Source organism: Nonomuraea sp. PA05, from assembly GCF_008086045.1.
Lineage (GTDB): Bacteria > Actinomycetota > Actinomycetes > Streptosporangiales > Streptosporangiaceae > Nonomuraea > Nonomuraea monospora.
The window spans coordinates 230,687-284,829 of sequence record NZ_VSEY01000012.1 but is presented as its reverse complement, the minus strand read 5'-3'; the positions used below and the strand labels follow the sequence as shown (position 1 = coordinate 284,829).

Annotated in this window: 32 protein-coding genes (1 of these 32 cut by a window edge); 18 read left to right on the top strand and 14 right to left on the bottom strand. The window is 71.4% G+C overall.

What is annotated here, in order from left to right; genetic code table 11:
• The first annotated feature begins 251 nt into the window (after nt 1-251).
• Nucleotides 252-1,139: an ABC transporter permease gene (locus FXF51_RS20985; RefSeq protein WP_148436208.1), complete on the top strand. Its 888-nt coding sequence runs from the start codon at nt 252-254 to the stop codon at nt 1,137-1,139.
• Nucleotides 1,140-1,148: 9 nt separating this feature from the next.
• On the opposite strand, the gene FXF51_RS20980 is transcribed toward FXF51_RS20985, so the two are convergent.
• Nucleotides 1,149-1,601: an Lrp/AsnC family transcriptional regulator gene (locus FXF51_RS20980; RefSeq protein ID WP_148436207.1), complete on the bottom strand. Its 453-nt coding sequence runs from the start codon at nt 1,599-1,601 to the stop codon at nt 1,149-1,151.
• A 94-nt stretch (nt 1,602-1,695) separates the two neighbouring features.
• Here FXF51_RS20980 and FXF51_RS20975 point away from each other — a divergent pair, with 94 nt between their 5' ends.
• Together FXF51_RS20975 and FXF51_RS20970 are read left to right on the top strand one after the other, a co-directional pair.
• Complete coding sequence (locus tag FXF51_RS20975; protein ID WP_148436206.1) at nt 1,696-2,547, top strand: LLM class flavin-dependent oxidoreductase; 852 nt, start codon at nt 1,696-1,698, stop codon at nt 2,545-2,547.
• 46 nt (nt 2,548-2,593) lie between these two features.
• Nucleotides 2,594-3,016 carry a nucleoside deaminase gene (locus FXF51_RS20970; protein ID WP_148436205.1) on the top strand — a complete coding sequence of 141 codons (423 nt, stop codon included), beginning with the start codon at nt 2,594-2,596 and terminating at the stop codon, nt 3,014-3,016.
• A 50-nt stretch (nt 3,017-3,066) separates the two neighbouring features.
• On the opposite strand, the gene FXF51_RS20965 is transcribed toward FXF51_RS20970, so the two are convergent.
• The gene (locus FXF51_RS20965; RefSeq protein WP_148436204.1) at nt 3,067-9,240 is read right to left on the bottom strand and encodes a VWD domain-containing protein; all 6,174 of its coding nucleotides are present in this window, start codon (nt 9,238-9,240) and stop codon (nt 3,067-3,069) included.
• A gap of 114 nt (nt 9,241-9,354) precedes the next feature.
• On the opposite strand from FXF51_RS20965, the gene FXF51_RS20960 reads away from it, so the two are divergent.
• Nucleotides 9,355-10,236, top strand: coding sequence for a hypothetical protein (locus tag FXF51_RS20960; RefSeq protein ID WP_148436203.1), 882 nt, complete (start codon nt 9,355-9,357; stop codon nt 10,234-10,236).
• A gap of 5 nt (nt 10,237-10,241) precedes the next feature.
• On the opposite strand, the gene FXF51_RS20955 is transcribed toward FXF51_RS20960, so the two are convergent.
• Nucleotides 10,242-13,172 carry an AfsR/SARP family transcriptional regulator gene (locus FXF51_RS20955; RefSeq protein WP_262379702.1) on the bottom strand — a complete coding sequence of 977 codons (2,931 nt, stop codon included), beginning with the start codon at nt 13,170-13,172 and terminating at the stop codon, nt 10,242-10,244.
• Nucleotides 13,173-13,355: 183 nt separating this feature from the next.
• On the opposite strand from FXF51_RS20955, the gene FXF51_RS20950 reads away from it, so the two are divergent.
• Both FXF51_RS20950 and FXF51_RS20945 read left to right on the top strand, forming a co-directional pair.
• The gene (locus FXF51_RS20950; RefSeq protein ID WP_148436201.1) at nt 13,356-14,336 is read left to right on the top strand and encodes a M23 family metallopeptidase; all 981 of its coding nucleotides are present in this window, start codon (nt 13,356-13,358) and stop codon (nt 14,334-14,336) included.
• A 42-nt stretch (nt 14,337-14,378) separates the two neighbouring features.
• The gene (locus FXF51_RS20945; protein ID WP_222871388.1) at nt 14,379-15,827 is read left to right on the top strand and encodes an N-acetylmuramoyl-L-alanine amidase; all 1,449 of its coding nucleotides are present in this window, start codon (nt 14,379-14,381) and stop codon (nt 15,825-15,827) included.
• Nucleotides 15,828-15,934: 107 nt separating this feature from the next.
• Here the strand turns inward: FXF51_RS20945 and FXF51_RS20940 are convergent, their stop codons facing one another.
• The 4 genes from FXF51_RS20940 to FXF51_RS20925 are packed head-to-tail and all read right to left on the bottom strand — an operon-like array spanning nt 15,935 to nt 20,997.
• Nucleotides 15,935-17,854: a hypothetical protein gene (locus FXF51_RS20940; RefSeq protein WP_148436200.1), complete on the bottom strand. Its 1,920-nt coding sequence runs from the start codon at nt 17,852-17,854 to the stop codon at nt 15,935-15,937.
• A 20-nt stretch (nt 17,855-17,874) separates the two neighbouring features.
• Complete coding sequence (locus FXF51_RS20935) at nt 17,875-18,756, bottom strand: carbohydrate ABC transporter permease (RefSeq protein WP_148436199.1); 882 nt, start codon at nt 18,754-18,756, stop codon at nt 17,875-17,877.
• A complete protein-coding gene (locus FXF51_RS20930; protein ID WP_148436198.1) occupies nt 18,746-19,642 on the bottom strand; it encodes a carbohydrate ABC transporter permease in 897 nt (298 codons plus the stop codon). Before FXF51_RS20930 ends, FXF51_RS20935 begins: the two co-directional genes overlap by 11 nt.
• Entirely contained in the window at nt 19,639-20,997 is a 1,359-nt protein-coding gene (locus tag FXF51_RS20925) for an ABC transporter substrate-binding protein (RefSeq protein ID WP_148436197.1), read from the bottom strand. Before FXF51_RS20925 ends, FXF51_RS20930 begins: the two co-directional genes overlap by 4 nt.
• 146 nt (nt 20,998-21,143) lie before the next feature.
• On the opposite strand from FXF51_RS20925, the gene FXF51_RS20920 reads away from it, so the two are divergent.
• A complete protein-coding gene (locus FXF51_RS20920) occupies nt 21,144-21,968 on the top strand; it encodes a FadR/GntR family transcriptional regulator (RefSeq protein WP_148436196.1) in 825 nt (274 codons plus the stop codon).
• A 260-nt stretch (nt 21,969-22,228) separates the two neighbouring features.
• Nucleotides 22,229-24,004 (top strand): 3-oxosteroid 1-dehydrogenase, encoded by a 1,776-nt coding sequence (gene kstD / locus FXF51_RS20915; RefSeq protein ID WP_187414475.1) that lies wholly within the window; start codon nt 22,229-22,231, stop codon nt 24,002-24,004.
• Between the two features lies 1 nt (nt 24,005).
• On the opposite strand, the gene FXF51_RS20910 is transcribed toward kstD, so the two are convergent.
• The 7 genes from FXF51_RS20910 to FXF51_RS20880 form a co-directional block, all read right to left on the bottom strand.
• Nucleotides 24,006-24,932: a hypothetical protein gene (locus FXF51_RS20910; RefSeq protein ID WP_148436195.1), complete on the bottom strand. Its 927-nt coding sequence runs from the start codon at nt 24,930-24,932 to the stop codon at nt 24,006-24,008.
• A 1-nt stretch (nt 24,933) separates the two neighbouring features.
• On the bottom strand, nt 24,934-25,977 hold the full coding sequence (locus tag FXF51_RS20905; RefSeq protein WP_148436194.1) for a TRAFAC clade GTPase domain-containing protein: 1,044 nt from the start codon (nt 25,975-25,977) through the stop codon (nt 24,934-24,936).
• Nucleotides 25,974-28,109, bottom strand: coding sequence for a hypothetical protein (locus FXF51_RS20900; RefSeq protein ID WP_187414474.1), 2,136 nt, complete (start codon nt 28,107-28,109; stop codon nt 25,974-25,976). The genes FXF51_RS20905 and FXF51_RS20900 overlap by 4 nt, the downstream gene beginning before the upstream one ends.
• A gap of 65 nt (nt 28,110-28,174) precedes the next feature.
• The gene (locus tag FXF51_RS20895; RefSeq protein ID WP_148436192.1) at nt 28,175-30,748 is read right to left on the bottom strand and encodes a CHAT domain-containing protein; all 2,574 of its coding nucleotides are present in this window, start codon (nt 30,746-30,748) and stop codon (nt 28,175-28,177) included.
• A complete protein-coding gene (locus FXF51_RS20890) occupies nt 30,745-35,421 on the bottom strand; it encodes a CHAT domain-containing tetratricopeptide repeat protein (protein ID WP_148436191.1) in 4,677 nt (1,558 codons plus the stop codon). The genes FXF51_RS20895 and FXF51_RS20890 overlap by 4 nt, the downstream gene beginning before the upstream one ends.
• A gap of 102 nt (nt 35,422-35,523) precedes the next feature.
• The gene (locus FXF51_RS20885; RefSeq protein WP_148436190.1) at nt 35,524-38,061 is read right to left on the bottom strand and encodes a caspase family protein; all 2,538 of its coding nucleotides are present in this window, start codon (nt 38,059-38,061) and stop codon (nt 35,524-35,526) included.
• Nucleotides 38,062-38,094: 33 nt separating this feature from the next.
• On the bottom strand, nt 38,095-40,839 hold the full coding sequence (locus FXF51_RS20880; RefSeq protein WP_148436189.1) for a helix-turn-helix transcriptional regulator: 2,745 nt from the start codon (nt 40,837-40,839) through the stop codon (nt 38,095-38,097).
• A gap of 128 nt (nt 40,840-40,967) precedes the next feature.
• Here FXF51_RS20880 and FXF51_RS20875 point away from each other — a divergent pair, with 128 nt between their 5' ends.
• The 10 genes from FXF51_RS20875 to FXF51_RS20830 form a co-directional block, all read left to right on the top strand.
• Complete coding sequence (locus tag FXF51_RS20875; RefSeq protein WP_187414473.1) at nt 40,968-42,482, top strand: dynamin family protein; 1,515 nt, start codon at nt 40,968-40,970, stop codon at nt 42,480-42,482.
• A complete protein-coding gene (locus FXF51_RS60870; protein ID WP_187414472.1) occupies nt 42,470-42,904 on the top strand; it encodes a nucleotide exchange factor GrpE in 435 nt (144 codons plus the stop codon). Before FXF51_RS20875 ends, FXF51_RS60870 begins: the two co-directional genes overlap by 13 nt.
• Complete coding sequence (locus tag FXF51_RS20865; protein ID WP_148436187.1) at nt 42,901-44,670, top strand: dynamin family protein; 1,770 nt, start codon at nt 42,901-42,903, stop codon at nt 44,668-44,670. The genes FXF51_RS60870 and FXF51_RS20865 overlap by 4 nt, the downstream gene beginning before the upstream one ends.
• Before the next feature lie 27 nt (nt 44,671-44,697).
• Nucleotides 44,698-46,083, top strand: coding sequence for an Hsp70 family protein (locus tag FXF51_RS20860; RefSeq protein WP_148436186.1), 1,386 nt, complete (start codon nt 44,698-44,700; stop codon nt 46,081-46,083).
• Nucleotides 46,084-46,095: 12 nt separating this feature from the next.
• Nucleotides 46,096-46,335 carry a hypothetical protein gene (locus tag FXF51_RS20855; protein WP_148436185.1) on the top strand — a complete coding sequence of 80 codons (240 nt, stop codon included), beginning with the start codon at nt 46,096-46,098 and terminating at the stop codon, nt 46,333-46,335.
• 26 nt (nt 46,336-46,361) lie between these two features.
• Complete coding sequence (locus tag FXF51_RS20850) at nt 46,362-48,833, top strand: caspase family protein (RefSeq protein ID WP_148436184.1); 2,472 nt, start codon at nt 46,362-46,364, stop codon at nt 48,831-48,833.
• Between the two features lie 63 nt (nt 48,834-48,896).
• Nucleotides 48,897-51,872 (top strand): helix-turn-helix transcriptional regulator, encoded by a 2,976-nt coding sequence (locus FXF51_RS63495; RefSeq protein WP_148436183.1) that lies wholly within the window; start codon nt 48,897-48,899, stop codon nt 51,870-51,872.
• Between the two features lie 42 nt (nt 51,873-51,914).
• Complete coding sequence (locus tag FXF51_RS62705; RefSeq protein WP_262379701.1) at nt 51,915-52,139, top strand: hypothetical protein; 225 nt, start codon at nt 51,915-51,917, stop codon at nt 52,137-52,139.
• A 107-nt stretch (nt 52,140-52,246) separates the two neighbouring features.
• A complete protein-coding gene (locus FXF51_RS62700) occupies nt 52,247-52,489 on the top strand; it encodes a response regulator transcription factor (RefSeq protein ID WP_262379700.1) in 243 nt (80 codons plus the stop codon).
• Nucleotides 52,490-52,504: 15 nt separating this feature from the next.
• Nucleotides 52,505-54,143: the start of a CHAT domain-containing protein gene (locus FXF51_RS20830; RefSeq protein WP_187414471.1), read on the top strand. It continues 1,811 nt past the right edge of the window; 1,639 of the gene's 3,450 nt are visible here — the first part of the coding sequence; it begins with the start codon at nt 52,505-52,507; its stop codon lies beyond the right edge, outside the window.

Genomic DNA, 54,143 nt, shown 5'->3' with positions numbered 1-54,143 from the left:
CTAGCCGGAGCTGCGAGGGCGGATGGGCGTGGTGTGGCGGGCGGGCGGGCAGTCGAGCCCGGCGGCCCGGGCGTTCATCGAGCACGCCCGCCGCCACCTCCCGGACCTCGCCGGATAAACGGCGCTCAGCTCCGTCAACGGTGCTCGACTCCGCGACGCTCCGGCTCAAGACTGGACCGATGCCCCCTGCCACGGGGCATGATCGTCGCAAGAGCCGTCCGGCACGGTGACCGCAACGCTACGAGGTGCTCATGAGCCAGGTGGAAGACCCCGCACCGCAGTCACTGGAGGAGCTGGCCCGCAGGCACGGGCTCAGGCCCGCCATCGCGCGCCCCCAGCTCCCCGTCTACGTGCGCCAGCTCTGGCAGCGGCGGCACTTCGTGCTGACCTACGCGACCTCGCGCAACGTCTCGAAGTACTCCGGCTCCGCGCTCGGCCAGCTCTGGCAGGTGATCACGCCGCTGCTGAACGCCGCCATCTACTACGTGATGTTCGGCCTCATCCTCGGCGGCAGCAAGGGCATCCCGAACTATCCGGCGTTCCTGCTGACCGGGATGTTCGTGTTCACCTACACGCAGCGCACGGTCACGGCGGGCGCGAAGTCGATCTCCGGCAACCTGTCGCTGATCCGCGCCCTGCACTTCCCGCGCGCGTCGCTGCCGCTGGCGTACACGATCCAGGAGCTGCAGCAGCTCCTCATCTCCATGGGCGTGCTGCTGGTCATCGTGGTGCTCACGGGCGAGCCGCCGACCCTGTTCTGGCTGATGATCCCGATCGTGCTGGTGCTGCAGACGATGTTCAACATCGGCGCGGGCCTGATCCTGGCCAGGCTCGGCTCCACGATGCGGGACCTCAACCAGTTGCTGCCCTTCATCATGCGGACGTGGCTCTACGCGTCCGGCGTGTTCTTCGCCATCCACGACAAGGTGGTCAACAGCGCGCAACTGCCCGAATGGGTGGCCACCGCCATGTACCTGAACCCGGCCGCCTCCTTCATCGAGTGGATGCGCGACATCCTCATCGCCGGCCACACCCCGCCGCAGCTCATCTGGGTGTCGTGCCTGGTGTGGGCCGTCGTCACGCTCGTCGCCGGGTTCTGGTACTTCTGGCGTGCCGAGGACCGGTACGGGCGGGGCTGACGGCCGCGGTCACAGCGGCGGGGCGCACGGGCCCCGGTAGGGGAGGGGACGGCTGTAGACGAGGTTCGTGGTGGTGCTGCCGAACTGGGCGAGCTCGTCCACGATCCGTTCGAGATGCGCCATGGAGCCGGCCGCCACCTTCAGCGTGTAGCAGTCCTCGCCGGTGGTGCGCAGGCACTCCAGGATCTCCGCGCGCTCGCCGAGCAGGCGGCGCAGCGGCTCGTGCCGGTTGCCGGGGTACTTCAGCCGGACGACGGCCAGGATGGCGTACCCGACCTTGGCGAGATCGATCTCGGCCCGGTAGCCGGTGATGACGCCCAGCGTCTCCAGCCGCCTGACCCGCTCGGTGGTGGCCGAGGCGCTGAGGCTGACCCGGCGGCCCAGCTCCGTGAGGGGGAGGCGGCCGTCACGCTGGAGCTCCGCCAGGATCGACCAGTCCGTCTCGTCGAGCTCCTCGGTCATCCGGCCACGATACCGGCAGGTTCCCGGCGAGAAGTCCGCGACGCCGTGAACAATCCCTTCAGTTCGGGGCCGCCGCCTCGATAGCCTCGCTGCCATGCGAATCGGGGTGAACGTGCCCAACTTCGGGCCAGGGACGGATCCGGCCGTGCTGCGCCGCTGGGCGCGGACCGTGGAGGCTCTCGGCTACGACCTGCTGATGATCTCCGACCATGTGGTGGTGACGCCTGACGTCGCCGAGCAGTATCCGGCTCCGTTCTACGAGCCGTTCACCACGCTCGCGTGGCTGGCCGGCGTCACCGAGCGGATCAGGCTCGGCACCTCGGTGCTGATCGTGCCCTACCGCCATCCCCTGCTGATGGCCAGGATGGCGGCCAACCTCAACCGCTTCAGCGGCGGCAGGCTGGTCCTCGGCGTGGGCACCGGCTGGGCGCGGCAGGAGTTCGCCGCGCTGGGCGTGCCGTTCGAGCGGCGCGGCCGGCTGACGGACGAGCACCTCCAGGCGATGCGCGCCGCGTGGGCGGACGAGGACGACTACCGCGCCGGGCCGGTGCCGATCTGGGTCGGCGGCAACGGCGAGGCCGGGCTGCGCAGGGCGGTGCGGCTGGGCGACGCCTACCACCCCCTGCGCACGACGCTGCCGTGGCTGCGGGAGGCGGCGCACCGGCTGAAGGGCGTCGCGGACGAGCTGGGCCGGCCGGTGCCCGCCTTCGCCCCGCGCATCGTGCTGCGGGTGACCGGCACGCCGGTCACCGATCCTGAGCGGCGGGCGGGCGAGGGCACCATCGGCCAGATCGCCGAAGACCTGGAAGAGCTGCGCACGCTCGGCGCCGACACCGTGGTGCTCGACCCGTTCGACGGGGACCCCGCCGAGACGCTGCACCCGCAGGCGGCCTGGCACGCGCTGGCCGCCGTGGCCGACCGCTGGAGCCCCGACATCGGGGAGTGACGACATCCGGGAGCGACGACCTCCGGGAGCGACGAATGGAGCGACAGTGACACCGCAAGAGGAGACCTTCCTGCGCCGGGCCATCGAGCTGGCCGCCAAGTCCCGCGCGGGCGGCGAGGCGCCGTTCGGGTCCCTGCTGGTGGGGCCGGACGGCGACGTGCTGGCGGAGGCGCACAACACGGTCGCAGGCGACCGCGACATCGCCGCCCACCCCGAGCTGAAACTGGCCCGGTGGGCGGCCCGGGAGCTGGACCCGGCCACCGCCGCGGGCACCACCATGTACACGAGCTGCCAGCCGTGCGACATGTGCAGGGGCGGGATCGAGCGGTCGGGGCTCGGGCGGGTGGTGTACGCGCTGTCGAACGAGCAGCTCGCCGGGCTCAAGCCCGGTGGCGGCTGGCCTCAGGTGCCGCAGGAGGGGCCGGCGCTGTTCGAGGAGGCGCGCGTCCCGGTCGAGGGCTACTACTAGAAAAAGCAGGGCACGGCCGGAATTCGTTCCGGCCGTGCCCTATGTGCGTGTCAGGGCATCGCCACCTTCGCCGTCAGTGAGCCGACCTTGTCGGCCTGCGGGTTGAAGACGATCGTGTACGTGCCCGTGACCGGCAGTGTCGTCGCCGCGATGGTGCAGTTGCGCCCGCAGTAGGGCGAGCTGCCCAGCGCCGTGCCGTCGGGCTTCAGCAGCCCGACCCGCGCGTCGGTGGAGGCGGCGAAGCTGGAGCCGGTGAAGGTGACGGCCACCTGCTGACCGGCCGTGCCGCTGAACGTCCAGCTCCCGTTCTGGCCCGGGGTCGTGGTGGTCAGGGTGGCGGTCGAGCCGCCCACGGTGACCGCGACCGGGGCCAGGTCGCTGACCTGGTGGACCTTGAGGCTCAGCTTGCCGACCTTCTCGTCCTGCGGGTCGAACTCCACCGTGTAGGTGCCGGTGGCGGGCAGCGCCACGGGCTCCAGGAAGCAGTTCTTGCCGCAGTACGTGGCCGCCACCAGGACGGTCCCGTCGGGCTTCTTCACCGACACGCGCGCACCGGTGGTGCTGGTGAAGCCGGCGTCGGTGAGGTTGAACGCGACCACCTGACCCGCCGTCCCGGGCACTGACCAGGTGCCGTTCTGTCCCGGGGTGGTGGTGGTCAGCGTCGAGGCCGCGCCGCCGACGGTGGCCGTGCCGAGCAGGTGGGTGACCGCGTACGCGCTCAGGGTCAGCTTGCCCGCCTTGTCGGCCTGCGGGTCGAACTCCACCGTGTAGGTGCCGTTGACGGGCAGCGCCACCGGTTCCAGGAAGCAGTTCTTGCCGCAGTACGTGGCCGCCACCAGCACGGTCCCGTCAGGCTTGCGCACCGACACCCGAGCGTCCAGGGAGCTGGCGAAGCTCGCCTCGGTGAGGTTGAACGACGCGAGCTGCCCGGCCGTCCCGGCGAACGACCAGGTGCCGTTCTGCCCCGGCGTGGTGGTGGTCAGCGTCGAGGCGGCGCCGCCGAGCGTGACGTTCGCGCTCAGGTGGGTGACCTCGTGCAGTTGCAGGGTGATCGAGCCCGTCTTGGCGTTCTGCGGCCTGAACTCCACGGTGTAGACACCGCCCACGGGCAGGACCGCCGGGTCCAGCACGCAGTTCTTGCCGCACGCCGTGTCGTCGATCAGGACGGTGCCGTCCGGCTTGCGCACCGCGACGTACGCGTCATAGGTGCCGGTCAGCGTCGAGCCGGTGAAGTTGTACGACACCCGCTTGCCGGCGGTGCCCGTGAACGACCAGACGGCCTTCTGCCCCGCGCCGACGGTCGTCAGCGTGGAGGCGGGGCCGCCGACCGTGGCCGTCCCGGTGACGTCGCCCTCGGTGAGCTGCGCGGTCAGCGAGCCGGTGAGGGCCTTGCGCGGGTCGAACCCGATCGTGTACGTCCCGGACGCCGGCAGGGTGAGCGGGTCGAGCACACACAGCTTGCCGCAGGAGGTGTCCTCCCGCAGGACGGTCCCGTCCGGGCCGCGCACGGAGACGGCGGCGTCGGTGGAGCCGGTGAACGTGCCGTTCATGAACGCGAGGTTGACGTAGCCGCCCTCGGCCCCGGTGAAGGTCCACGTGCCGTTCTGGCCGGGGACCGTCGTGGTCAGCGCCGAGGTGACGCCGTCGGTCGCGATCGCGGCCGTGACGTCGCTCACCAGGTACGTGCGCAGCGTCAGCGCGCCCGTCTTGGCGCCCTTGGGCCGCAGGTCCACCAGGTACGCGCCGGTCGCCGGCAGGGTGACCGGCTCCAGCAGGCACCCGGTGCCGCAGTTGGTGTCGGCGATCAGGTCGGTGCCGTCCGGCTTGCGCACCCGGACGGTGGCGTCCGAGGCGTAGGTGAAGGTCGGCCCGGTGAAGTCGAACGACACCCGCTGCCCCGCCGTCCCGGCCAGCGTCCACAGGCCGCGCTGCCCGGGGATGGTGGTGGTCAGCGTGGACGCCGGCCCGCCCACGGTGAGCTGCGCGGTCACGTCCGGCGGCACGATGTTGAGCTGGGCCGCGATCGACCCGGTCTGGACGCCGGCCGGGTCGGCCACCACCTGGTAGACGCCGCTCTCCGGCAGCACCGTCGTGTCGAAGTAGCACGTACTGGCACAGAACGTGGCGGGCACGAGTACCGTGCCGTCCGGCTTGCGCAGGGAGGCGTACGCGCTGGTGAACGTGCCGCCCGTGAAGGTGACCGAGATGCGCTGCCCGGCCGTCCCTGCGTACGTCCAGGCGGGGTTCTGGCCCGGGCCCTTCGTGGTCAGCGCGACCGGGTCGCCGCCGGCCGTGAGCGTGCCGGTGACGTCGCCCACGGTGACCTGCGCGGAGATGGAGCCCACCGCCGTGCCGGAAGGGTCGAGCACGACCGTGTAGATGCCGTCCGCCGGCAGGGTGGCCGTGTCGAACGCGCACGACGTCTTGCAGAAGACGGACTCGGACAGCTCGGTGCCGTCCGGCTTGCGGACCAGCGCGTACGCGCTGCTGAACGTGCCGCCCGTCAGGGCGAACGCCACGCGCTGCCCCGCCGTGCCGGCGAACGACCAGGTGGCGGCCTGCCCGGCGCCGGTCGTGGTCAGCTCGACCGGGTCGCCGCCGGCGGTCAGGGTGCCGGTGACGTCGCCCTCGGCGACCTGCGCGGACATGGAGCCCACCGCCGTCCTGGACGGGTCCAGGACGAGCGTGTAGGTGCCGTCCGCCGGCAGCGCGACCGTGTCGAACGCGCACGACGTCTTGCACCAGGTGGACCTGTACAGGTCCGTGCCGTCCGGCTTGCGCAGCGACGCGTACGCGCCGTCGAACGTGCCGTCCGCCAGGGAGAACGCGACGCGCTGCCCCGCCGTGCCGGCGAACGTCCAGTACGCCCGCTGGCCCGGCCCCGTCGTGGTCAGCTTCACCGGCCCACCGCCGACGGTCAGGACGCCGGTGACGTCACCCTCGATCACGCTCGCGGTGATCGGCCCCGTGTGCAGGTCGCTGGGGTCGACGAGCAGCGTGTACGTGCCGGTCGCCGGCAGCGTGGTGGTGTCGAAGGCGCAGGACGCCGGGCAGTAGGTGGAGCCGAACAGCCGCGCCCCGTCCGGGCCGGTGATCGAGGCGCTGGCCGCGCCGGCGCCGCTGACCGAGAACGCGACCCGCTGGCCCTGCGTCCCGTTGAACGACCAGGAGGCCGTCTGACCGGGGACGGTGGTGGTCAGCGTGGACGGCGACCCGATCGCGACCGTCCCGGTGACGGCCGCGGGCACCGCGTACAGGCGCAGCGCGATCGAGCCGGTCTTGGCGTCCTTCGGGTCCCACACCATCGCGTACGTGCCGGTGACCGGCAGCGTCTCGGTGTCCATGAAACAGCCCTCGCCGCACGACCCCTGATCGAGGATCTTCCCGTCGGGGCCGCGCAGTTGCAGGGTGGCGTCGCCGAGCGCGGTCAGGGTGGAGTCGTCGAGCACGGCGGAGACCTGCTGGCCCGCGGTGCCCTGGAACGTCCAGGTGCCGCGCTGGCCGGGGTCGGTGATCTGCAGCGGCACCTTCGGCCCGCCGATCGCCGCGGTCGTGCTGACGTCGGCCCCCAGCGTGTTCACGCTGAGCTTGTACGGGCCTGACACGTCGTTCCACGGCCAGACGCGCAGCCGGTAGTCGCCCGCGGGCAGCGCGTCCACGCGCTTGGCGCCGCACAGGTAGGAGGTGGCCAGGCTCGCGCCCGCCGCGTTCGTCAGCTCCCACCTGAGCCCGAACCCGGACCCCGGGCACTCCTGCGCGTGGACGAACACCGAGGCCGGCTGCGCCAGCGTGAACCGGTACTCGTCGACCGCGACCTCGCCCTCCAGGTTGCCCGCGCCCTCGCCGGGCACGCCGTCCGAGGCGGTGAACGGCAGCGACACGGGGAACGACTGCGGCGGGGAGACCTCCAGGTCGAGCGCCACGTTGTCGAGCCCGAACGCCTGGTTGGACAGGCCCGCCGTCCCGGTGGCGGAGACCTTCACCTCGATCTGGCTCTTCTTGTGCGTGATCGGCATCGTGACCTGGTACTTCTTCCACGGCAGGCCGCCCGCCAGCGTCCCGGTCGCGACCGGCGTCAGGTCGGCGGGCGTGATCGTGTACGGGTCACCGCGGTCGGGCTCGACCTTGATCGTCTCGGTGTCGGAGTCGGACGTCCAGTCGCCGACGGCCAGCAGGTCGAAGCGGAGCGTGCCGCTCTTGTGCAGCGGCAGCGCCTGCACGAAGAACCGGTAGGAGTCGCTGCCGCTGAACGGCCCGGCGAACGAGGTCACCGAGGGGTCGGCCGACACCCGCGACGGCAGCGTGTTCTTGCCGAGCGTGCCCTCGAAGTCGATCGTCAGGTCGCCGCCTGCGTCCACGACCTGCGCCGCAGGATCGAGGGCCACCGTCTTCTGCTCGGCGGCGGCCTCGGCGAACGAGGTGTCCGCGGTCAGCGCGATGTCCAGGACGCAGTCGTTGAACGGCACGCCCGGCTCGACGCCGCTGGCCTCGCACTGGGCCGTGGCGAGCTGCATCTGCTCGGGCGTCAGGTCGTGGATGGTGACGATGCTGGAGGGGAACTGCATGTTCGTGAACGTCGCGGTGCTCTCGCCCGGTCCGTAGGTGAACAGCGACTCCGTGTCGTCCAGCCGCCAGGAGTTGGCGTAGTCGGTGTGCAGCTGGGCGGGGGTGGCGTTGGCGGGGAGCTGGGTGCCGTCACGCAGCTTCAGATCGTTCTTCGGGTCGCCGTCGTTGTTGCCGAGCAGGCCCTCCAGGTCGCTGTCGGCCGACGGCGGCAGGTAGAGCCCGGCGGCGCCGCGCCGCCACGACAGGACGGGGCCTTCGAGGCCGTCGAACATGACGAGCCACTTGCCGTCCCCGCGCAGGACGAACGCCTCCCCGCCCAGGTAGAGGATCTTGCCGGTGTCGAGCGTGAGCTTCTGGCCGTCGATGTACAGGTCGTCCTCGTGGAACTCGACCTTGTGGTCACCGGCCTCCATCGCCGCGTCGAACATCACCGACACGTCCCGGCCGCCGCTGGCGGGGCTGAGCCGGCCGTGGATCTCCAGGCCGTTCCTCTCGGAGTTGGCGAGCACGAACTCGCCGACGGACTGCAGGTCGTAGCCCAGGCCGTCCAGGGTGGTGAAGTGCGGCTCGCCCTTGACCAGGCCGCCGTACTCGGAGAAGTACCACAACAGGATGAGCACGACCAGCGCGCCCACCCCGAGCGCCAGCGCCATCTCGACGGTGGCGAAGCCGGCCGTGCGCAGGAACAGCGCGCCCTGCGGGGTGCGCAGGAACATCATGACGGACGCGGTCAGCGCGGCGGCGGCGGCCGCGGCGCTGCCGTACCTGGCCACGTCGTTGTTCGAGGAGTCGCTGGAGCCGCCGCCGGGCGGCCTGGTGAGACGGTCGATGAGCTGGCGCAGGCCCTGCGGGATGGGCCAGTCGCGGTCGTCGTCGTTCTCGTCCAGCTCGGGGATGTCGGCGGGCGGGCTGCCCGGCGGGGGCTGCCGCTTGGTCTCCTCGCACTTGCGCTCCTTCTTCACCTCCTCGATGTGCAGCAGGCCGGGAAGGGGCGACAGCGCCCGGTACGTGGAGAGCTGGTAGCCGTCCTTGCCGTCCACCTTGCAGGAGGGGTTCTTGGTGTAGACCTGGAACCAGTCGTCGTAGGTGCCCCAGCGGTTGAGCACGGTGCCGGGGACGACGTTCTTGACGCCGTCGCCGGTCAGCACGCCGATGTACCGGACGACCTGCCCGCCCCAGCCGGAGTAGTCGGGGTTGCCGTCGACCTTGGCCTCGATCACCTGGCCCCAGTTGTTGCCGGCGCGGTCGTAGTAGACGATGTCGGGCCGGTCGCCGCCGCCGCTGAGGGTCGGCTCCCACTGGATCTCGGGGTTGATCAGCCCGCCGCCCCCGCCGATCTGGTCGCTGAGGTACTTGATGGCTCGGGCCTGGCCGATGGCCTCGATGCCGCCCGACGGGCTGCACTCGTTCGGCTGCTGGTAGATGTGGGTCCCAAGGACGGGACGGTCACGCAGGCACGCGTCGTTGATGCGGCGGCGCGTGGAGTACATGTGGTTGAAGACACAGCGTTTCTGGCCGCTGCGGCCGTTGGACCAGTCGGTGCTGTTGGGGGAGCAGGCCGTCGCCGCCTCCGCCCACCTGGCTAACAAGAAGTCGGGCACGGGCACGAGGAACCCGGCCACGAGCACGGCCACCATGAAGACACTGAGACGCCGCAAGCGTTCACCCCGGATAAAGAGGACATAAGTCTGGCAGCGGGACCGTACACCCAAAAGATCGTTTCGCGATAGGGATCGGCTAGGCTGCGCACCGGATCCGTAAGAGGAGGTGCCGTGGTCGTCGACCGCTCGTGGCAGATCGCCTTCGACGCGCTGGCTTCGCGGCCGGTGCGCCAGGCCAGGATGGTGCTCGCCGCCCAGGGGCCCGGCGTGGTCGTGCTGGAGGCCGGCGGCGACGCGTTCGTGTCCGTCCCCGGGCTGCCCGCGCACCTCGCGCCCGAGACGGTGTCGCTGTCGTCCGACGGCGGCAGGCTGGTGTTCACCGCGCAGCAGGACGACGGCGCGGGGCCCCGGCGGGTCGTGCTGCACACGCTCGCCACCGGAGCCCGCCAGGAGTTCACCTCCGACGACTACCTGCGCGCCGCCCTGTCACCGGACGGCGGCCGCCTCGCCGTGCTCGCCGACCTGTCGAACGGGCCCGGCATCCCCGGCGTCGGCGACGAGATCGCCGGGATCGAGCTGATCGACGTCCGCACCGGGTCGCGCGAGCGGCTCTGGCACGCCGAGGGCTACTGGGAGGAGGCGGCCGTCGGCTGGTCGCCCGACGGGCTGCTGCTCGCGGCGACGTACCTCACGCTGGACGACGTCCTGACCACCGTCGTCCTCGACCTCACCGGCAAGGAGATCGCCGCCTACCCCGGGCGCGTCGCGCTGCCCGGCCCGCACTCCGTCTGGGTCTCCGGGCACGAGCTGATCGTCTATCCGGAGCCCGACGACGAGAGCCCGCTGATCGTCATCGACGTGCGGACGGGGCAGGAGCGCCGCTTCGCCAGGCGTAACTTCGAGGGCTACCTCGCCGTCAGCGGCGGGCGCGTCGTCCGCCCTGGCTCCGCTCCGGGACGGCTGGTCACCACCGACTTCGGCGATGGCGACGAGCGGCCCTTCCTGACGATCAGCCCGGCCGTCACGATCGACGCCCTCGACATCGCTCCCTGACGGCTTCACACCCGGCGCGGGCTCGGGTCCGCGTCGTGCAGCTCCCGCCGCAGCTCGACCGCGCGGTGCAGGTAGTGGGAGGCCAGCGCGGTCCGCCCCGCCGACCGGTACAGCTCGCCCAGCGTCTGGAACGCCGCCGCCTCCCCGCTGCGGTCACCGAGCTGCTGGAAGATCGCCAGGGACGCCTGGAGGCGGTCGGAGCCCTCCGAGCGCTCCCCGTTGGCCGCCTGCAGCCCGCCCAGGCTCTGCATCGCGTACGCGCCGCAGTGCCGGTCGCCCAGCCGCTCGAAGATGTCCAGCGCCCGGCCCTGGAACCGCATCGCCTCCCCGGCCTCCGCCCTCATGTCGTGCAGGCGTCCCAGGTGCATCGACACGCACCCCTCGCGGTGCGTGTCGCCGAGATCCCTGGCCAGCCGCAGCGCCTCCGCCAGCCACCTGGACGCCTGCCGGACGTCGCGCAGCGACAGGTGGACGCGGCCGATCGCCTGCCGCGCGTACGCCTCGCCGCCGCGGTCGCCGATCGTCAGGAACATGGCCAGAGCCCGGCGGAACGAGCCGAGCGCCCGCAGGTGGTCGCCGGAGAACTGGCTGACCGCGCCCAGCCCGCAGATCGAGATCGCCTCGCCGCGCGTGTCGCCGAGCTCGCGGAAGAGCGCGCACGCCCGCCGCAGCATGTCGCCCGCCTCGGTGTAACGGTCCTGGTACAGGCACACCTGGCCGAGGCCGCGCAACATCGCGGCCTCCCCGCGCCGGTCGCCCGCCGCCCTGGCGCTGTCGAGGGCCAGACTGTGCGTGAGCTGCCACTCGTCCAGGAGGCAGTGCAGGTCGAAGTAGGGCACCAGCGCGCCGGCCAGCCCCCACGCGGACGCCGACAGGCCCGTGCCCGCGGCCAGCCGCACCGCCTCCACCAGCGACTCGCGCTCCGCCTCGAACCACGACAGCGGATCGGCCGTGAGCTGGGCGAGCGTCTCGCCCGGCAGGCTCCAGGAGACGGGCTCCTCGGGCGTCAGGCTGAACAGGGTGGTGGGCAGGCGGGTCATGGCGTGCCCGGCCGCGCTCGTCCAGCCGCCGACCACGCGGGCCAGCGCCCGCCGCCCCTCCTCGCCCTCCACGTGCTGCCTGGCCTGCGCGCGCATCAGGCCGTGCAACTGGTAGCGGGGCTGGCCCAGTGCGTCGGTGCCCGCCAGGCGCAGGAGGCTGGCGTCCACGAGCGAGTCCACCACCGCCTCCGTACGGGGACGGCCCAGCACCGCGTCGGCCACCCAGCCGGGCACGGAGGCCGGGCCGAGCAGGCCCAGCGCGTGGAAGGCGGTGGCCGCCTCGCCGGTCAGCCGCCCGGTGCTGCGTTCGAGCGAGCCGCGCACCTCCAGGTCGCCGGCGCGCAGCTCGTCGAGCCTGCTGGACTCGTCGGCCAGACGGCGCTGGAACACCGCCAGCGGCCAGCCGGGCCTTCCCGCCAGGCGGGCGCCGGCGATCCGGATGGCCAGCGGCAGGTGGCCGCAGGAGGCCAGGATGTCCAGGGCCGCCTGCCGGTCGGCGGCCAGCCGCTCAGGGCCGATGATGCGGCCGAGCAGCCGCTCCGCCTCGCCGGGCGGCAGCACGTCCAGCTCCAGCAGCAGCGCGCCGGGCAGCTCCGTGATGCGGCGGCGGCTGGTGATCAGGACCGCGCAGCCGTTGCCCGGCAGCAGGGCGCGCACCTGGGCCGTGTCGGCGGCGTCGTCCAGGAAGACCAGCATGGGGCGCTCGGCCAGCAGGGAACGGTAGAGGGCGGAGCGCTCGCGCAGGGTGGGCGGCAGCGCCGCGGCGGCGACGCCCAGCGCGCGCAGCGCCTCGGCCAGCAGCTCCGCCGGGTCCGCGGGGGACGGGTCGGTGCCGCCCAGGCACAGGTGGAGCTGCCCGGCCGGGTAGCCGGGGCGTACGGCGTGGGCGCAGTGCACGGCCAGGGCCGTCTTGCCGACGCCCGGCGGCCCGACGACCACGGCGATCGACGGCGGGCCGTCCGGGTGGTGTGTTCCGAGGGCTTCGGTCAGTTCGGTGACCGCCGTCGCGCGGCCGGTGAAGTCGGGGATGTCGGCCGGGAGCTGGTACGGCGGCGGCGCACCCGTCCGCACACCCGCGTTCGTGTCTTCACCCGCGTCTGTGTCAGCACCCGGGGCCGCCTGGGCGCTCGCCCCCACGCCCACGCCCACGCCCGTGCCCGCGTCCTCGGCCAGCACCCGCGCATGGGCCTCCCGAAGCTCCTGGCCAGGCTCGATCCCCAGCTCGTCCACGAGCTGCCGCCGGATCTCGGTGTAGGCGTGCAGCGCCTCGGCCCGCCGCCCGCCCCGGTGCAGCGCCAGGATGAGCTGCTGCCAGAGATCCTCCCGGTAGGGATGCTCCCCGATCAGCCCGCGCAGGTCGTCGATGGCGGAGGCGTGCTCCCCGGTGGCGAGCTTCGTCGCGACGAGCTCCTCCGCCGCCGCCAGCCGCGCCTGGGTCAGGGCCCGCAGCCGGTGGTCCCACGCGGGGCTGGCGGGCAGGTCGCCGAGCGGTTCGCCGCGCCACAGCGCGAGCGCCTCGCGCAGGTGCGCCGCCCCGGCCTCGGTACGCCCGTCCGCGCGCGCCCTGGCCACCAGGTCCTCGAACAGCAGCAGGTCCAGCCGCTCCACCGGCACCTCGATCGCGTAGCCGGAGGGGTGGGCGGCGATGCGGGCCCCGGCCGTGCCGAGGACGCCGCGTAAGGAGCTGACGTACGTGCGCAGGTTGGCCGTGGCGGACGAGGGCGGGCCGGCGGGCCACAGGACCTCGATGAGCGTGTCCGAGCCGACCACCTGGTTGGCCTCCAGCAGCAGGGTGGCCAGGAGCAGCCGCGGCTTGGTGCCGCCGATGCGCAGGCTCCGGTCCGGGGTCAGGACCTGCAACGGCCCGAGGACACCGAAGGCTGGTAGTTCACCCACTATGACCGCACCTACTCCTTACCTGGAGGTATTGCAACCATTGCCCGGTTGAGCCTTTATATCGATCCTGGATGTTCTTTGTACGCCGTACTCGCAATCTTGAGCCCCAGTAAGCGCAGATCCACTTGATCATGATCGGCGCCGGGGCGGATCCCGTTCCGGCGCCGTACGGAAAGGATCCTTATGCGACCCAGCAGGGTGCTCACGATCGGCTTCGTCCTGATCTGCGGCCTGACGGCCGGTCAGGCCGCCTTAGCCGCCCCCACCCCGGCCCCCACGCCCGCGGCCACCAGCCCCGCCCCGGACCAGAACGACCCGCCGGACCAGGTGGACGTGCCCGAGGTCTCGACCCTCGCCGCGCCGAGCTTCCAGCTCCCCTTCCCCTGCGGCCAGAGCTGGACGGGCAACTCCAGCAACAGCAGCGCGCACCGCTCGTACGAGATCGACTTCAACCGCGGCAGCACCGCCAACGCCGACCTCGGCGACACCGTCGTGGCCGCCGCGGCCGGCACCGTGGTCATCTCCGCCCACCAGGGCTCCGCGAACGGCTACGGCAACCTGGTCAAGATCGACCACGGCGGCGGCTGGACGTCGTACTACGCGCACCTGAACTCCCGCTCGGTCTCCGCCGGCACCCAGGTCGCCCAGGGCACGAAGATCGGCACGCTCGGCAACACCAGCAAGCCGGGCAACAACATCAGCCCGCACCTGCACTACGAGGTCCGCCAGGGCACCAGCTACCCGAGCAACATCCGCAAGGCCGTCTTCAACGGCACCACGTTCGGCTACCCGAACCAGACGCTGACCTCGAAGAACAAGTGCGGCAGCGGCGGCACCACCAACCCGCACACCGCCGCCTCGGTCTGCGGCAGCGGCTACAAGGTGATCGACTCGGCCGCCCTGGGCACGGCCGGCACCGCCTACCTGCTCTACAACTCCGCCAACGGCAACAACTGCGTCGCCACCATCAAGAAGTCGTCGCTGGGCAAGGCCACCGCGACCAGCGCGTACCTGGAAGTACAGGGCAAGACCCGGGCCACCGACAGCGGCAACTTCGCCTACTACGCGGGCCCCGTGCGGGCCGCCGCGGCGGGCAAGTGCGTCAAGTGGGGCGGCAAGGCGGGCACGGCCGTCTACAACAGCCCGTTCGAGCACTGCGGCTAGAGCACGTCCCCCCACGAACGAGACTCCCTGAGGAGAAACACTGTGCGTGCCCAACTGCGCCGCTCCGCCGCGCTGCTGGCCGGCGTGCTGATGCCCGCCACACTGCTGACGAGCGGCCCGGCAGCGGCCGTGTCAGCGGCCGTGTCCGCTGACGGCCCGGTGGCTGGGGCGTTCGCCAAGGCGGCCACCACCTACGAGGTGCCGCGGGACCTGCTGGTCTCGCTCGCCTACGCCGAGACCCACCTGGACGGGCACGACGGCGAGCCCAGCGCCAGCGGCGGCTACGGCGTGATGCACCTGGTCACCTCCCGCACCCTGGAGCGCGCGGCCACCCTCACCGGCCGCCCCGTCGCGGAGCTGAAGAGCGACGACGCCGCCAACATCGCCGGCGGCGCCGCCGTGCTGCGCGCCCTCGCCGACGAGGCGGGCCTGGACGCCGCCGCCCGCAAGGACCCGGCCCGCTGGTACACGCCCATCGCCCGCTACGGCGGCGCGGCCTCCGCCGACGTGGCCCGCCTGTACGCCGACACCGTCTACGACCTGCTGGCCGAGGGCGTGCGCGGCACCGCCGAGGGCGGCGAGAGCGTCACGGTCAAGCCGCGCGCCGTCGAGCCGGACCGCGGCACGTACGGCAAGGCCAAGGACCTGGACGGCCCCACGACGTTCGCCGCCACGGTGGACTACCCGCAGGCCGCCTGGGTGCCGGCCAACAGCGCCAACTACGCCGTCTCCAGCCGCCCCACCAGCGACGCGATCGACCGGATCGTCATCCACGTGGCGCAGGGCTCCTACGCCGGGACGATCTCCTGGTTCCAGAACCCGGCCGCGAAGGTCAGCTCCCACTACGTCGTGCGCTCCTCCGACGGCGCCGTCACCCAGATGGTCAGGGAGAAGGACCGCGCCTTCCACGCCGGCGACTACAACCGCCGCTCGGTCGGCATCGAGCACGAGGGCTTCGTCAACGACGCCACCTGGTTCACCGACGCCATGTACCGCTCGTCGGCCGCGCTCACCCGCAACATCGCCGACCGGTACGGCATCCCCAAGGACCGCACGCACATCGTCGGCCACAGCCAGGTCCCCGGCACCGACCACACCGACCCGGGCGGCTACTGGAACTGGACCACGTTCATGAACTACGTCACCGGCGGCAGCGGCGGCACCACCAACCCGCACACCGCCGAGTCGGTGTGCGGCAGCGGCTACAAGGTGATCGACAGCGCCGCGCTCGGCACGGCCGGCACGGTCCACCTGCTCTACAACTCGGCGAACGGCAACAACTGCGTCGCCACGATCAAGAAGACCTCGATCGGCACGGCCAGCGCCACCAGCGCGTACCTGGAGGTGCAGGGCAAGACCCGGGTCACCGACAGCGGCAACTTCGCCTACTACGCGGGGCCGATCCGGGCGGCCGCGGCGGGCAAGTGCGTGAAGTGGGGCGGCAAGGCGGGATCGTCCGTCTACGACAGCCCGTTCGAGCACTGCGGCTAGGTCCTTCCGGCCGGTCCTTCCGGCTGGTTCTTCCGGCTAGGTCCTTCCGGATAGGCGACGGCGGGCGGGTGCGGGCTCTGGAGCCCGGGCCCGCCCGCCACGCGTGTCTAGCGGGCCTCCCAGGGCGTGCGGTAGGACGGCTGGTGAGCGCGCAGCCGCAGCCGCAGCGTCAGCGTGATCGTCGTGCCCGCGGGCAGCTCCACCGTCAGGTACGGCCCGCCCACCGCGTGCTCGGTGACCGAGACGACCGGCTCGTGATGCACGTACTCCGTGTCGTGCCCGGTCCAGCCCGGCTCGGCCGAGGTCGCGGAAGCGGTGACGATCTCGTGCTCGCCGAACGCCCCGCCCTGCACCACGATCGTCCGGTCGTCCACCGCCGACAGGTTGACCAGGGTGACCACCGTGGCCTCCGACTCGATCGCGCTGACCAGCGCCGCCACCTGATCGGGCAGGCCGGGACGGCGGCGGCGGGCGTCGAAGTAGCGGACCCGCGCCTGCTGCAGGCCGCCGTTGTAGACGACCTGCGGGCCGCCCCACATGAGCTGCGTCAGCGCCTCGGTCACCACCGGGTTGACGTTCTGCCACAGGTGGATGGCCTCCTCCGGCAGGTCGCGGTCCGCGTTGGCGAGCAGCAGCGCGATGCGGCGGCGGGCCTGGGCGTGCGCGGCGGCCAGGATGCGCTCCGGGTAGTCCGGGTTGTCACCGCACAGGTACGCGTACCAGGGCTCCTCGTGCCCGGCCTCCTCCTTGTCGCGGAAGGGCCGCACGGTCGCCCAGTCGTACCCGGCTGCGGCGCGCAGCGCGTCGAGGCGGGCGCGGTCCCCGGGCGCGCCGGTGTGGTGCCAGAGCGCGAACGGGACGGAGGTCTGGATCGGGTTGTGGTCGAACCAGCCCTTGTCGCTGTGCCGGTAGGGCACCAGCAGCGTCGGGACGTACGCGTCGGGCCCGAGGTGGGCGCGCCAGCGGCCCTGGTTGGCCGAGTCGCTCTCGTCGAAGGACTGCTTGACGCCGCGCTCGATGACCGCGTCCAGCAGGGTGCGGACGAAGCCGAGGTAGCCGTCGTCGCCGGTGGCCAGCGCGGCGCTGAGCGCGCCGACGGCCACCGCCTGGCCGATGCTGTAGAGGCCGTGCGGCCACGTCCAGCCGTAGTGGCCGCCGTACCAGCGGCCGTCGAGCCGGCTGCCGACGACGCCGTCGAGGCCGACGTTGTCCGGGACGACGCCGCCGTTGGCCTCGGCCCTGCGCTGCCAGGCGCCGACGTAGTCGCGCAGCCAGTCGGCGTAGCGCCGCTCGCCGCCCGCGAGGTAGGCGTTGGCCATCAGGCCGGCCACGCTGAGGTTGCCGACGGCGTCGCCGCTGCCGAGCCTGCGCTGCATCTCGGCGCCGAGCCGCGGGTCCTCGGCGAGCGGGGGCACGGGCGCGCCGTCGGGCACCAGCCAGTCGAGCGGGTAGCCGTACTGGGCGGCCTCGGCCTCCGTCCACGGGTAGGCGGGCGTGTCGGACACGCCTTCGCGGGCGCCGCGGCTGCCGTTGTGCGGCGCCTTGACGATCCGCAGCTCCGGGTCGTAGTTGCCCTTGGCGGGGAAGAGGTACAGGTCGGCGAAGCGGGTGGCCCGCTCGGCCCAGGAATGCGGGTCGGCGGCGGTCAGGAAGTACGTGAACAGCAGGCTCTCGCCCTGGTGGAACCAGTCGTAGCCGATCTCGAACTCGTCGGCGAACATGCCCAGCTCCGTCATCTGGGCCACCACGCCGTGCCAGTGCCGCGCGCACGTCTCCAGCAGGTCGTCGGCGCCGCCCAGCAGGTAGAGCTGGGGCCAGTTGAAGAACGGCTCGAAGAAGTCGTCGGCGCCGTCGCGGGAGGACAGCCGTCCCTCGTAGCGCAGCGAGCCGTCCGGCCTGGTGTAGCGGGCGGAGAACAGCCGCCACCCGCTGTCGAGCAGGTCCAGCAGGGCACGCTGGGACAGCGCCCAGGCGGGCGGGTCGAGGACAGGCACGCTGGCCGTCACGGTCGGCGGGCGGTGCGTCATGCGGTGGGAGCTCCTCAAGGTCAGCCCTTGGTCGCGCCGGCGGTCAGCCCGGCGACCAGGAAACGCTGCGAGAACAGGAAGACGAGCAGCACGGGAGCGATCGACAGCAGGGTGGCCAGGACCAGCTCCGGCGGCTGCACCTCGGCGTTGGCGCCGACGACGGGGTTGAAGGTGGGGGTCGCGGCCAGCATCTGGGTCAGGCCGACCTGCATGGGGTAGTTGTCGCTGTTCGGCAGCATCACGTACGGCAGGAAGAAGTTGTTCCAGTTCGTCACGAAGCTGAAGAACGCGACCAGCGCGACGACCGGCTTGGCCAGCGGCAGCGCCACCCGGGCGAACGTCGCCGACTCGCCGCAGCCGTCCAGCCGCGCCGAGTCGAGCAGCTCGGCGGGCACGCTGGTGGAGAAGTAGATGTAGGTCAGGTACACGCCGAACGGGAAGAACGACATCGGCAGCACCACCGAGGCCGTCGTGTTGACCAGCCCCAGGTAGCTGAACTCCAGGAAGATCGGCAGCACCAGGGCGGTGGCCGGCATCAGCATCACCACGAGCGTGACGATCAGCAGCAGGCGGCGGCCCTGGAACTTCATCAGCGCCAGGGCGTAGCCGGCCGGGATGCTCACCAGCAGGGTGAGCACGACCGACAGCGCGGCGTACAGCACCGAGTTGCCCATCCAGGTCGCCACTGTGCCGTCCTGGAAGGACATGAGGCTGCGCCAGTTGTCCAGGAGCGCGGCGATCGAGCCGGGGGAGAGCGGGTTGTCCTGGATGAGGCCGGCGGGCGTCTTGGTGGCGGCCAGCACGAGCCACACCATCGGCAGCACGAAGAACAGCGCGAACGCGGTCAGCACGACGGCCACCAGCGCCCGTACCGCCAGGCGGGCCGGGCGGTCAGTCCGCATCGAACAGCCCTCCCTTGGCGACGAACAGGCCCGCGCAGCACAGCGCCACGATCAGGAGGTCGATCGCGATGGCGGCCGAGCCGTTGAAGTCGTTCTGGTCGAAGGCGTACAGGTAGGCGAGCTGGTTGAGCGAGTAGTCGGTGCCGACCACGCCGAAGCTCGCCTGGGAGATGAGCTGCGGCTCGACGAAGAGCTGCGTGCCCGCCGCGAGCGACAGGATCAGCATGTACACGATCCACTTGCGCAGCATCGGCAGCTGCACGCGCAGCGCGGTGCGCAGCGGGCCCGCGCCGTCCACCCGGGCCGCCTCGATCACCTCGTGCGGGATGCTGTTCAGCGCGCCGTACATGATGACGATCCAGCCGCCCGCGCCCGTCCAGAACGCGATGATCGTGAAGAGCCACGGCAGGTGCCCGGGGGCGACCACCGCCACGAACGTCGAGCCCCACAGCGAGCGGACGATGCCGTCGATCGGGCTCACGGACGGGTCCAGCATGAACAGCCACAGCAGCACGCTGGACGCGCCGGCCAGCGCGCCGGGCACGTAGTAGACGAACCGCAGCACCGCCCGCGACCAGCCCGCGGTCAGCCGGTGCACCAGCAGCGCCAGCGTCAGCGTCAGCACCGTCAGCGTGACCAGCCACAGCACCAGGTACGTGGCCACGTGCCCGACCGCCGCGAGGAACCGGAAGTCCTGGGCGGTGCGCACGAAGTTGGCCAGGCCCGCGAAGCGCCCGTCGGCGTCGGTGAAGGCCAGGTTGAGCGCGTACACGGTCGGGACGATGCCGAACGCCACCAGCAGCACCACGTACCCGGAGACGAAGGCGTGCCCCGCCGCCGGCCGCCAGGAGCGGCTCCTGGCGGCGGTGATCGCGGGTGTGCTCATTTGGTGACCTGGTAGCCGAACACCTGGGCCTGCTGCTCGATCGCGATCTGCCAGTCGGCCAGCAGCGACTCGACGGTCTTGCCCGCGGTCTGGGCGGGGATGACCGTCTTGGCCCACACCGCCTCCTGGCTGAACTCGGGCGAGCCCCAGCCCGGCCAGACCTGGCCCGCGGCGGCGGTGATCGGGGCGGCGATGTCGCCCGCGTAGTAGCCGCTCTCCTGCTGCTTGGCGATCCACTTGGCCGCCGCCCCCGCGTGGGCGGGGTAGCCGGGCGACTTGTCCACCTGGTACGCGTCGGCCGTGGTGACCCAGGTGACGAAGTCCTTGGCGGCCTCCAGCCGGGCGCTGTGCCGCGAGACCCACCAGGCGCCGCCGCCGACGTTGCCGGTCACCGGCGGGCTCTGATCCGCCCAGTGCAGCGCGTCGCCGACCGCGAGCTCGCCCTTCGGCGTCTTCAGCGCGCCCTGGAACACCGCGCCGCCGTACCAGGCGGGGCCGGGCAGCATGAGCACCTTGCCGCCCTGGTTCTTGGCGAAGTCCGGGCCGAAGAGCGGCAGCAGGGACATGGTCTTGTTGGCCACGAGCTTGTCGATCAGCTTCGCGCCCCGCACACAGGCGGGGTCGGTGGCCTTGACCGTGATCGCCTTGGCGGCCGTGACCTGGTTGGCCGGGCACTGCGCGCCCCACAGGTAGATCTCGGGCGTCCACGCGTCGCCGGCCGTGCCGACCAGGTAGCCGGGGTGCTCGGCGGCCACCTTCTCGCCCAGCGCCTGGTACTCCTCCCAGGTCTTGGGCACCTGGTAGCCGAACTCGTCGAACAGCTTCTTGTTGTACCAGAGCACCACCTGGGCCAGGTCGTTGCGCAGGCAGTAGACGGTGCCGTCCACGGTGCACACGTCGAGCGCGCCCTTGGCGAACCCGTCCAGCGTGCCCTGGTCGATCAGGCCCTTGTCCAGCGGGGCGACGAAGGCGTCGTCGCCCTGCGAGGCCCAGGAGGCGGTGTTGTTGTCGGTGGTGAACACGACGTCGGGCCAGCCCTCGCCGGCCCGGTTGAAGAGCTGGACCTTCGTCTTGAGCGTGTTGGAGCCGTTGGCGTTGCCGTCGTAGGTGACGATGTCGAGCTGCGCGCCGGGGTGGGCGGCCTGGTACGCCTTGGCCGCGTCCAGCCGGGTGGAGTCCACCCAGACCACGAGCTTGCCGTCCTTCTGCTCGGCGGGGGCGAAGCCGTACGGGGAGGAGGCGGCGGCGGAGGTGGCGGTGCCGGGCTTGGCGGCGCCGGTGGGGCTGGGCGGGCCGCAGGCCGCGACGGTGAACAGGACCGCGGTCACGAGGATCGCCGGGCTGCGTCGTCTCATGTGGTGTTCCTAGGGGGACGAAAGGGCGGAAGTGAGGTACGTAAACGCCGCGTTTCGGGATATGACATCATACGTGTGATGTCTCGCACAATGGCCTATACTCAAGGCGGTCCGAAGATCAGGACCACCAGTGCTCGGGAGGGCACGTGACTCAGCACGCACCGGCGCTCACCGGCGACACGCCTGACGGCCCCCCTGATGGCTCGCCCGGTGGCCCGCCCGACGGTACTGTCAAGCCCGCTCGCCGGCCGCGCCGCTCACGTCCGGCCAAGCTGGGCACCACCGTGGTCGAGCAACTCGTGGACGACATCGTCCGCGGCGCCCTGCGCCCCGGCTCGGCGCTGCCGCCGGAAGGCGAGCTGTGCGAGGAGTTCGGCGTCAGCCGGACCGTCATTCGCGAGTCGGTGAAGATCGTCCAGGAGAAGGGCCTGGTCAGGATCGAGCACGGGCGCGGCACCCAGGTGATGGACGCGCGGCAGTGGAACCTGCTCGACGACGTCGTGCTGACCTCCGTCATCGCGCACGACGAGAACGCCACGTTCCTGGACGAACTGGTGTCGGTGCGTACGGCCCTGGAGACCGACATGGCCGCCGCGGCCGCTCGCCTCCACACCGCTCAGGACGACGAGCGGATCGGGGCCGAGCTGGGCACGATGCGGGCCAGCCTCGCTTCACCGGCCGACTTCGGCGCGGCCGACGTGCGATTCCACGACATGATCATGGCGGCTTCTGGGAATCGGCTCGGGCGGGCGATCGTCAACAGCATCCATGACAAGGCGCGTACCAGCATGAGGTACCACGGGGAGTACAACGACTCGGTGATGCGGCAGACGCTGGAGGAGCATCAGGCGATTCGGGACGCGATCGCGGCGGGGGATGCGGAGGGGGCGGCGGTGGCCATGCGCCGCCACATCCTCGACTCCTGGAACCGCCGCCGCCCCACCCCCGCACCCCGCCCCGGCGCAGGCTGACCACCTCCCGCCCCGCCCCGCCCCGCCCCGCTGCGCTGCGCCCCGCCCCGCTGCGCCCCGCTGCGCCGTGCCCGCGCCCCGCTGCGCCGTGCCCGCGCCGCGCCGCGCTGTGCGTCCTGTGCCGCGTGGTGCAGTGCCGTGCTGGGCGGCATCCGGGCCGGGTGGTGAGAGGGCGCCCGATCTTGCCCTGCCCGCGCTGTCGCCGGGTGTCGCCTGATCGCGCCATTGACGCGCATAACAACCAAGCGCATGCTTGGTCGATGGCTGACTCAACGATACCGACGAACGCTCTGACCCCTCACGGCCAGAGCCGCCGCGCGTTGTTACGCGGCGCCGCCGTAACCGGCGGCGCCCTGATGGCGGGCGCCGCGCTGGGCCCCGCCCCCGCCCAGGCGGCAGCGGCCGAGTACGACGTCGTGGTGATCGGCGCCGGCGCCGCCGGGATGACGGCGGCGCTGACGGCGGCCAAGCGCGGCCTGAGCACCGTCGTGATCGAGAAGGCCCCCACGTTCGGCGGCTCGGCCGCCCGCTCCGGCGCCGGCATCTGGATCCCCAACAACGAGGTCATCCTCGCCGCCGGCGTCCAGGACACCCCCGCCAAGGCCGCCACCTACCTGGCCCGCGTCGTCGGCGGCACCGTGCCGATCGAACGTCAGCAGGCGTTCCTGGCAGCGGGCCCCGCGATGCTCTCGTTCGTGATGCGCAACAGCCCCCTGCGCTTCCGCTTCATGGACGGCTACTCCGACTACTATCCGGAGCTGCCCGGCGGCATGCCGAACGGCCGCTCCATCGAGCCCGCGCAGCTCGACGGCAACATTCTCGGCGCCGAGCTGACCCGGCTGAACGGCCCGTACATCCCCACCCCCGCCGGCATGGTCGTCTACAGCGCCGACTACAAGTGGCTGACGCTGGCCGCCGTCAACCCGAAGGGCCTGGAGGTGAGCGCCGCGGCCCTGCTGCGGGGCACCGAGGCGGCGCTGCGCGGCGAGAAGCCACTGACCATGGGCCAGTCGCTGGCGGCCGGCCTGCGCGCCGGGCTGCTGGCCGCCGGCGTCCCGGTGCTGCTGAACACCCCGCTGCTCGACCTGATCGTGGAGGGCGGCAGGGTCACCGGCGTCCTCACCCCGTCGGGCCCCGTCAGGGCGCGGCGCGGCGTGATCGTCGGCTCCGGCGGGTTCGAGCACAACGCGGCCATGCGCGCCCGCTTCCAGCGCCAGCCCATCGGCACGAGCTGGACCGTGGGCGCCGAGGCGAACACCGGCGACGGCATCGCGGCCGGCGAGCGGGCCGGCGCCGCGCTCGACCTGATGGACGACGCCTGGTGGGGCCCCTCCATCCCGCTGCCCGGCGAGCCGTACTTCTGCCTGGCCGAACGCACCCTGCCCGGCTGCGTCCTGGTCAACGGCAACGGCGTGCGCTTCGTCAACGAGGGCGCCCCCTACAGCGACGTCGTGCACGTCATGTACGACCGCAACGGCTCCGGCGCCCCGCACATCCCCGCCTGGCTGATCGTCGACCAGAACTACCGCAACAAGTACCTGTTCCGGGACGTCGCCCCGCTCCTGCCGCTACCGGACGCCTGGTTCGACAGCGACGCAGCCTACAAGGCCTGGACCGTCGAGCAACTGGCCGTCAAGATCGGCGTGCCCCAGGCCGCGCTGCGCGGCACGATCAACCGGTTCAACGGCTTCGCCGTCACCGGCAGGGACCTCGACTTCCACCGCGGCGACAGCGCCTATGACCGCTACTACGCCGACCCGCTGGTCAGGCCGAACCCGTGCCTGGCCCCGCTGTGGCTGGCGCCCTTCTACGCGTTCAGGATCGTCCCGGGCGATCTCGGCACGAAGGGCGGGATGCGCACGGACGCCCGCGCGCGGGTGCTGCGCGCGGACGGCTCGGTCATCCCCGGCCTGTACGCCGCCGGCAACGCCAGCGGAGCCGTCATGGGCCACAGCTACGCGGGCTCGGGCTCGACCATCGGCCCCGCCATGACCTTCGGCTACGTGGCCGCCAACGACCTCGCCGACACGCGCTGAGTCATCTGCCGGTGGTCGAGGGCGGTCTCAGGGGCGTGCTCGCGGTCGGGCTGGTGGCTGGGCTGGTGGCTGGGCTGCCCGGCGGTGTGTCCCACATCGGCAGGTTCGCCACGATCGCGGCGACGACCACCGCCAACGCGACCAGGCCGAGGAACAGAGGGATACCGAGCCGGTTCCTGAGGTCCCTGAACTGGCTGAACAGGTTCTGCTCCGCGGGCTCCTGCTCGTCGGGCAGGATGTCGACCAGCACCCGCCATGCTCCCAGAGCCTCGGACTGGCGTCGGCTGAGGACCCCTGTGCGCAGGACCAGCAGCGTGCCGGACAGCCGGTCCAGCGTCCCCTGGCTGTGGACGGCCGCGAGTTCGCCGGCCACGCGCGCACGCGCCGTCTCCGTGTCGTTGTCGACGCGGGGCCCGCGCGCGGGCGACGTATCGGACGACGTGGGCCCGCCCTTGACGTCCTCCAGCATGTCGTTCCAGTCCTCCGGCTCCAAGGCGAAGCCGGACCCGCCGTCCGAGCCGTAGACCACCGGCAGCCGGTCGGAGAGGTCGCCACGCAGGGCCGCGCAGGCGATGGCGAGGATGGCGTCGGTGCCGTCATCGGCGCTGTCAGTGGAGTCGGTGGCGAGCCGGTCCGCGCTGTCGTGGGTACAGCCGAGCACGTTGACCCGGATGGCGCGTTTGCGTGAGTCGACCGGCCGACCCGCTGGGATGAGGCCGGTGATCAGCAGGAGCAGCCCTTCGCTCCGGAAACGGTACAGCAGCAGGCCAGGTCGCTCGTCGTCGAGCAGGGTGAGGAACGACGAGCCCTTCCGCCACCCCTTCTCGAGAAGCCGCAGCGCCTTGAGGTTCTTGTGCCCGACGGGTACCCATCGGTAGTCCTCCGTGGCGCCCGGCCCGCGCGTCTGCACCAACCAGCGGGCGCCCATGTCATTGTCCGTCCAGGTAGGGATGGCTCTGCAGGACGCCGAAGCCGTCGTCGCTCTTGCAGCCGGCGGCGAACTCCCGTGCGGCCTCGACCATGGCGGCGTCCGTCCCCATGGCACGTTCCCACCACGCCCGCATGACGCCGCGATGGTCGCTGTCGCGATACTTGTTGACCACGAACCGCAGCGCGTAGCGCAGGAGCTGGTCGGTGTGGAGCGGCGCATACCGTGCGCCGACGGCCTTCACCCGGAATTCGAAGACGGGGTTGAGGTGTTGCGGGTCCTCCTCCAGCCGGTGGAACACCACCGAGCCCACCGTCTGCACGGGGGTGATCACACACCCCACACGCTCGCGGAGCTCCCCGGAGCCGATGTAGTTGAGCAGCGTCCGATATTCGTCGATTATCTTGGCCTTGAGCTCCTGCGCGCCGGGCGGTTTCTCCACATAGGTCTCACATTTGAGCGGGGCGAGAATGATCAGCCGATCCATTCTCACCTGCAGCATGCGCTTGATCTCGTCGGTGACGATCTGGGGAATGTTGATGAGGTTGTGATAACGGCCGTTGCGTTCGAGGAGCGCGGCGGCGTCGATCGCCACCAGGATGACGTGAGCGCGTTCGAGTGCACGCTGGAGCTTTTCGTCATCTGAATTATCCGGATTAAGTAGATATTTTCCGGGATAGTCGGTGAATCGGAGTTTGAAGAGAGGGGCGCGGCCCTTGCGGCCGACGTCGAAGGCGTAGTCCCGCAGCTCACCGGTGCCCTGGATGCCGCCCTGCACCCGCAGGCCATCCGCGATGCGCCGGAGGTCTTCGATGTAGCCCTGCAGACTCACCGAGGTCTTACGGTCAGTGGGTGTCACCTGAAGGTCGGTGGTGCCGATCACCTGCCCGAACCGTTCGTACATCGAGGCCAGTAACGTGGTCTTGCCCACCCCGATCGAGCCCAGCATGGTGACGTCGATGATCGCGTCCTGCCCGATCCGGCCGGTGATCTTCCGCCAAGGGGCGCTGCTGAGGCGTTGCCGCCTGGCTGGCTTCTCGCTCACTTCTCCTCCTCATCGTGGTCCTGGTCGAGGAGCGAGGTCAGGGCCTGTACGGCCTCGTCCCACACCCTCAGATGGCCGGCCTGTTCGGCCAGGGCGGAGAATGTGCCGCTCCACAGCTCTGCCCTGATGTCCTGGTAGAAGGCGCGCCACTCGTCCGTGCTGCCCTCCGCGCGCAGAACGCGGTCGCGGAACTCCTCGACGATGGCGAAGACCGCGCCGTTCGGCTCCGTGGTCAGCCCGTCGAGGGCCGTGTCGCAGCGATCCAGCGCCTCCTCGTAGGAGATCCGCAGCATCTCCCGCAAGGTCTTCTCGTCCACCAGGGTGCCGTCCGACGGCAACGCCATGGCCGGTGAGTCGCCGTGCAAGCCGTCGAGGCACGGCCGGATGCGGTGCTGGACGAAGCCGCGGTAGTTCAGCTCGAACTCGGTGAGCATGGTGAGCGCGTACTGGATCTCGCTCGGCCGGCCCCGCCTCAGGGCCGGCGGGATCCGCTCCGCCACGTCCAGCAGGAACTGCCTGCCTTGCTCGCCGCTCAGCGGTGCGAGGCCGCCCGCACGCGCGAGCAGGACCGCCACGTCCTCGTGCATCTGCTCGACGCATTCGCGCAACCCGTCGTGCAGGCCAAGGAAGTGCCTGGACAGATGGGCACGCGTCTCGTCCAGCAGGTGACTGTAGGCGGCCTGCCGGGTGCCCTCCACGGCGAACCTGGTCCTGATGTCCTCCGGCGAGGGAATGCCGTCGTCAGTGCGGGCCAGCGTGAGCACGGCTCGCACGCTCTGGCTGAAGGCCGTGTCGCGCAGCCCTCGTTCCTCCCTCAGCCGGTCGACCAACTGGTCGAGCTCGGCGGACAGGCTGGTGTGCGCCTGCTTGAACAGGGACTGGAAGGCGGGGAACCACATACTCGCCGGCTGGGCGAGCGCGTCGAGCCGGCGCGCCTGGCTGATCAGGAGGGTGATCTGGCGGCGCAACTCCGCCATGGTCCGCCTGCGCGCTCGCAGCAGCATGCGGTCGAGCTCGCCGACGTGCGTGAGCAGGTAGTCGACCACGGGCTCGAACGCCGCGGCGACGGCCTCGGCGTCGGAGCAGTCCACGATGTCGGTGCCGGCCACCTTGATCGCTGAGCCGGGGATCTGGTCGCGGAACAACCTGGCGTTGCTCAGGTTGTCCTGATCGACGCTGCGCCGATGGTTGAGCAGCAAGAACGAGCGTTTCTCCATGGGGATGTCCGGCAGCGCGCTCTGTGCCAGGTCATACAGGTCGATGTCGGTGTCCTGGATGGCGTCCCGCTCGGGGGAGGGCCGCCGGACGAACAGCACCACGTCCACGTCGTCGCTGAGCGCGCTCAACAGCAGCCGGGAGTCACCGAGGTTGGTGTCGCCGAGCCCCGGGAGGTCGATCGTGCCGATGCCGCCGAGGTCGTCGTGGGGAAAGGCGGTGGTGATGTGGACACGGCGCACCGCGCGGAAGGCATGGTAGCGACGGTTTCCGTCCGGGTCGTCCTGGGCGACGAACTCGCGGATCTGGTCCGCGGTGATGCGATGCGGGGAGGACGTCCCCAGCCATCGCCGGTATTCGGTCAGCGTGGTGCGGAAAGACGACAGATGGGTGTAGGCGCTTTCCTTGCGCGCGATGTCCTCCTGGCCGTCCCTGTCGAGCGGTGGCAGCGGGCCGGCGAAGTCCTCCAGCGACACCGGGGAGCGGCCGAGGCGGAGGCGTTCGAAGTAGGGCGCCACGACCTCGTGCAGGAAGGACTGCTCGGTGTGGAAGAACACGTCCGCGTACGTGCTGGTCCCTGGCGCATGCCTGACGACGCTCGGCACGCCCGTGCAGAACCCGCCGCTGCCGTCGGGAATCTCTCTGGTCGTCAGGCCGGTGAGGCTCTGCAGGAGCCTGCTCTTGCCCTGGCCGGCCCGGCCCACGACACCGATGTTCAGGGTGGTCCGGCGGAGCCTGGCCAGGACGCGCTCGAGTTCGGCCCGTTCCCTGCGCACGCCGAGCATGAGATCCTTCAGCGGCTCCGCGAGTGCGCTCAGCTGGTCCCTCGCGTCGTCCTCGACCCGCGTGACCATGTCGGCTCTGATGTCCTCCAGGCGGGAGAGCCCTTCGGCCAGTGAAGCGAGCCGCCGCTCCATTTCTTCTGCTGCTGCCGCACTTGTGGCGCGTTGCGCCTGGATGGCAGCGATCTTCGCAGCCCTTGTCATGATTTCCCCCCAGTTCTGAGCTCACATCCATGGCCTTCATGTCGCTGGGTGCCGAGGTAACACACGAACGCGCCCCAGTTCAGCACCGGCTCTCCGGCCGCGTGACGTTCCAGCTGAGCGGTGCGCAGGGCGTCAGCCGGCTGATGTCCCTGGTCCAGCAATGTGTAGAAACGGATCATGAGGTCGCGGGTGGGCAGATCCGGCACCTTCCACAGGCTCGCCACCACCGCTCCGGCCCCGGATCGCAGGAACGCTGCCCGGAGACTGATGTGACCGTCGACCGCGTCGAGGTCCCCGACACCGGTGTCGCACGCAGACAGGACCACCAGCGCGGTGCCTGACAGGTCCAGAGCGCTGACGTCTGCCACGGTGAAGATCCCCGTCTCCGCCCCAGAGCCGGGAACGCCGTGCGCCAGCCACATGTTGGCGCCGGCGAGCGCGAGGCCGCTACGCAGGCTGAGGTGGCGGCGGAGGTTGACGAAGCGCCCTGTCAGCTCGCTCGTGGTGCCACGCAGGCGGCGATCCGTCTCCCGGGCCGCCGCCTCGCTCATGCCGGACAGCACATAGCCGTGCGTCGCCAGGTGCAGCAGCCTAGGGGACCGGGTCTCGCGCAGCCGTCCCTTCAACGCCTCGTCACCGCGCAGAACGACCGCCCGCGGCCCGAGGAAGCAGGCGATGCCGTCGGCCTCTCCAGCGGTGCCGTCGAGCGGTCCGAAGAGGAAACCCGTCTGCCCGGGCTCCACACTGCCGAGGTCGTAGTCGGGGGCGGCCATGACCAGCTCCGGCCCCGACTCCTCACGGGGACCGCCGTCCGTGGCCAGATCGTCGGCTGTGACCAGGTAGTCGAGGGCGAACACGGTCAGCAGCGGGTTTCCAGCGGTGTCCACCGGCAGAACGCCGAAGGGCACGTGCAGCAACGGCCCGTCCAGAACCATCCGGATGCGCCGGCACCCCGTCAGGGCGGGCAGCAAAGGCGCCACCAAGAGCTGAGCCAGGGCTCGGAGGTCACCGGCGGGGGCGGCCCGCACGGGCTCGAGATCTCGAAAGGCCATCGCCCGGTCCGGCCCTTCGAGCGTGACTCTGGCGCGCAGCGCCTCCTGATCGATCCGCGCAGCAGGGCCCAGGTCGATGACGGCGGTCTGCCCGTCCAGCGGTCCCGCCACGAACGCTACGTACCGTCCTTCGACGCTCATGATGTCCACCAGTCGCTCGTCGGCGGCCAGCGCCCGGCGAGCGGCGGCCACGGCGGTGGACGCCAGGGGCCGGGCCAGCACGCCGGGCCGGCACTCCCGCCGGAGGAGGGTCTCCAACTCGGCCTGCCTGCCTTCCAGGGCAGGCAACTCGGTGACGTGCCCCATCCAGGCCGGCCCGGCTGCCGCCGCGCCCGGCCGCCTGCCCGCTGTCTGGTACCGCTCCTGCAGGCGGTGAGCGATCCGCGCCGTCACGGCGTTGAGCTCGGCCTCGCCGGGATGGTGCGTGCCTGGTAGCCGCCAGGGGGACCACAGCAGATGAGGCAGCCGGCGCCGCCAGGTCGCCACCGCCAGGGCCTCTGCCATCAGGGGCTCTGCCATCAGGGGCTCTGCCATCAGGGCCTCTGCCGGAGTTGACCGGCTCGCCGTCCACCATGACAGGTAGTGTTCGGCGTACCGGCCGAAGGTCTTGATCAGATCGCGGCGCCGCTGGTCGTCCACCGTCGTGGCCCCGCCCGACTCGAGCCACGCGCCGGCGGCGCACAAGGCTTCTCGCGTGGCGCGCAGAGCCCGCTCGCCGCTCGTGGCCAGGGCGATGCACATCCTGGTGGCCGCCACGTCGGGATGGGCGTCTCCCAGCGCCGCGCGCTGCTCCGCCAGCGCCTCCTCGAACCGCGGCAGGGCGTCTTCGCCGCGTCCGGCCGCCACTCTCGCGCCGGCCACCAGGTAGGTCCCGACCTGATCGTCGCCCAGCGCCCGGGCGGTCAGCACGGCCTGGGCGTAGGCGTCGGCGGCCGTGCCGAGATCACCGGCCAGCTCGGCCAGGTGTCCCAGCCCCTCCGCGGCCATCAATCCCCACCTGTCAGGTGGATGCAGCGACCAGATGCGCAGCGATCGCCGGTAGTGGGCGGACGCCTCCTGGTGCCGTCGCTGCTGGCGCAGCTCTCCCGCGAGCTCGCACTCGGCCGCCGCCACGTCGGGATGGGACGGCCCGCGCAGCGCCCGCAGGAGCCCGAGCCGCTCCCCGAGAGTCGTCACGCACTTGGCAGGTCGGAGACGGCGCAGGCACTGGGCGTACGTCCACAGGACCGCGGCCACGGCCTCATCCTGCCCTCCCCGACCTGCGCGGAGGATGGCGAGCGCCTCGTCGAAGAGCAGCTCGTACCCGAACTCGGTCGCGGAGCCCATCTGGCTCGTCATCGACATGGCCCGGGCATGACGCACCAGGGCCGGCACGAGCTCGGCGCCACTGGCAGGCAGGCGCTCCCTGCACCAGGCCAGGGCTTCAGCCGTCGCCCGCACGGCTTCGGCGGCGTCTGCCCCGGAGAGCGCGTCATCGGCGCGCGCTCTCAGTACCTCGTAGTCCCCGCCGGACGTCATGAGGATCCTCTCGGCGTGCCCGGATCGCCGTGGCAGACGAACGCGCCCCAGAAGAACGGCTCAGGATGGCTGCCGCGCAGCTTCAACTGCGCCGCACGCAGCGCGTCCGCCGGGCTCAGCCCCGCCATCAGCCGCTCGTAGAACATCTCCATCAATTGCCGGGTCTCCGTGTCGGGCACCTGCCACAGGCTCGTCACCACCGTGCGCGCACCGGCGAGGGTGAACGCGCGGCGCAGGCCCAGCACCCCTTCGACGGGATGTTGCGCGCCCAGGGCGGTCTTGCAGGCGGACAGGACGACCAGCCTGGTGCCGTCCAGATCCATCCCCGAGACTTCCTCCGCCGTGAGGATGCCGTCCTCCGCCTCGGCCGGCAGCACACCGCCCGCCAGCCAGGTGTTGGCTCCGGCCAGCGCGAGCCCGGAGCGCAGGAACGGGCTCACGCTCGCGTTCGACAACCGGCCGAACCCTTCCGGCAGCTCCGCGAAGCCGCTCGTCAACGACGGCTCCGGCCTGTCCTCACCTCCAGGGCCGGGCAGGGAGAAGCCGTGCGTGGCAAGGTGCAGGATCGCCGGGCGCCGGCACGATCTGACGGTCCCCTCGTTGGCGTCCCTGCCTGTGACGGCCTTGACACCCAGCAGCTTCGCGACCTTCTCACCTTCCGCCGCCGCGCCCGGCAGCGCCGCGAACTGCATGTTCAGCCGCCGCAGGTCGTGGGCGGCCGGTGACCCCCGGTCCGCCGCCTGTTCCTGGGACGGGTCGGCGGTGGACTGCCACCAGAAGTCCGGGTCCGCGACGACCAGCGGCGCCTTGGGCTCCTGTGCCACGGACGCCGATAGCCGGACCAGGTCGTGTGCCGTGCCGAGGTAGCTGATCGCGTACTCGTCGGTGAGGCGCCGGTCCGGGCCGAGGGGGAGCACCTCCCAGGGAAGCCGGGACAGATCGCCGTCCGGGCAGAGGAACAGGATCCGGTCGTCGCCGAGTGCCGCGCGCAACGGATCGAAGACGGCGGATCGCAGGCTCAGACCCGCGGCGAGCTCGCTCTGCCGCGCCGGCGCCGCCACGAGCGGCCGGAGGTCACGAGCTTCGCCGGGCCGAGGGGGAGGCGGAGCATCGCGGGCACCGTCGATCGTGAGGATCGCCTGCCGGTAGGTCGCGACCAGGCGGTCGATCTCGTCGGCGTCGCCGAGATCGACCAGCCTGAGACCCGCGTGCCGCCGCAGCACGAACGCCCAGTAGCGGTGCCGGTCCGGAAGCCGGGACGCGCCCGTCTCGGGCGGGGTGTCCGGCAGCACTTGGAAGCGGACGAACTCCACCAGCGCGGAGTCCTGCGGAAGCAGCGCCATGACCTGCTGCCCGCTCAAGCTCGACAGCCGCTGCTCCAGGCGCAGCCGAGGCACGGCGCCGGCCAGCTCGGCCTCCAGCCGTTCCTTTTCCTGACGCCAGCCGGTGAGAACCGCGCTGTGAGCCTCGCGGCCCTCGGGTCCGGGCCCGCTCAACGTCCCGCCGGCGATCTTCGCCTGCAACGAGCGTAACTGCTCGATCTTCGGCCGCAGCTCCGGTCCGCCCTCGTCGTCGATGCCCGCACGCCAGGCGCGTTGCACCTCGTCGTCGATGCCCTTGCGGCGCAGGACCAGGTCGAACGCGTCCGCGACCGCCTGGTCCGGCCTTCCCGCGGCACCGACCAGGGACAGCAGGACGGACAGCCGCGCGTGCACGTTTTCCAGCAACTGCAGCCGCTGCCGCTCGGCGGCGATCGTGAACACGTCGAGCAGCAGGCGAGAGGTTCCCTCCTCGGACTGCTTGGCCAGGTCGAGGGCGCTGCGCGGATCGCCTTCCCACGCGGTCACCATCGCCAGGCAGAGCGTGACGGTGACACAGTCCGGATGCAGCGGGCCGGCAACCCGTTCGAGGATCGAGCGGCTCTCCTGGAAGAAGCGCCGCGCCTCGCCGAGGCGACCGCGCAGGACAGTCACGTTGCCCAGGCCGGCAAGGCACAGCGCGTCCTCATGGGTGGCGCTCTCATCGCTGCGTGACACCTGCCGCAACACGTGCTCCGCCTCGCCGAGCCGGCCCTGGAGCGTGTACACCTGGGCCAGAGCCCGGGCGTTGGCCGTGATGTCGGGATGGTGGGGCGGCAACTCGTCCCGGAGGATCTCACCCGACTCAGTGAGCAACGCCTCGGCGCGCTGCGCGTCACCGGTCTCCGCGTACAGGAGGCCGAGATGGCCGAGTGTGCGGGCATGGTCGGGATGCCGTCCTCCCAGAGCGGTCCGTTGGGCCTCCACCGCCTCCTGGCAGAGCCGGATCGCGGTGGGAAGGTCCCTCATCTCCCGATGGACCTCGGCGAGATCGGCTTGGATCTGTGCGCCCAGAGCGTCGTCCGGCCGTTCGGCGAGCTGATTCTCCGCGAGCGCGTCACGCAGAACGGAGATCGCCTGCGGGTACCGGGCAAGGTCGGTGTGGATCACGCCCAGAACGCCGAGGGCCCTGGCCACGGCGACGTGGTCACGACCTGGCGCCTGTCTCGCCTGCGTCACCAGATCGCGTAGCAGCGCTCCGGCGCGGTCGCGGTCGCCTGTCCTGTAGACGGCCACGGCCAGGTGGTAGTGGCTGGAGGTCCGCTCGGGCGAGTTGACCTCCAGACCGTCCGCCAGCCGCCAGGCGGCCTGCGCCGGGCCCAGCGCCGTCGCGAAGGACGCCTCCACGAGCAGGCGCACCGTCGTCCGGTTGAGCTCCCGCACCTGGGCGGCCACGGCACGGTCGGACCCGCGTGGCGCGGCCCGCAGCAGACGGGCCGCCATCCATGTCTCGAAGCACGGCACGCCGGCGCGCGCACAGTCGAGCAGGCCGTGCAGCGCCTCCTGGACGTGCCCCTCGCTCATCCGCCGCTGCGCGGTGTAGAAGAGCAGCTGGCAGGACTTCTCGTCGTCGTCGGCCAGCCGCGCGACCTCCTGAGGGCCGGTCCGGCCAAGTGTCAGGGCAACGAGCGCCGAGTACCACGGGTTGGCGATCTGCGCGGGCAGCTCCGTGAAGATGGGCTGGGAGATCGGCGCTGCCGCGTCGCCGGGGGCGGTGTCCAGCGTCTGGCACATCAGGAACAGTTGCAGGGTCTCGTGTGTCGCCGCCCGTGCGTTGAGCTGGATCGCGTCCCGTACGCACGCGCCGTGATCGCCTTCGGCGAACTCGGCGGCGATGGTGCCGAACAGCCGCTGATCGTCGGGCGACCACTGGCCGGGCGCGCCGCCGACGGCCTGGGGGCGCTTCGCCGTCTCCGGCAGGAACGATTCCAGGAGCTGGAACGTCGGCGTCAGCTCGGGCAGCGGGTGTGGGATGGGGATGTCGTCTTGCCATGACGTCTCCCCGCTGGTCAGAATGCGCTTCGGCAGGTCTTCGATGGCCTTGTGCTGATCGGTCGCCTCGTACAGCTCAAGCAGCACCGCGAACGTGGTGAGCATGTCCGGGTGGAGGCGGTCCAGCACGCGTGCCTGGATGTCGGCGGCGCGGGTGAGGAGCCGCTCGGCCTCGGCGAAACGGCCCTGCGCCAGGCGCAGGCGCCCGAGGGCGCTCAGAGTCTGGGCGAACAGGTGATGGTCCTCCCCGTATCGTTCGCGCTGCCGGTCCAGAGCCTGCAGATGCAACCGCTCCTCGGCTTCGTGATCGCCTCGTGCGCCGCGGACGTCCGCCAGGTCGACGAGCGCGGCGGCACCGAGCCCGGCGTCGTCGTCAAGGTCCTCGACTCCGTCGAAAGCCTGCTGGAACAGGAGCTCTGCCCGTTCCGGACGACGTTGCCGCAACGCGATCCTGGCCAGTCCGTGCAGGGCGGCGGCCCTTTCCGCTCGATGCCCTGGTGACCGGTCCAGGCTGTCGGCCGCTGCCTGGTAGAGCCGGTTCGCCTCGTCGAGGTCGCCGACCTTGTTGTGGAGATGGGCGTCGATGATCAGAAGCTGCGCCAGTTCAGGATCGTCCTCCTGTAAGTGCTCGGATCCGCTTCCGAGCGCTGTGGGCATCAGCTCCATCGCTTCGGCGAGCCGGCCGGCCGCGGCGAGCGCATGCAGTTGAAGGCGCAGCCCTCGCGTGCGGCGGACGACGTCCTCGCCCGCGAGCCGGGACGCCTGCCTGGCCTCGTCGATCGCCGCGTCGCACCGGCCCTCGGCGATCGATGCCTCCGCGCGGGCGAGGAGGACGTCAGCCCGTTGCCCCGCCAGATCCGGCTGATCGTCGAGGTCGAGCTCGGCCAGGTCGATCTCGGCAAGTCGTGCCTCAGCGCAGTCCACGCCCTGGCTCAGGCAATCGAGCAGGCGTTCCCTGGCCGTGGCGGAGTCGCCGACCGTGAGGAGCCTGGCGCCGGCGTAGTAGAGCGCCTGGCAACGCCGCTCGTCGTCCGTCGCGGACTGCTGGACCGTCTCCAGATCGGCCATGCCGAACGTGAGCTGCAGCAGCTTTCTCTCCCAGGGGTCGGGAAGGGAGTACAGGATCGGGAGCCGCCGCTGATCGAGGTCGGCTCCTTGGCCCAGGCGGTAGACGCAGATCGGCATCAGTTGCCGGAAGACGAGGTGGCTCGGCGGCTCCCATCGTGGGTCGTCGCGTCTGGCGGCTGCGGCGCAGCCTCCGTAGTCGCGGGCCGCGTACGCCGTCAGACATTCAGCGAAACGCTCTTCGTCGGAATTGTTCATGTGTTTCCCCCTTTCGCCGCCATAATGCGACGGCAATTGCTGCCGGAAAATGCGTTTTCTTGCGTATTGCCCCCGGCAAGAAATCCGGCCGCCATGCAGCGATCACACCTTGAGCACCTCGTACCTGAAGGAGAAGTCCTGGGCCCGCATGAGACCGGTGGACGGGTGGTGACCCAGGCAGAAACCCTCCGCCTGCAGCAGCGACGTACGGTAGAGGCCGATGCTGTCGCCGACCGCTGCCGACAGCAGCTGATAGGCGATGTTGACGATGGTGGCGGTGGCGCCGAGCGCGGTCACCGCCGCCAGGATCTGCGGCGCGGCCACCGCCAGCCCCGCCACGTCGACGACCGCCTGCTTGAAGTCCATCGATCCCAGGCGCTCACTCAGCATGTCGCTGAGGTGGAGGCTGTCCTGCCGGTCGCGGGACACCCAGAGCGCCAGGTCGAGGTAGTCGACGGCAGGCCCGTGGTAGAGGAGGAGGTCGTCCAGCGGGAGCCGGTCACCGTCGCGTATGCCAGAGAATCGGACGGTCTCCGCGCGGTACGCGGGCAACTCGCCATCGGCCCCGGTGAGCACCAGCGCGTCGATTCGCACGTCCCCGCCACGCAGCGCCCGGTTGCGATGCACGACGAGCTCACCGAGCCGTAGCGCGACCGGGACGGGGCCGCCGCGTGCCCGCCCCTTGTGCGGGATGCGCAGCGAGCGGTCGGGTCGTTGGTCGACGAGGAACGAGGCGGTCTCACGTGAGACCGCCGGAGCGGGGTGGAGAAGGAAATCAAGATGCTCGACCGCGTAACGAACCGGGCGGGCGTGCTGCTCGGCGGGCAGCTCCCTGCCCATGCCGGCCATGGTCCGATGCAGCATGCTCTCGAGCACCGAGGAGGTGGGCCGCAGGCTCGCGCGTACGGTGGCCTGGCTTCTCGCGCCACGGGCAGCCGTCTGCTCCAAGGCGGCGAGGTCCTGCTCCCGGTCGGCCACGACGACGAGCAGCGACTCCGGCCGGGGCGCGTCCGCCGGCACGCCCTCCGCCCAGGACAGCGGCAGACCGGCCAGGCCCACGTCCGGCAGATGCCCGACGACGTACTCGCCGCCGCCGGCGAGCACCAGCCCGTACGGATCGGCATTCGTGATGTGCGTGACACCGCCGGTGATGCCCAGGTCGAAAAGCCAGAAGTACAGGGGCCGGTCGCCGTCGTTGCGGAGCAGGACGTAGATCGGCTCGCCGGTGTGGCAGACGGCGCCGCCGTCAGGCAGCCGCTCCGGCGCACCGTCGCTCACCCGTCCCCATTCCACCGTGTACGGGACGATCAGCTCGCTGTCACCCGTTCCGCCGGGCAGGGTGCGCAGAGTCGCGCTGCGCGCCAGCCTGGACACGTTGCCGACTGTGGCGGCGACGCCCTCGGGGGAGGCGGGTCTGGGCCGGACAAGCTCGCCGACCTCGTCCCGCAACCGGATCTCGCCCGGCTCCCGCGAGACCTCGACCGTGCACAGGACCGCCGCTGTCCCGGCCGTGGCGAGGCGGACGTGCGGCGCGGCGTCGAGCGCCGCACGCATGTCGTCCGCCACGGGACCCGGCCCGTGCACACTGACGGCGTACCGGGGCAGCTCGCGGCGGATCAGACGGGCTCGCATGCGCTGCGGCAGGGCGGGGGGCGGCGAGCCGGAGGTCACGGCGGCGACGGAGGTCGCCCCGGTCACCGTGCTCACAGTCACGTCGGTGAGCACGGAGTCCTGGTCCGTGATGAGCGCATAGCCGTCACCCGGCTCCACGCCGAGAAGGTGCCCCCCGAGGAGCCGAATCCGGCCGTCCGGCAGTCGCTCGGCGTCGAGCAGGTCTTCGTGCGTCTCCTCCGCGAGATCGAAGGGCAGCCGCCATGGGTTGCCCTCGACGTGCGCGCGCTGGCCGGGAGCCAGGGCGAGCACGCGCTCCTCGACCCGTTTCATGATGGTCTTCCAGCTCGCCCTCGTGCCGACCGCCTCGGCTTCCTCCGCCTCCCGCAGGGCGAGGCACAGGGATTCGGTGAAGACACCCGTGGTGACGCCCTGGGCGTTGGTGTACTCGAAGGCCGTCTGCCAGCGTCGGCACGCGGCCAGGCGCACGGCGAACGGATTGGCCTCGGCGTGCCGTTGCCCCAGGTCCCACCCCTCGGCGCTCAGCCGGCGCAGGTGCTCGGCGACGACCTCGGCAGGTATCGGATGGGCCAGCGCCCTGGGCCGCAGCCGCGGGTCCCTGGACATGCGGGCGGCATGGCAGGAGTCGATGATGGCGGTGACGTTGGGCGTGACCGAGGTCAGCCGGGCCTGCAGCACCGACAGCTCGACGTCGGTGATGCCGCCGAACCCGTCGCCGACGGTCCCGTAGCCCCAGGGGACGATGAACTGGACGTCGGCCAGACCGGCCTCGGCCGTGGCGTGCACGCCGTGGCCGCTGAAGTAGAAGACGACGGCGTCTCCCTCGCGCACGTCGCGGATCAGCCCCTCGTACGCCTCGAGGATTCCCTCTCTCGTGGCCGCTTCACCCTCGCGCCGGCGGATCTCGAATCCCCTGCGGCCGAGCAGGTCCGCCATCGCCGCCACGTCGGTCCCCACGCCCGTGAGGCCCTCGGTCTCGGCTCCGGTCAACAGCGCCAGACGTCCCATGCCTTCCTCCAGTCCTAGGTGAGCCACAGATCTCTACGTGCCGGGCCGGAACCGGGCGGCGAGCTGCGCACGCGAGCGGATGCCCAGCTTGCGGTAGATCCGGCAGAGATGAGCTTCGATGGTCTTGGGGCTGAGGAACAGCGCCTCGGCGGCCTCGTTGTTGGTCGCACCCGCGGCTACGATCGCTGCTACCCGATGCTCCTGAGGCGTCAGCGCTTCTTGACCACCGTCCAGGACGGGCCGCACCTGCTCGCCGGTCGCCCGTAGTTCGTCGGCACTGCGCTGCGCCCACAGCGGGGAGCCCAGTGCCAGGAACGCGTCGTAGGCCTGGCGCAGGTGCCGGCGCGCATCGCGGCGCCGGCCGGTGCGGCGGAGCCGTTCCCCGAAGCAGAACTCTGTTCGCGCTCTGTCGTAGCGGGAGCCGGCGTCACTGTGCAGCGCGAGCGCGTGCTCGAAGAACTCGGTGAACATCTCATCGTCCGCCATGAAGCCTCTGCACCGCCAGGCCAGCGCCGCCTCGCCACCGGGATCCAGGTGTCCCGACTGGTGGATGACCTGCTCCGCCAGCTCTCCGGGAACGGCGCCGAGCGCGCGCACGTAGGCCTCGACCAGATCGGCGCCGGACGGGCCGTGGAAGACGAACGCGCTGCCCGGCCGGGGATTGCGGTGGGCCGCCTCCAGATGCGCCAGAGCGGCCTTCGGCCTGCCGAGACTGAGCTCCTGCAAGCCGAGGGCGTTGCGTGAGTCTCGCGGGAACCGCAGGTCGGACGAGTCCCGCAGGGCCGAGGCCGCCGCGGCGTGCTCACGGCAGCCTAATTCGTCACCCTGATGTGCCTCGACGAGGGACAGGCAGCTCAGCGCGAAATACGACCACAGCGGATTGCCTGTGCCGCCGGCCAGCGCGACCGCCTCGCTTGCCTGGTCGTGGGCTGTGGTGAAGCGGCCGGATGCGAGGTGGGCGTACGCGGAACCGTACAGGGCCAGGGGCAAGGTCCCGAACGCCGCCCGGGCGCGCAACTCGTCGACCAGCGTGGTGGTGAGAGTCCGGGCAGCGGGCAGGTCGCCCACCCATACGTGGGCGAGGGCCAGGAACACGGTGTATTCCAGGTCCTCGGTGGAGACGCCGCGTTCGTGGACGGCCGCGACGGCCTCGCGCAGCATGCGCAGGCCGTCCACCACGTGCCCGGTCTGCAGGCACGCCATGCCGACGATCAGGCCGCTGACCATGCTGATCTCCGCGGGGGCGGCCAGTTCCGGCGTCATGGCGGCGAAGGCGTGATCGCTGGCGCGTACGGGGTCTCCCGCCAGGAAGGCGGCCATGGCCGCGTCGGCGTAGGCCGGGGCCGCGGCCGGGGACTTGTGCGCGGCGAGGGAGTCCGCGGCGGCGCGCAGGAGGTCGGCGGCCTGGTTCGGATCGCCACCGGTGAACAGGTGGAAGCGTCCTCGCGTGCGGTCGGCGCAGGTCGTCGTCTCCTGGGGACTGGTGGCCCGCGCCTTGTCCAGGAGCAGCGCGGCGTACCCTGGGCGGCCCGCGCGCCTGGCATGGTCGGCGGCCAGATGCCAGCGCCTGGACCGGTGTCCTGAGTCCGGGCTCAGCTCCGCCGCGCGGTCCAGTTGCTGGGCGGCGGCCGCGTGCCCGCCCCGCCGCCGGGCGATCTCCGCGGTCTCCTCCAGCATGCTGGACACCTGCTCGTCGGCCGCAAGGCAGGCTTCGGCCAGGTGCCAGGCCCGGCGTTCGGCCAGGCGCGGCTCAAGAAGGGCATCGGCGAGCACACGGTGCGCTTCGCGGAGCTCGCAGGGCCGGGCGAGGTCGATGGCGGCGGACCGTACCAGGGGATGGCTGAAGGTGATCCCGTGTCCGCTGAGGGAGACCAGACCCGCGTTCTCCAGCGCTTCGAGCGCCGAGTCGGGGACACGTGCCAGCCGGAGCGCTGCGAGCGCAGGGCCGAGCTCACCCTCACCGTGAGCCGCCGCGACCAGCATCGCCTGGCGGGCCGCCGCGTCGAGCGAGGTAATGCGCGGGCCGAAGAGCCGGCCTGCCGAGGCGGCCGACGGCAGCGGGTCCGGTAGCGGGCCGCGCCCGGCGAGCTGGCTGTCGTCGAGCCCGCGGACGATCTCGGCGAGGGCGTCCGGGTGGCCGGATGCCTGGCGGGCGATCTCGATGGCTACGGCGGCGTGTGTCTCCCGGTCCCTCGCCGCGGCGGCGATCACCCGAAGCGAGGCGTCCCGGCCGAGCGGACGCAGCCGCAGGACGGGCAGGCCGATCTCCCGGGTGTTCCCGGGATCCTCCTGTGGCCGCCCGGCCACCAGCATCGCGACGCCTTCCGTCCGCAGACGCCGGGCCGCGAACATCAGCGCCTCGGCCGAGGAGCGGTCGAGCCATTGAGCGTTGTCCACGCACACGAGCAGAGGCCGACGGGCGGCCGACAACAATGCCAGGAAGGCGGCATAAATCGGGAAGTGGTTCTTGTCCGTCGGCAGCCGCAACGACAAAGCGTCAATCAAGGCATTTCGTTCCAAGTCCGACAAATCCCCAATATCGTTTTTCAGAGGGCGGATCAATAGGGACAGAGCTCCGAAGGGGACGGCTGTCTCTGTGGGGGAGCAGTCGGCTACGAGTATGCGCATGTCAGCCGCTTGGTCGCGGGCATACCGCAGCAATGCCGTTTTCCCTAACCCCGGCTCGCCGTGGATCAATAGTGCCGCACCATGGCCGTGCTGTGCGCGATCAAGGGCGTCCAGTATGGCGCCCGTCTCAGATTCCCGCCCGTGTAACACGGCTCAAGCATGAGCGCATTCATGATCTAAAGCTAGCTTTTATACGTATCAATGCGTACTACCCGGTATCTCAAGAAATAGGGATTTCCCTGTATCGAATTCGGGCGCTGTTATCGGACGCTGGTCCCGTGAACCTCCTTCGAGATGACGACCTCGGGCCGCTCTCCCAGCGGCTCCTGGGGCTGTGCGACCGGCTGCTCGGCTCGCTCACGCAGCCGGACCAGCGGGCGACGGTGACCGGCGTACGCGACCGGTTGTGCGAGCCGCTGCGCGTCGCGATCGGCGGGCGGGAGAAGGCCGGCAAGTCGACGCTGGTGAACGCGTTGCTCGGGCGGCGCGTGGCGCCCACTGCGGTCGGGACCTGTACGAAGGTCGTGACCTGGTATCGCTACCACCACCACGAGCACGTCGACGTCCAGCCCTACGAGGGGCAGGCGATCGTGCTGCCGCTGCGCGGCGGGCGACTGCCCGCGGCCGAGGAGATCGGCCTGGAGCACCCGAGCATCTCCCATATGACGGTCTATCTCTCGCACGAGCGGCTGAGGAGCGTGACGATCGTCGACACGCCGGGACTGGAGTCGTCCGACGCCCGGCTCAGCGCGCGCACCCATCAGCTGCTCGCCTTGGACGGCGCCTCCACCAGGGCGATCAGTCAGGCGGACGCGCTCATCTACCTGTTCCAGCAGCCGCGCAGCGACGACATGCTGCGGCTGGAGGACTTCCGGGACGCGCTCGCCGGGATGTCCGCGCTCAACGCGCTCGGCGTGCTCAGCCGGGTGGACACGCTGGCAGGACACGTTCCTGACCCGTGGCCGGATGCCAGGAGGATCGCCACCAAGTACGGTCACCGCTTCCGCATGCTGGTGGCCGACGTGCTGCCGGTCGTCGGGCTGCTCGGCGAGGCCGCCGGGGCGGGACTGCTCACCGAACGCGACGCGGACGACCTGCGCGCCCTGGCAGCGCTCACCGCGGGAACCCGGCGGCGGCTGCTGCTCAGCGCGGATTTGTTCGTCCGCGAGGACGCGGCGCCCGTTCCTGCGGCGCGGCGCCGGCACCTGCTGTCCCTCCTCGGTTTGTACGGGCTCCGACAGGCACTCGGGCAGATCGACTCGGGCACCGGATCGGCGGCCCAGCTCGTCCGCGCGCTCCACGAGCTCTCCGGGGTCCGGGAGGTGGACACCTTCATCGGACGGTCGCTGACCCGCAGAGCCGATCCCATGAAGGCGGTCACCGCCATCAGGGCGCTGGAGTCGCTGGCCTACGGAGACCTCCCAGGGCTGCGGGGAGAGCTGGAGCGCATCCGCCTCGCCCCGGACATGCACCAGCTCGAGGAGATGGACGCGATGCGCCTCATCGCGACCGGCACGGCCCGCCTGCCGGCGGAGCTGGAAGAGGACGCGCTGCGAGTGATGACCGGAACCGATCCCGCCGCACGGCTGGGCCTGCCCGCCGGCGGTGGCGCGCAGTCGATGCGCGAGGCGGCCCGCGCGGGAGCGAACCGCTGGCAGGCCACCGAGAACCGGCCGGGGATCAGCCGGGCCGCCGCGCGGGTGGCCAGGACAGTGAAGCTCTCCTATCTGCACCTGTACGCCCAGGCCGGCGCGCACGGCCAGCCCGAGGAGGCGATCCCGTGTCGTTCCTGATCATCTGGGTGTGGGTGCTGCTCGCCGTGACGGCCTTCGCGGCAGGGCTCTGCCTGGGCGGGCTGCTCAGGCAGCATCGCTGGGCCACCGTCCGCACGCCGCACACCGCGTCCAGCGCCAGGGATGACCGGCTCGTCCTGGCCTGCATCGAGCTGGCCGACCAGCTCACCAGCGAGGCTCTGCGCGCTCAGGTGCATCGGGCATTGGCCGACGTCGGCGTCCACGCGATCGCGGCCTGCGGCGAGCCGTTCTCCACGCTCCGCCATCGGGCGGTCGACCGCGAGCCCACCGACGATCCCGGCCGTCACGGTCTGGTCGCCGCCGTGGTGCGGCCCGGCTACGAGAGCGGGCCAGAAGTGCTCCGCGAGGCCGAGGTCACCGTCTTCGACCACACACGTACGAACGAGGAGAACCGGTCATGAACGATCCGATCGCTCGTCTCAGGGAACTGACGACGTCCGTCGCGGCCCTGTCCGAGCAGGCCGGGTTGCCGGAGGCCGCCAAGCGGCTGTGCGCCGAGCGGGACGCCGACGGCCCACCGGCCACCACGGTGGTGGTCGTGGGCGAGACCAAGCGAGGCAAGAGCTCACTGATCAACGCGCTGGTCGGGCGGCCCGGCCTGCTACCGGTGGAGGCGGACATCGCCACCGCCGTGCACATCACGGTCCGCCACGCCTCTGAGGAGGGCGCCTGGGCCCACCTGGTGGACGGGTCCGAGCCACTGGACATCGGGGTGGCCGGCATCCCCGCCTACGCCTCGGCCGACGGGAACCCGGGCAATGCCAAGGGCGTACGCTCCGTCACCGTCGGGCTGGACTCAGGCCTGCTCAGCCGCGGCCTGGACCTGGTGGACACCCCCGGGGTGGCCGGTCTGGAGGCGGGCCACACGGAGATCACCCTTGCCGCGCTGGCCATGGCGGACGCGTTGCTGCTGGTCGTGGACGCGTCCGCGCCTCTGACGGCAGCCGAGCTGCGATTCCTCGCCCGCGCCACGGAGCGGGTCGAGTACGTCGCCGTCGTGCTCACCAAGACGGACGTCCATCCCGGGTGGGCGAGCGTGGCCGAGGCCAACCGGGAACTGCTGCGCCTGCACGCGCCCCGCTTCGCCGGCGCCCCTGTCGTACCGGTGTCGAGCAGGCTCAAGGCCGAGGCCGACCTGGCCATGGCCGAGGGCGAGGCGGACATCGCCGAGCAGCTCCACCGCGAGAGCGGCTTCGACCGGCTCGAACGCCTGCTGGCCGACGACGTGATCGGACGGGCAGAGCGGCTCCGGGCGGTCAACCTGACCCGGCTGATCCTGACCGTGCTGGATCGGATCGACCACACGCTGTCGGCCCGGCTGGCCGCGGCCGCCGGTGACCCGTCGGGCGGCCTCGGGGCGGAGCGGCGGCGCTACGAGGAGCTCACCAGACTCTCCGCCCGCTGGCGCCAGGACCTGGCGGCAGGCTTCCAGAAGATCGGCGTGGACCTGCAGAGCGAGATCGCCCGGCACCTGCAGGAGCTGTCGGGCCGCTGTGAGCGGATCATCGTGCAGGCCGCACCGGAGCTGCTGGAGACCATGCCCCGGGAGCTCGGCGACGCTGTGGACGGACGATGGGCCGATCTCAACACCTTCGTCAGGACGAGCGCCGAGGAGGTCGTGGCCGAGATCCTGCTGCGCGAGGACGCCCAGATCGACATCGACGACCTGCCGATGCCGGGGCGGCTGCGCAGGCTTCCGCAGGTGACGGCCGATGAGCCGCAGCCACCGGGCGAGGACGGCTTCGGCGACCTCCTGTCCGCCGGCTGGCCCGTTCTGGGAGTGTTCATGGCGAGCAGCACGCTGCTGTCGTCCGTGCTGGGGCCGCTCGGGCCCGCCGCCGCGCTCGTGGTGAGCTCGGCGATGTTACGGCACCGATACAACGAGCTGACGCGCGTACGCACGCAGCGCGAGGCCCGCCTGTTCGCCAAGGAGAGGCTCGAGCTGATCAGGCGCGAGATGACCGCGCAGCTCAGCAAGCACGTGATCGATCTGCGCCGCCGCCTCGAAGGCGAGATCGCCACCCGTCTGGACAGCCGCAGACGCCGGCTTCAGGCCGACCTGGAGTCGGCCTCTTCAAGACCGGACGCGGCCGCTACGGAGGAACTACGCGGTCGCACGCGCGAGCTCGCCGCACATGCCGGGCGCCTGAAGGCCGCGCTCGGCTGAAGAGATAACTGCTGATTGGAGTAAGTCATGTCGTGGCAACTTTCCGTCGACTTCGGAACCACGTACACGGTGGCCGCCGTGTCGACCGGCGACGGGCCGCCGGAGGTGCTGGAGATCGACGGTTACAACCGCATGCCGTCCCTGGTCATGCTGCATCCCGAGGGCCGGCTGCTGGCCGGTCGCGCCGCTGTGAACGAGGCCGGGCGCTACCCCGAACGGGTGGAGCGGACACCGAAGCGGTACGTCGGCGTCACCGAACACCTTCCGCTGGGCGGCGAGATGGTGCCCGTGACCGACGCGGTGGCGGCGGTGCTCGAACGCGTGGTGGTGGAGGCGCGCAGGCGCCACAACGGCACATTCCCCGAGCGGCTGGCGCTGACGCATCCCGCGCGGTGGACCGAGGGTCCACTGGAGTGCCTCAAGGCAGCCGCCGTCGCCGCGGGCCTGCCCGCCGCGTACATGGTGCCCGAGCCGGTGGCCGCAGCCCTGGCCTATACCGAGGTGCATCTGAGCCACGGTGACCACGTCGCCGTCTACGACCTCGGCGGCGGCACCTTCGACACGGCCGTGCTCCGCCGCGAGCGGCAGGGGTTCGTCGTCGCGGCGGCGCCCGGCGGCAACCCGCACCTCGGGGGCGAGGTGTTCGACGAGCGGCTGCTGAACCTGCTCGGCCGGCAACTGGCAGAGGTCGACGGCGCCCGCTGGGAGGCGCTGTCCGCGCCGCCGGACCGACGCTGGGCCCGCGCTCACGCCGACTTCCTGACCCAGGTGCGCACGGCCAAGGAACAACTGTCCGACCGCGTCGACGCGACCTTGTACGTCAGCGCGTACGACCGCGATCTGCTGGTCACACGGGAGGAGTTCGAGAGCCTCATCCGCGTGGATCTGGCGGGCAGCGTGGCCGAACTCCTGCGCACGGTGCGTTCGGCTGGTCGTGCCCCGGAGGACCTGGCAGCGGTCTACCTCACCGGAGGTTCCAGCCGCATCCCATTGGCGGCGGGCCTGGTGCACGAGCATCTGCGGCAGATGCCCGCCACGAGGGGAGACCCGAAGAGCGTCGTGGCGCTGGGTGCCATCCGCGCCCTGACGCCGGCCCGCGCCGACACGCCGCCCCCGCCTGCGTCCTCGGTGAACGGGACCGTTCACTCCGGCCCCAGGCCGGTGGTGCTGCCGCCCATGCCGAACTTCCTGGTGCCGGCGATCATCTCGACGATTCTCTGCTGTGTGCCGACCGGCGTGGTGGCGATCGTCCACGCCGCGCAGGTGAGAGGCAAGCAGAGCGCGGGCGACATCGCGGGAGCCCAGGACTCGCTGAAGAAGGCCAAGGCCTGGACCTGGGCCTCGGTCGGGCTGGGCGTTCTCGTGGCCCTGTTCTACCTCGTCGCGATGCTCAGCGACCCCTACCAGTACTGAAAGGAGACGACCATGTCCGAGGAATTCCCTGAGCTCTACGAGGTGTCCGTCGAAACCGACGAGATGACGCTCGTGGGTTACATAACTGTCGAGGAAGTCCCCATGGATGCCCTTCCGGAGGCCACGGAGGATACCGGTCAGGAATCGGCTCCCGAGCCTGTCGACAGCGAGGAACTCGCCAAGAGCCTCAGCGACGCGTCCGCGGCGCAGCACCGTGCGGCGATGCAGGTCATCGAGAACATGAAGTTCTGAATTTTCGGGATTCCACGACGGAGGAGATGGTGGCCGTGGAGAAGGTCGCGTTGCTGATCGGATCGGAGATCCTCAATCTCAGAGGCCCGCACCATGACCTCGACATCATGCAGCGCCTGCTCGAGTCCAGGGGGTTCGAGATCCGCCGGCATCAGGAGAAGACGGCGACCCGGGACGCGGTCGTGGCGGCCTACCGTGAGTTGATCGAGGACGCCACCTCCGACCACTGCGTGGTCGTCTACGCGTCCGGTCACGGTGTCCGGGCCCAAGCAGGGCCGGGCGACTCGCCGGCCCTCGATCACCGTTTGTGGGTGCCCACGGACTATCCGGAGTCCACCCCGGACGACCTGCGCGGGATAACCGCGACCGAGCTCTCGCTCCTGCAGTGGGAGCTCACCGTGAAGACGCGGAACGTCACGACGATCTGGGACTCTTGTTACTCCTCGCGGATGTCCAGGGACGTGGGGGTCGTGTCGCGTGCCCTGCCCCGCGCGCGGTGGGCCGATGTCGAGGCGCACCTGATCAGGCGCGGAGTCATCGATCAGGTCCGGAGCAGGCGCGACGCGGTGGGCAACCCGTGGGCGGTCCGCCTGGTGGCCTGCGGGCCCGAGGAGTCGGCCTACGAGTACGAGAACCGCGACGGCATCGTGGTCGGCGCGTTCACCGAGGCGCTCAGCGACACCCTGGAGGAGGTCGGTCAAGCCGGGCTCACCTGGGCCGAGATCATCCGCCGGGTCCGCTACCGCGTACGGCGTCTGTTCCCGAACCAGTGGCCGAGGGCCGAGGGCCCCTACGATCGGCTGCCCTTCACCACGGACGTCCCCGACCTCACCGGAGTCCTGCCCGTCGAGGTGGATCTCGACGGGCAGGTGAGGCTGGCCGCCGGGCGGATCGCGGGGGTGGCGCCGGGGGACGTCTACGCCGTGCAGCCCGCCGGAGCCCCCTTCAAATCGCTGGAGACCAGCCTCGCCAGGGCGACGGTCACCCAGGTCTCCTCCACCGACGCCGTGGTGGAACTGCACTTCCTGGGCGGCGCCACCGAGTTGCCGCGCAACGCGCGGGCCCATCCGGTGGAGCTGTCGATGCGCAGGAGGCCGGTGGCTGTCGTGGGAACCGGTCCGGAGGCCGAGACCATGCGCACTGCCGTCGCCGAGGCGAGCCACGTGCGGATCGCGGAACCCGCCGAGGCGGACGTTCCCGTCAGCGCGCACGTCAGCGGCGGGACCGTGGAGTTGCGCGATCCCCAGGGAGCGCTGACCCTGCCGCGGGACGCCACCGCGATGACCGGCGTCGTGCGTACGGTCCGCGATCTCAACAGGTACGCGCGGGCCCTGACGCTTGAGGAACTGACCTCAGGTACGGGCACCTCCGCGCTCGGTGCCTCGTTCGAGGTGGAGTTCGGCCGGGTCGTCGACGGGCAGCCGGTGCCGATCACCGCTCCAGGCAACATGGTCTTCTGCCAGGAGCACCTGTACGTGCGGATGCGCAACACCAGCCCCAACCGGCTGTTCTTCTTCATGTTCGACGTCGGCGTCAGCCGGAGGATCAGCCTCAGCACCAACACCAACCCCGAAGGTCTCGCACTCGACAGAGACGAGGAATGGTGGGTGGGCCGCAGCCCCGCGACCCGGGAGCTCGTCGGCCTGGAGCTGGAGTGGCCTGAGGGGTTCGCCGGTACGAAGCCGCGGCTGGAGACGATCATCGTGATCGTCACTCACCGGGCCGAGGACCTGAGCGTCCTGCAGCAGGAGGGCGTCCAGAAGGCGATCAGCGGCGATGAGTCGCCGCTGTGGCACGTGGTCGCCCAGGTCGCGCTGGGCGGTGGGCGCGAGCTCAAGGAGTCGGAGTCGGAACAGCAGTACAGCATCCGCTACGCGGTCCGCCAGTTCCCGATCATGGTGCATCCGGCTCCGCCGCCCCAGGAGGAGGCCACCCGATTCCGGTATGCCGATCTGCCCGACCGGTCCTTGCGTGTGCTGCCTCCGCAGCCGACGACGCCGCCACCGGCCGGGGTCACGCTCCGCCTGACGGACCTGTCGGTGTCCGAACCGATCGCGGGCGGTGCGGCCCTGCGTGTGGACGCGCTCGTGCTGACGGGCTCACCTGACGGGAACGGCGGTCACGTCGCCTACCACGCCTTCACCGGCCCGGCCGGGGTGGGCGGCGTCCCGCAGGTCCTCTTCGATGGCCACGTACGCGATCATCTCGACCTGGCGATCTGGCTGTCTCCCTCCCGGGCGGGCCATCGGCCGCTGGCCGACCTGCTGGCCGGCCAGGTGATCACACCATCGGCCGCCGTGGACCCGGCGATCGCCGCCATGACCGCCACCGCGAAGTTCATCGATCTGGCGCACGGGCTCCTTTCCGGGCAGGAGGCTGACGTCGTCGCGATCTACCGCACGTGCCTGCTCTCCGGGGAGGCCTTCGGCACCGTCACCGGTAGGGAGGCGGTGAGCATGCCCGGCGTCTCTCTCACCTTTGAGGTTCTCCCACGCTGACGAAACATGCTGCGTGCCGAGCGGCCCCGCCGAGCCTTCGTACCCACGTGAACGGAGCGTGCTGTGACACTCTTGTCAGCCGACCGGATGGTAGGCCGCGAGGACCAACTCGCCATGCTGCGGGACGCTTTCAGCGCTGCGAGCGGCGGTGCTCCGGTCGCCTTCGTGGTCGGCGGCGAGGCCGGGGCGGGCAAGACCAGGCTGCTGCGCGACTTCACCGCCTGGGCCTCGGGCACCGGAGCCCGGATCCTGGCCGGCGGGTGCCTGAACCTGGGCGCCGGCGACATGGCCTACGCGCCACTGACCGAGGCGCTGCGCAGGCTCGTGCGCGAGCTCGGGGCGCCCGCCGTGCGCGGGCTGGCCGGGCGCAACTGGCGCGAGCTCGGGCTGCTCCTCCCCGTCCTGATGGAGGAGGACCAGGAGCCGTCCCGCGAAGGCACCCAGCGCCGCCTGTTCGAGGCGGTCCTGCACCTGCTCGACGAACTCAGCGAAACGGGACCCGTGCTGTTCGCCGTGGAGAACCTGCAGTGGGCCGACCGCTCCACGCTGGACCTCCTGGTGTTCCTCATCCGCACGCTCCAGGAGGAGCGGGTGCTGACGGTTCTCACCTACCGGACCGACGACCTGCTACCCGGCCACATGCTCAGAGGCACGCTGGCCGACATCGAGCTCAGCGGCCGCTGCCGCCGCTGCGAGCTGGTGCGGCTCGACCGTGAGCGGCACCGGGAGCTGGTGGCGGCCATTCTCGGTGGCGAACCTCCAGGAGACTTGGCCGATCGGGTGTTCGACCGTTCGGACGGCAACCCGTTCTTCACCGAGGAGCTGATCGCCGCGCGGGACCTCGGCGGCGAGGGCGTCCCGATCGCCGTCCGCGACGTCGTGCTGGCCAGGATCGAGGCGCTCAGCGAGCCCGCGCAGGAGGTGCTGCGGGTGGTCGCGACAGCGGGCCGGCAGGTCACGCATCCACTGCTGGCAAGGGTGTGCGATCTGCGAGAGCGCGAGCTGAGACGGACGTTGCAGGAATGCGTGGGGCGGCAGATCCTCGTCGTCAACCCGTCCCGGCAGACCTACGGCTACCGTCACGAGCTGGCGCGGGAGGCCGTCTACGCCGAACTGCTGCCCGGCGACCGAAGCTGGCTGCACGGCGCGATCGCCGAAGCGCTCACCGAGGACCCGGCTCTGTCTCAGACCGACAGCCTCAACATGGCCGCCGAGCTGGCACACCACTGGGAGCAGGCGCACAATGTCCCCCAGGCGCTGGCCGAGTCCGTACGCGGCGCAGCGGCGGCGGTGTCCGTCTTCGCCTACGCCGAGGCGGCCCGGCAGTATGACCGTGCACTACGGCTGTGGACCCGCGTGCCGGACGCCGAGGACCGCGCTGGGCTGGCCCGCGAGGACCTGCTCGTCCGGGCCGCCGACGCCTACCGCTGGTCGGGCCGGCTCTCCGAGGCGGTGGAACTGCTCGACGAGGTCCTGGCCGAGTCAAGTTACGACGGCGAGGCCGCGCGGGCCGGAACCCTGCTCGAACGCAAAGGCCGCTACCTGTGGGAGCTGGGCCGGGGCGAGGAGTCGCTGCACGCGTACGAGGAGGCCACCAAGATCCTGTCCGGCGAGCCGCCCTCGGCCGAGGTGGCGTGGACCCGGGCCGGGTACGCGACCGCGCTCATGCAAACCGGACACTATCGCGCCGCCATCGGTCAGAGCGAGGAGGCACTGCGGATCGCCCGTCTCGTCGGAGCGCGGGCGGAGGAGGGGCGGGCACTGAACACCATGGGCGTCGCGCTCACCCTGACGGGAGCGCCGGACGCCGGCACCGCCGCGCTGCGCACGGCCACGGACATCGCCGATGAACTGGGCACGCTGGAGGACGTCTTCCGGGCGTACGCGAACCTGGCGTACGTCCTGGAGGTCACCGGCGAGCTCGAAGAGGCGCTCGACGTGGCACGGCGGGGCGTGGACCGTGGCCGGGACCTGGGGCTCGAGCTGACCGGAGGCGGCGCGCTGGTGGCCAACGCGGCCTCGGTGCTGGTGCTGCTGGGCAGGTGGAACGAGGCCGAGGAAGTGGCCGGCGCGGCGAGTGCCCGGGACCTGCCGCCCGGCTTCGACTTCTACCTGCAGATCGTCCGGTCCGAGATCGAGATCGGGCGTGGCACCTTCGCCGCGGCCGAGGCGCGGTTGAACGAGGCAGGCTCGGTCGCCGCCCGGCTTGACGAGCCGCAGTTCGCGGGACCGCTGCACGTGCTGTGGGCCGAGCTGGCGCTCTGGCGTGGACAGCACACGCGGGCTCTCGGCTGCGTGGACAACGGGCTCGCCGCCACGGCACACGGCGATCATGGTGGCTTCGCGCTGCGGCTGTGTGCCATGGGACTGCGGGTGACGGCAGACGAGGCACGGCGGCTGCGCTCGCTACCCAGGCCTGACCAGGCGGCGATCGACCAGGTCGTGGAGGCGGGCGGCCGGCTCCTGTCTCAGGCAGAGGCCGCGGCGCTCGGCGCGGAGGGGGCCCCGCTGCCCGAGATGTCGGCGACCCTGGCGCTGTGCCGGGCGGAGAGTGCCCGGCTGGCCGGCCGGTACGACGTCAACGCGTGGGAGGCGGTCGCGGAGTCCTGGCTGTCGCTGCGGCGCCCGTACCCGGCCGCCTATGCGCGATGGCGGCAGGGCGAGGCGGCGATCGAGCTCGGTGACCGCCGGGCCGCTGCGGAGCCCCTGGGCGAGGCCGCCCGCATCGCCGCGCGGGTCGGCGCGGAGCCGCTGCGCGCCGAGGTCATGGCCATGGCCGTGGCGGCGCGGGTGAGCGTGGACGCCGGTCACCGGCCGCCGCCGCAACAGGTGCCCGACCCGTTCGGGCTGACCCGGCGCGAGCGCGAGGTGCTCAGGCACCTGGCGCAGGGACAGAGCAACCGGCAGATCGCGCGTGCTCTGTTCATCACCGAGAAGACGGCGAGCGTGCACGTGTCGCACATCATGGCCAAGCTCGGCGCCACCACCCGCGGCGCGGCCGCGGTCACGGCGCGCCGGCACGGCCTCGTCGATCCCTGATCCTCAGTCGATCCCATCGCAATCACCAGAGAGGAAAGCACCATGGCAAGCAAAATCCATCTGTACGGGAAGTCGTTCGACCTGCAGGAAGGCACCGATCCCACGGCGCTCACCGAGGACATCATCAAGGCGATGGACCTGAAGAAGCCGCTGTCCATCGGGGTCGTCTATCACGGGAACCCGCTCACCATCATCCTGAACGGCGAGCGGCTCGACTTCGTCACCATGGATCTCAACGGGGCGATCATCGGGTTCCACTCCGGCTGAGGCCGGGGCGCCTGAGGAGCGGACGGGCCGGGGCTAAGGGTTGCCGTACGGCACGTTCGCTCCTTTCTCCCCATGACGCGGACGCGCTGGGGCGAGACGGTGACCAGGTGACGACCACACCACAGACCCGGCCGCGGCTGACCCCACGCGAACACAGCGTGCTCCGGCTGCTCGCCGAAGGGCTGACGGCCAAGGAGATGGCCCGGCGTCTCGGCGTCTCGCCTCGCACCGTCGGCAAGCACCAGGAGAACCTCTACCGCAAGCTCCGCACCTCTGACCGGCTCACGGCCGTGCTGAGGGGGTACGCGCTCGGCTTGCTCGCATTCCCGATCACCGCCCGCCATGACTGAGCCGCGGGAGGCCCAATGCTTCACTCGACCGATCTGCTTGTATCGCTGCTCCTGACGGAACGTCACGGTGACGGCATCACACCCCTCCTGAGAGAGGAGGGCCGATCAACCGTCCTGGCCGCGATCCCCGAAGCCGAGCGCCCGCTGGTCGTCGCGGCTGCGGCGATCGCCGCCGGAGAGCCCAAACGCGCCCTGCGTGTCCTCGACGGCCTGCGGGGGCCCGTCGAGGTGCTGGAGGTCGCGGCGGCGCTGCGGCTGGCCGCCCGCACGGCCGACGTTCACCTCTATCCGGGCGGAGGGGCGCCTCAGGGGACGCTGCCCGATGCCGGGCCTGTCCCGGCGCCGGCGGACCCGGGAGCCGACCTCGTCGTCCAGGTCGCGGCACGCGCGATCCCGTTCATACAGTGGTCGCGGGCGGTGGCCGAGAACGTGCTCGCGGGCGCCGACGAGGACATGTCCGCCGTGTACAAGGAGTTCCAGGAGCTAGGCGAACGGCTGGCCTCGCGGGACGCGCTCTGCTACCTGCGCCTTGTGCAGGCCGACGTGGCCAGGCGTGCGGGCAGCACGCAGGACGTGGCGGCCCCTCTCGCCGAGGCCCAGCGGCTGGCGGGGGACGATCCGTTGATGAACGCGCATATCGCGCTCACCGAAGGGGACTGGGCCCTGGCCCCGGCCTCACATCCGGACATCCTGTCCCTGTCGCTGACCCGGCTTCCTGTCGAGGTCACGCTGCCCGCCGCCGACCCCTCGTCGGCCCGGCGGCACTACCTGCGTGCGGAGGAGCTTTACACGAGCGCGGGAGCCGCTGCCGGGCGCGCGGCGGTCACGCTGCGGCTGGCCTGCCTCACGCGAGAGGACGCGGGTGGCGACCCGGCGCCCCTGCTGCGGCGGGCCGTCGAGGCGGCGGCCGGCTCCGGGCGGTCGGCCCTGCGCCGCGTCATGGAGACGCACCTGCTCCTCGACCGGCTCGACGCCGGTGAGGACGTGCCCCTCGACGAGATGGACGCTCTGGCGGCGTGGAGCCGTGCCGAGGGCGGCGACGGGTTCGCACAGGGCATCGTACGGCTGCTGCTGGCCAGGGCACGCAAGCTGCGGGAGAACGGGCCGTCCCTGCCCGCCATGCGGGGCATGCGGCTGGCCCGGCGGCTCGCCGCCCTCGCCGACGCCCCCCAGGAGCGGACCTTGGCCGGGCGTGACCTGATCGACCTGATCAGCGAGGCCAACTTCCGCTTCGCCTCGACCGTGCTGCTCGCAGGGGAGGCTGCGCGGCACGTGGCGGGACTGGGCACCGGACCCGTCGACGCCCTGGCGTGGACGCGGGCCGCCGACGTGGTGAACGAGCTCGACAACGTGGCGGAGAGCAGCGCCGATCCGGATCTCAAGAGAGTCGCGGCCGCGTACCTGAACGCGGTCGCGGACGCCGCGGGGCGCATCCGGCAGCGCCCCGCCAGGGTCGAGCAGGCCCTCGCCGCGACGCTCGAGGCCGCTCGGCAGGCGCACCCGCTGATCCTGCGCTACGAGGGACGGCGAGACGAACAGGCGGGACGCCGCAGGGAATCCCGGCTGCACCTCCAGGAGGCGCTGGACGCGCTGCGCGACGACGACGTCATCCTCCGCATCGTCCTGCTGGCGGAGCTGGGCCGGCGGGACGAGG

Coding starts and splice junctions, on each gene's coding strand:
- FXF51_RS20985 (WP_148436208.1), top strand. CDS start 252: ATGAGCCAGGTGGAAGACCCCGCACCGCAGTCACTGGAGGAGCTGGCC.
- FXF51_RS20980 (WP_148436207.1), bottom strand. CDS start 1,601: ATGACCGAGGAGCTCGACGAGACGGACTGGTCGATCCTGGCGGAGCTC.
- FXF51_RS20975 (WP_148436206.1), top strand. CDS start 1,696: ATGCGAATCGGGGTGAACGTGCCCAACTTCGGGCCAGGGACGGATCCG.
- FXF51_RS20950 (WP_148436201.1), top strand. CDS start 13,356: ATGCGACCCAGCAGGGTGCTCACGATCGGCTTCGTCCTGATCTGCGGC.
- FXF51_RS20940 (WP_148436200.1), bottom strand. CDS start 17,854: ATGACGCACCGCCCGCCGACCGTGACGGCCAGCGTGCCTGTCCTCGAC.
- FXF51_RS20935 (WP_148436199.1), bottom strand. CDS start 18,756: ATGCGGACTGACCGCCCGGCCCGCCTGGCGGTACGGGCGCTGGTGGCC.
- FXF51_RS20930 (WP_148436198.1), bottom strand. CDS start 19,642: ATGAGCACACCCGCGATCACCGCCGCCAGGAGCCGCTCCTGGCGGCCG.
- FXF51_RS20925 (WP_148436197.1), bottom strand. CDS start 20,997: ATGAGACGACGCAGCCCGGCGATCCTCGTGACCGCGGTCCTGTTCACC.
- kstD (WP_187414475.1), top strand. CDS start 22,229: ATGGCTGACTCAACGATACCGACGAACGCTCTGACCCCTCACGGCCAG.
- FXF51_RS20910 (WP_148436195.1), bottom strand. CDS start 24,932: ATGGGCGCCCGCTGGTTGGTGCAGACGCGCGGGCCGGGCGCCACGGAG.
- FXF51_RS20900 (WP_187414474.1), bottom strand. CDS start 28,109: ATGGAGCGGCGGCTCGCTTCACTGGCCGAAGGGCTCTCCCGCCTGGAG.
- FXF51_RS20895 (WP_148436192.1), bottom strand. CDS start 30,748: ATGACGTCCGGCGGGGACTACGAGGTACTGAGAGCGCGCGCCGATGAC.
- FXF51_RS20890 (WP_148436191.1), bottom strand. CDS start 35,421: ATGAACAATTCCGACGAAGAGCGTTTCGCTGAATGTCTGACGGCGTAC.
- FXF51_RS20885 (WP_148436190.1), bottom strand. CDS start 38,061: ATGGGACGTCTGGCGCTGTTGACCGGAGCCGAGACCGAGGGCCTCACG.
- FXF51_RS20865 (WP_148436187.1), top strand. CDS start 42,901: ATGAACGATCCGATCGCTCGTCTCAGGGAACTGACGACGTCCGTCGCG.
- FXF51_RS20860 (WP_148436186.1), top strand. CDS start 44,698: ATGTCGTGGCAACTTTCCGTCGACTTCGGAACCACGTACACGGTGGCC.
- FXF51_RS20855 (WP_148436185.1), top strand. CDS start 46,096: ATGTCCGAGGAATTCCCTGAGCTCTACGAGGTGTCCGTCGAAACCGAC.
- FXF51_RS20850 (WP_148436184.1), top strand. CDS start 46,362: ATGGTGGCCGTGGAGAAGGTCGCGTTGCTGATCGGATCGGAGATCCTC.
- FXF51_RS62705 (WP_262379701.1), top strand. CDS start 51,915: ATGGCAAGCAAAATCCATCTGTACGGGAAGTCGTTCGACCTGCAGGAA.